Raw genomic sequence first — 47,908 nt, forward strand, 5'->3', positions numbered from 1 at the left:
AACGTTAAGTTAAAGTTAAGTTAAAGTAAAATAAAGAAAATAAGTAAACTTATAATAGTAATACTAATAATACTACGTACGTTAGTAATAAATAAAAGTTAAAGTTGTTCATATATGAACACCTTTTTTATTTATAATTTTAAATTCTTCTTCAATGTCCAATATTTTTCTTGAGCATTTTCAAGTGAGAATTCTACCCAGCCATTTGGATCTTCACGATAGACATTTACTTTTGTACCATTTTCTAATTTTCCAACTTCATTTTGTGTAACGTTTGGTACACTCTTTATTGGATTGTTAAACGGGAATGGAACTTGATAGTAAGATCCTACTGATTGAACAGTAGCTTTCGCATCTTTTGCGTAATCTTTATATGGAATTGTTTCGCCTAATGCATCTACATTTAATGTATTAGGGTTTTTCGGTAATCGTTTTACATTTTGATAATCTTTGTTATTGAAAGGCTTAATACGTTCCATAATATTAGCGATTTTGCCAGCCCATTCTTTATCAGTTGAATACATTACATTCATCGCAGATAATGTGTAACCTTTGAAATACTTAGCACCTTGTTCTAAGTAATTCTTCCTCACATAATCAGCATTGTATGAAATACTTAATCCATAAGATGGTAAATATTTTGCATGTGCGAATGGGTCCCAATCATACGCTCGTAGTCCAAATAAATTATGTTTACGATATGCAATTTCTGATTTCCCGTATCCAGACTCTAAGATTGCATGTGCTGCTAAATATAAAGAGCTCACGCCATACTCGTTTTGCGCTTTAATAAAGTCTTGTCCAACTCCAACAAGCGGACTATCGGGATGATATCTTTTAATATAATTATCGATCTCTTGAGCTGTTACATTAGAAGGTAATGTTACATCTAAATCGATATATGAGGCCATAGCATTAAATAAAAATTGCGCATATTCTTCACGTGTTAAAACACTAGTTGGATTAAATGCACCTGCGCCATTACCTGCAGCAACGCCGTTAGACTCTAATGCACTAATCGCATCATTTGCCCAATGATTTTTCGGAACATCATTAAATGTATGATTAGCTATTACTTTTAGTTTAAAGGCTCTCTGTAAAATTACAGCCATTTCAGCACGAGTTAAAGATTCTTTCGGTCTAAATGTTCCTTTACCATCACCTACGAAAATCCCCATATCTGTTAAAGCTAAAATTTCTTTTTGAAACATTGTTGTCCCTTCGCTAATATCAGAGTATGGATTTTTATATTCGCTTTTCGCTTCTGGTTTTAATGTACGATATATTAATGCGGCTACTTGCTCACGATTTACAACATCCCCGAATCCAAACTTACCATTATCATATCCTGCAATAATTTCTTTTGACGTTAAATTAGTAATTGCTTTATATGACCAATGATCTTTCGGAACGTCTGGAAATTCCTTTTCAGCTGCAAATGAAGTTACTGGAGCCATCATTACTTGAAGTGCGACTGTCACTGCTAACACATTAGAAATACTTTTTTTCATATTTTTTAACACGTTATGTATATGCTTGTCCCGTGTTAACTTGCCTCCCTTTTTAATAAAATTTTCACTATTAAACTAACAAAATTTTAATTCAATTAATTAATCAACAGTAAAAGTATACGTGATAAAAATAAACTAATCTACCATTATTTTATTTATAATCAGCATAATACGATATATCTTTTTATTTCGATACCAAATTATATAAGTCCATATAAAAAGCCCATCTCTATATAGACGATGGGCTTAGCAAACGATGTTTTTTTATTTAGCTAAACGATATTTTGCAACATCGAAACTTTCATAGAATATATTCCCCTCTCAAATACAATGTTTTATGTAACAGACTAATTATAATTCTGAAAATTAGTAATAGCCAATTGTATTTTGTCTAATTTTGTATTATTATTGTATTTTTTGGAACAAATAACTATAGTTAGAAACTATATGATTCTTATTTTTTAAGAGGAGAGATTCGTATGAACAAGAATTGGAAAGATATAGAACACCGTATTTATACAATGTGTATGATTCAGCGGAATAACGAAGTATTGCTAATACAGCGCCCCGATCATCTAGGCTTCCCTGGTTTCATAGCTCCTGGCGGAAAAGTAGATTTTCCAGAAAGTATCGTTCAGGCTGCTAAGCGAGAAGTAGAAGAAGAAACTGGATTACTTGTTTCAAATTTAACTTTTAAGGGATTAGATGAATACGTAAATCCGAAAGAAAATGTTCGATATATGGTATTTAACTATTGCACAGATTCATTTGAAGGTGAACTCCTTTTGAATCCTCCTGAAGGCGAATTATTATGGGTACCAATCGGCACAGCACTAAATCTTCCTATGCAAGATTGGTTTAAAGAGAGATTCCCATTATTTTTTGAAAAAGGTACGTTTGAAATTCAACGTGTTTGGGACCGAGACTTAAATAAACAAGTTGCTATGACAATTACCCATACATAAAAAGCTTGGAATCTCCCCAAGCTTTTCTTACTTCTCCTCTAATCTCTTAATCTCATAATCAATTTCTAAAAACTTGATTCCGCATATCCACATTTTATGGTTAGCTTCTAACCTTTGATTTGCACCCTCTTTAATAATAAATGTCTCTGCTAACGGTAAACGTATTGTAAAGAAACGAGTATGTAAATAAATCCCCTCATCCCCCTTACCATTTCTTCTCAGCTTACTAGTAATAATTAAATCATTACTCCTATTACATAATTTCAAAACCCCCGTCATATTCGAATATGGTAAAGGTAATCCAATATTCATGTATGTCTCATTCTTATATGTATGTTTTGAGTAAAGAGCTACAAAAATAGATTCTCCTGCTTCATTTTTTCTTAGCCAAGCCCTTACATTCTCTCTTCCATCCTTCTCATCTATTACCCCTATGATAGAGCCCTGCATCGTTTCCCACTTGTCGCCCATTCCTAAATGTATTTGTCCTACACGCTTACTCATTTTCTCATAGCAAAATGCAAACGGGCGGAACCAACGAATCCATTTAATATGCGATTGTAACTCATACTCTTTTGTATTTTCATAAAAACGAATAATACTTAAAGGAATCTTCGTCGCGTCAAATGCCTCACTATGAAAATCCTTCATTTTATCAACTAAACCGTTGTATTCCTTGCTATCTATTAAATTTCTGTTATGTAAAAACGCTTCACCAACTGTTGCATTTCCTCTTAACCTGCTCATTGGTTTCCCGTAGTATTTATAATTCGGAGCACTCTTTTCAATGATCCAGCCGACAAATGCCGGTAACGCTACTCCAATTCCATTAACAACACCGTGAATCCAAACCATTTGAGCAATTGTAATCGTCATTACATATTTCAAATTCCCATATGAGTATATAAGTGAAAACATAATTGTTACCATTAGTATGCTAGACGATATGATCAGGAGAACCTTTGCACTGATAGCATTAAATTTCGTGCGCAAAACATAAATCCCATAACCATAAATAGCACATAAATATAGGAACACTGCAAAAAATTCAAATACCCTTGAGTACGTAATTCCTACTGCAACTGTCATAGGTGAAATGACGATGATAAACATAATAGCATCATATACTTTACTTCTCTTTTCTCTTTTTCTCCCAATTAAACCAGCTGATAACGGCAATAGAAATGCCGAATAATGAAAGTGTGCAGCTGTAAGTAAAACAATGTCAGAACTAAAATGCATAATGGAAAGTTTTACTACTGAAGCAAAAAACCAGAAACCACCTAAAAACAAATATATAAACGCACTATCAATAGCTGTCTCTTCTAACGGTTTCCATCCTCTTTCTAGTAATCTACTTACACCAAATAATGCAATAATCCCAGTATACATAAGCCAAAGAAGAGCAAAAATGAAATGATTTGTTACGAAAGCTAGCATCGCACTAACTGCTCCTATTGGATATAAAAATACTCCAAATTTATAAAATAATAAATTTGATCCATTTCTTGTTTTCTTATCAATAATGCAAAATGCCATCGGTATAAATAACAAAATAGATAACAATATAATTGCTTCAACAGGGTTTACATTCGACCACTCGTATATTAGAAATATAATATAACAAGCAAGCCCAACTATTATATTTTTCATATTTTTTATTTCCTCTCCACAAATGTTCCCTTATATGAAAATAATGAACCAATTAACGGATTGCGTACTTGTACATGAATTCGAAAACATTGTAGTGTTTCATCATAACTTTCTACAATTTTTGCATCTCCGTATAAAAATCTAGGTAACGGTATTTTTCTTCCGAACATGTAAAACCATTGTTTCTTTGAAGAAATATGTATTGCCCCCATCTCATCAATATGAAAATTCAATGTAGAAACAAGTATGTGCGGTTCACCAAAATAATCTACAATTTCATAATTCTCTTCATCCAACCGCATAACGGCGTTAAAATACCTTTTCTTATTATGAAAATAAAAAGTACGATTCCACCGCACAAATTCCTTTCCATGTTCATCTCGTTCAGCGGTATTATGTATTGTAAATGGCACTTCCTTTCCCCGCTCAGAGAAAAATATTCGAAACTTCGATGCAATTTTTAATATCAATTTTACGAAAAAAGAACCTCCGTAAATTTCATCCATCTTCCCTTCTCCAGTAAAGCTATTTTTTTCTGTAATCTCATAGCGTTTCTGTAATTTTGGATGAAGATTTTTATAGGTATCTCCTAATAATCTCTCATAAATATTAGCCATACATTTATCCCTTTCTCTTCCTCTTACAATTTTTTGCGCTCGGCAAATTAGTGCTATTTATATAACCGACAATCGATAACCCTATTAGAAGAAAATTTAATGTAAGCGGATTAAACGGTTGCGTAAAACTTGTGATATTCGTAACTCCTGCCACTATAGTTAAGCCTATTAACATAACAATATGTAATATAAACAACTTTCGTTTTTGAAATGGCAATAGCCACATAACACCCCATATTATTTCTAAAAATCCAACTATTTTAAGTATAAAAATACTACTTTCATTCGATTCGATTAACTCAGAAAGCATCTTCACTTCCTCTGGATGACTAAAAATCACTTTCGGTACGCCCCCTTGATATAACCATACGAAAGCAAATAAAAAGCAAACGAGCCAATACGTCATCGTTCTTCTAATTAACATACTAGGATGGAGGCCTTTTTCTAACCATAATTTGAGAGCATCAAAACTCCATGCAGTTGCCCAACCTAATAAAGGTCGAAAAACATATGAATCTATCACATTTCCTATACGACCAAGCCTTGTATCATAATCATATTGCGTCTCAAAATAAATATGTTCTTCATTCGGTGTATATTTCCAATAACCACGCCCGATTTGTATAAGTGATAATTGATTGTCTGTCCAAAATTTTAAAGAAGAAATGCGCTCTCCAGTTTCTTTTCTTACTTCACCTATCGATTCTCCTTCTCCAGCTATTTCAAGTCCGAAACCAATATTCGTTTTATATAAAAACTTCTGCGGCTCCCCCTCCTTTTTCTCCAAATACGAGATTTCTGTAAAACGTGCATCCCACTCTGTATGTAGGTCCGGTTCTTGCGTATATTCCCATAATTTCTCCATTGTTGTTTTCATTTCTGTCGCTACATAAATAGGCTTTTTCTTGCCCATCCTTCCACCTCCCATACTCTATATTTTTAATGTACATGCAACGAATTTATTTTGCTACATTTTTCACAAACTAACCCTCAAAAAAAGATAGAATTTTTAAAATATATATAAAACACTTGATTCCCTGAAAAATTTAAATTATTATAAAACAAATGTTACCAACAACTTCATAAATCAAACACTCTCGCCTAAAACGTGAGATAGAGGTTGCAACGCTTATAAGTATTCTAAAGGAGACACAGAGATGTCTATGAATTTAGAAGAAAGGAAGTGTTGCCGAAATTGATAAATTTCTCTGCATTTATCGATTGGGGCTGTTTTCGAATAGAAACAGAACTGTCATATGTACAGACATGTACGTGTGAAGAGCTATCTACAAAAAAGAGATATCATTTTTTATGATATTCCTTTTTTGGCGGTTTTTTTATTAGCTCCGTTTTCTGTTTCCCTTTTCCTGTAACAGCACCATCCTCACTTATTTGAGATGGTGTTTTTTGTTTTTCTCTCTGGTAACTACAGGAATATTGGGATTTGTATATGTCCTAACCTATTCTTAAAAATGGACGAAAGAAGGAATTCGTAATGGAAACGATTGTACAAAAGTTTGGCGGTACTTCTGTTGGAAGCGTCGAACGCATTCAACATGTAGCAAATTTAATTATTGAAGAATATGAACGAGGACATAGCATTGTCTCTGTCGTTTCAGCAATGGGGAAAAGTACAGATGAACTTGTCGCACTTGCTAACGCTATTACAGAGAATCCGAGTAAACGCGAAATGGATATGCTTCTATCAACAGGAGAACAAGTAACCATTTCATTGTTAACGATGGCACTACAAGCAAAAGGCTATAACGCCATTTCATTAACCGGATGGCAAGCTGGTATTACGACAGAATCTGTACATAGTAGTGCACGGATTACTGACATTCATACAGATCGTATACAGTCCTATCTTGCTGAAGGCACGATTGTGATCATAGCTGGCTTCCAAGGAGCCAGTGAAGACCATGAAATTACAACACTTGGACGCGGTGGTTCTGATACGACTGCTGTTGCATTAGCTGCTGCACTGAAAGCAAAAAAATGTGATATTTACACGGATGTGACCGGCGTATATACGACGGACCCACGAGTTGTAAAAGATGCTTATAAATTAGATGAAATTTCTTATGACGAGATGTTAGAACTTGCCAACCTCGGTGCTGGCGTGTTGCACCCACGCGCTGTTGAATTTGCTAAAAATCATAATGTAGTTTTAGAAGTACGATCAAGTATGGAACAAGAAAACGGAACAATTGTAAGGGGAGAATGTAACATGGAACAACAATCAATCGTTAAAGGTATTGCATTTGAGGATAATATTACACGCGTCACAATTAAAGGGTTAGAACAAGGTGCACTTTCAACAGTTTTCTCTACATTAGCAGTGGCACATATTAATGTAGATATTATTATTCAAAGTATTACAAATGCAGGAACTGTCCACCTCTCTTTCTCAATCCATTCTAATGATTTAAGAGAAACATTAGAAGTATTGGAACAAAATCAAGAAGCACTTCACTATGAATCTGTAGAATATGAAAATCATTTAGCGAAAGTATCAATTGTAGGATCTGGTATGGTATCTAACCCAGGTGTCGCTGCAAATATGTTCACTACTTTAAAAGAAGAAGATATTCATATTAAAATGGTAAGTACATCAGAAATTAAAGTGTCTGTCGTTATCGACCGCCTTCATTTAGTTACAGGTGTGGAAGCATTGCATCAATCATTTATGGCAAAAATTGAGCCTTTAGTGCAAATGAGCTAATTTCCAGCGATAAAACTTAAAACCAATGATATGAATCTAGTTCCTTCCTATATAAATAGAAAGCAGTTTGTATAGTACAAGCTGAGAAAAAAGTTGGTTAGTTTAAAATAAAGCCATTTGAAAAATAATAAAATTGTTAAAAAAATGCAAGTCATTCTATTCAACAATCGGGCAGTTATCTCCCATCTCGCATTCGACGAATTTTGAGATGGGAGTCTTACTGCTCATTAATGTGGGATGAATTTTTTACATATAAGGAGATAAGACTATGGCAAAAAACAAATTACTAAGAATGGACAATGTCAGCATCGTTGTAGAATCCCTTGATGACGCAATCTCTTTCTTCGAGGAGATTGGATTAAAACTTGAAGGGCGAGCTACTGTCGAAGGGGAATGGGCTGGTCGCGTAACAGGACTCGGTTCTCAGTGCGTAGAGATTGCAATGATGGTTACCCCAGATGGCCATAGCCGAATTGAACTTTCGCGATTTCTCACCCCACCTACTATAGCAGATCACCGAACAGCTCCTGTAAACGCCCTCGGTTATCTACGCGTCATGTTCACCGTTGAAGACATTGACGAAATGGTATACAGACTGACTAAGCACGGTGCTCAGCTCGTTGGCGAAGTAGTTCAGTATGAGAACTCGTATCGACTCTGCTACATTCGTGGAACCGAAGGAATTTTAATCGGTTTAGCGGAAGAACTCGGTAACAAGCAAATAAATGATGTATTATAAATGAAACCACTATATCTTTAACCACGTCCTAACTTTAGAACGTGGTTATGCTTGTTTGAGCTTTTAAAAATGTATTATCATTTTACACATAGATTTCAAGACTCTATCCAAATCGTTCTTTAACATATTACAAATATCTATAAATCATTATAAAATAATTTAATTATTCATTTTATCCTTTCCTAGGAAATATAACTAACTCCTCTCATTTTATATCTTATCGCTCTTTTCCATGAAAAAACGATCTATATTCATTCAAAATAACTTTCTTCACATCCGAGTAAAATACCATCATGAATAGTGCAACTCCTAATAAAATCTCTTGAACTCCTTCATAATCAATGACAGCACTTAAAATTAGCAAACCGCATCCAATATAAAAACCAAATTCATTTCCTTTCTCAAAATCCTCATCTTCTGCGTCACTATGTATTTTCCTTTTGAAATCTTGATTCCCTTTTATCAACTCATCTAGCGTAACGTTATACATTTCGCTCAGTAAAATTAAATTATCAATATCAGGATAACTTTTATCATTTTCCCATTTACCCCGCTTTAACAGGCACTAAATCCCATCGTAGCTTTTAAATACATCAAGGAAGCCAGATGGGATTAACTGCCTATAAAAGCCCGATTGGTTCAACTAATAATCAGTGGGATAAATCGCTCCACTGATTAAAGTTTCACTTTATAAACCGCTTGCCTCGTTACACCAATCTTTTTAGCAACATCCTCTTGCGAAAATCCCTTTGACTCTCGTAGTTTTTTTAGCTGTTCTCCTAAGTTCATAACGTCCCCTCCTTTAACAAATTACTACATAAAAAGAGATACAAATGAAAGAAACTATTAGTAAAACTCACTGTAAACCATTCGTTTACACAACAAAAAAGAGAGAATAACTCTTTGAGCTATTCTCTCTCATCTCACTTCTATTAAAACAGATGAATGTTTTCTTTCTTGCAAGCTTCACGTAAATCATCAGGCCATACAGAAGATTGAACTTCACCGATATGTGCTTTACGTAAGAAGTACATACACATTCTTGATTGGCCGATACCACCACCAATTGTTAATGGTAGTACGTCTTCTAAAATACCTTTATGGAAATCATACTCACGTTTGAAGTCTTCACCAGTTTTCGTTAATTGCTCATCAAGTGCTTTACTATCAACACGAATTCCCATTGATGATAATTCGAATGAAGCTTGTAGTACTGGGTGCCAGAATAAAATGTCACCGTTTAATTTCCAATCATCATAATCGGATGCGCGTCCATCGTGCTTTTCACCTGAACGGAGTGCATCACCAATTCCAATAATAAAGACTGCACCGTGTTCTTTCGCAATTGCATGTTCACGATCTTTCGGTGTTAATTCTGGATATTTATCTTCCAGTTCTTGAGAAGTAATGAAAACAATTTCTTCTGGTAAATACTTTCCAAGGAACGGATACTTTTCAAATAAGTGATCTTCCAATTCTTTGAATATTCCATAAATTGTTTGTACTGTTTTTTGTAAGTAATCGACAGTACGCCATTCTTTTTGAACGATTTTTTCCCAATCCCATTGGTCAACGTAAATGGAATGTGTTGCATCAAGTTCTTCATCACGACGAATCGCGTTCATGTTTGTATATAAACCTTCACCAGCTTCATATCCGTATTCATGTAATGCGAATCTTTTCCACTTCGCTAGTGAATGTACAATTTCTAATTCTTCTCCTGAATGTAACATATCAAATTCAATCGGACGTTCTACACCGTTTAAATGATCGTTTAATCCTGATTTTTTCGTTACGAATAATGGTGCAGATACGCGGAATAGTTCAAGGCGTTTTGCTAATTGATCCTCGAAAAATGTTTTAACTTCCTTAATTGCGATTTGAGTCTCTCTTACTGTCATTAATGATTGATACATGGTGGTTTCCTCCTAAAATGTTTGGATGTTGTGAAAAGAAGCCAACAAAAAAAGCCCTTCTTTCCCAAAAAACTGGGACGAAAGGCTTTGGTTCCGCGGTACCACCCAAATTAGCAACAGAGGTTGCTCACTTATACAGTACGGAGATAAAAAAATCTCGATACTGTTCTTCTTGTAACGGCGAAGTTCCCGGCTAAGTCTACTTTCCTATAAAGGATTTCGGTTAGCGACTCCAGGAGGTTCTTCATAATAGGCTTCGTATCAGGCTCACACCGTCCCTGACTCGCTTAAACTACATCCTACTACTACTCGTCCTTTCATAGTCGTTTTGTTGTCACATCTCTGAAACATTTTATTAATGATTATTCTATACAAAAAATAGAGAAAGTCAACAAAAAGTTTCAAAATATTTTTCAATTCTTTATTTTACGGCTTTACCGATTGTTCTTAATATAACATTTTTATTTCCTTTGTCTCTTCAATCCAAAAAACATTTCACTAACTGAAACTAACATATACACAACCAGTAATGTGATCGTTCGAAAAATAGAATCCGCAGTATTTCTTATTATTTTCATTTTATTTGTAATTCCTTTCAGTTTACTCGCAATTTCATGATATACTATAGCATTCAAGCAGTTTGTTTTTACTTAAAGCAAGCATAGTCATTTATCTATAGTATTTTTCTAAAACATTGGCTATTATCAAATCAGATTTTTTATATAACGGAGTGATCATATGAGTAAAACGAAAGCAAAACCGAAAAAAGGTGTAGGACAAGGTACAGGAAGTAAAGGATGGAATCGTTGGCAATCAAGTGCAAAGAAAAAGGCAGCTGCAAAGCCATACAAAAGTAAAGGTACAAAGAAGTAAAATAAATAGTGTCTTATTTCTTTACTTTGTACAAAACAAAATATAATTATTACAACAAAAAAGCTATGCTTTCATCTCTGTGAAAGCATAGCTTTTTCCATATTAAATCATAAGAATATCACGGATTTCTTCCTCCGTAATAGAAGATAACTTCTCTTCACCCGGCTCGATAATTTCAGCGATTAAATTTTTCTTACTCTCTTGTAACTCGTGCATTTTTTCTTCAATTGTTCCATGGGCTACTAACTTAATAACTTGCACCGTATTTTTTTGCCCCATTCGATATGCCCTATCTGCCGCTTGTTGTTCAACAGCTGGATTCCACCATAAATCGTATAATATAACCGTATCGGCACCTGTTAAGTTAAGACCCGTACCACCAGCTTTTAAAGAAATAAGAAATAGATCCCCTTCCCCTTCGTTAAATCGATTACATAGCTCTACACGTTCTTGCGAAGGTGTATTTCCGTCTAAATAAAAATATGGAATCGCTTGACGATTTAACTCACGACCAATAATAGACAACATCTTCGTAAATTGAGAAAAGATTAAAATTCTCTTACCAGTACTTCTACATTCCTCTAGTATCTCTAGCAATTGCTCAAATTTAGCTGAACTCCCCTTGTAATCATCAACGAATAAAGCGGGATGATTACAAATTTGTCGCAATCTCGTTAAGCCAGCTAATATTCTAATTTTATTTTTACGTAACGTATCTTTATCTAAATGCTTTAACGTTTCTTCCCTTAACTTCGCTAAATAAGCAGCATATAGTCTCTTTTGATCTGGTAATAACTCCGATGACTGTAAGTGCTCTATTTTATCTGGAAGCTCCTGTAATACGTCCCCTTTTAGTCGTCTTAATACGAAAGGTTTTACGCGCTTCGCAATATCTTCACGCCTTAAATCACCGAATTCTTTTCTTCCTGGTAATAATTCTGGAAATACGACATGAAAGATAGACCATAGCTCTTCTAATGAATTTTCTACAGGCGTTCCCGTTAGTCCGAAACGATATTCAGCTTGAATTGTTTTCACTGCTCTTGCAGTCTGCGTTGTAGGATTTTTAAACGCCTGTGCTTCATCAAGAAATAGTGTATGAAATGGAATCGCATACGATCTTATATCTCTTCTCAATAATGGATATGACGTAATTACGACATCAAATTCCGCTACGTCTTTTAAGATTTTTCGTCGTTCTGTTTGATTTCCATCTGCAATAACCGCTCTAATATGCGGGGCGAATTTTTTCAATTCACTAAACCAATTGTAAACGAGAGAGGACGGTGAAACGACTAATATAGGTAGCTTCTTCTCCCGAATTTCAGGCAAAACAGAATCTATAAAAGCAATGCTTTGCAGCGTTTTTCCAAGTCCCATATCGTCCGCTAAAATACCGCCAAAACGGTAATAGGCGAGTGTTTTCATCCACTCAAATCCGTATACTTGATAATCCCTCATTACAGCATTTAAAGTTTGCGGCACTGTAAACTTTAATTTTTCGGGTTTTGAATACTTTCAACTAAATCTTGAACAGATTCATCTAAACTTAAAAGATTACCTTCGTGAAGTCCGTTCATCCATTTCACACTCCGAATAAGCGGAACATTCACTTCTTCCCCATGTAAAAATTCTTTTCGAATACCTGATTCTTTTACAAACTGATTAATTTCATTAAACTCTTTGCTCTCTAGTGATAATAAAGAACCATTCGCTAATCGGTAATATTTACGTTTCTCTTCAAGAGCCACTAATACACCTTTAATTTCCGCTTCCGGTATTCCTTTTATATCAAAACGAAACGATAACCAATCAATTCTTTCTTTTCTTCTTACTCTAATAAGAGGAGCTGTATCCCCTTTATGAATTCGTAATTTGATTGCTGTTGTCGCGTAAATATCAACTAAGCCTTTTAACGTTGGAACGACATGATATAAAAAGTTATACTCAGCTTCTTCATTATGCATAAAGTAACCACCTTCTGTTTTCGCGAAGGCACTTTCACTCATAATGTCTAAAATCTCTTTTTCTTTTTTCTCATCACGATTAAAAACAGACGGCTGTCCGTCTTCTTCTAGCGGATTAATTACAACGTTTCCATAGTGGAATTCGAGACCTGCTAACAAACGATTTTTCACTCGATCTAAATACAATTTCGCTTTTAGCGAAGGCGTTTCAACACGATCTGATATTACTTCATCAATGCGTACTGTTCCAAGTTTCATTAATCCAGGGACAACTTTCGCTACGAAATGTTCCATTTTACTTTCAGGAATATAAAACTGATTGCTATTTGAGCGACTCATCATCTTTTGTAATTCAATAAGTCGCATACAATCTTCCATAGGTAAATGATATAATTTTCCATCGTAAAGAGCTTTGTTATACATCTCCATAACTCGAACACGATTTAGGCCGTTTATATGAAGTGTAAACCCGCCATTATTCCCTTTCGTAAACTCAAAATGTAATGGCAATAAACCTTTTGAAATTTGTAAGCCTTGAAATAGTTGCTCATTTTGTTTCAGCTGTACATGCTCAACTTTAGAAAGTGAAGAGAGCATATCATTCCACGAAGCTGGCGGTATAAATATCATACTTTCATCTTGTTTCGCATGTACTTCTAGTGCATCTTCATACATTTTTTCGTTATGATATATTTTAATGAGTTGCTGTATAATCGCGTCCATTTCTTGTTTAAAACTGTGTACATCTGGCGTGTATGTAAATTCATTGGAGCAATGAAAGGTCTCTCTTTTCTCCACTTTAGAAAGAAATTCTCTAATATGATTTATAAAATATGTGTTCGCAAGTTTTAACTGAATTCCAAGAAGAGCCCCACCGCTTTTCGTCGCTACTGGTGAACATATAAACGCAACATCTAATATTTCACGTGTATCAAAACGGTGTTGTTTACTTTTGGGCCTCAGTGGTTTGTCTGCAAATAACTGAAACATCCCGTTTGTTAATTGATCATTTCTGCTACTAACAGAGCCCATTCCACCCGTTTGCTGGTTATAATTTATTTGTATTAGTACGGCTGCAACATGTTGACAGTACGTTTGAAAAGACGCTAACGAAGGACAACTACAGCTCGCAACAACATCACCTTTTTTAGCTTTTTCTACTGTAACATGAAAATCTTCGTTCCCTTTTACCGTCGCCTCACAAATTTCTTTATTTTCATCATAATGATTTATTATCACTTTATTTGATTTATAATAAGCTTCACCTCTTTTATACGAGGTTTCTCCGCAAACTTCTTTAATTATTGATTTATTTAATGTAAAACTCATTGTTTTGACACTTCCTTAATGTAAAACCATTTTCTCTTACTTACATTTTACATGCTCCACGAGAAAATATAAAATGTTGATTTAACAAAAAAAGATGCTTATTTATAAGCACCTTTTCACTCTATCTCCATCAACCGTTTCGCCTCAAAATATAACACTTGAATAAACTTCTTCGTATTAATACGTATATGCCCAGAAGCTGCCATTTCATCCTTCGTCATTTCTGTCATACGTTTTCTAACTACAGTGAAATCAAAAAATTTCGGAGCATAGCTTTCAAATTTCGGATTTGAAAAGTCCGTTAATCCTAAGGAAGCTAAATGATTTAACGATTGATAAATTGCTCTACGTACCCTTTGTTCAGATGCTTTTTTCTCTTTATCAATATCCGTATCTAAAGCTATAGCTCCTAATTTCTTTATCGTAATATGATGGAAAATATCTTTTAGCGCAGGAAATCCAAATTCAAACGTTTGCTCTTTTTCTTGCCCATATAAATATTCCAGCATACTAAGTAAATCTTTACTTCCATTCTCTCCCGCAACACCAAGTTCTGATAATAAATAGCGTCCTGAATCCGCTATTTTTTTCCCTTCTTGCATTGGCTCATTTCGAACTTGCGGCTGTTCCCACTTGAAAACGTTATTCAATGATTTTTGAATATCATGTATAGAGCGCTCTAAACGAATACGTTCCATTACTTTTCTTACAACAGATACAACCTCAATTTTATTTAATGGTTTTGTAATATAATATTCCACTCCAAGTGTATACGCCTCACCAATAAGCTGTTTCGATTCAACTTGAGAAATCATAATAATTTTCCCTGTAAAAGAGGACGCAATATGGCGAACTGTTTCAATCCCGTCTCGCATCGGCATTAATAAATCAATAAATAAAATATCTACTTTTTTAAAATTTAATTGATCTGCTTCAATAAAAGCTCCGTCTTCCGATTCTCCAATTACTTCCCCAAGATCACCATCTTCAATAATTTGCGAAAGCATAGAGCGGAAAACTTCATCATCATCTACGATATAATAAAACAACTTTATTCCCCTTCCCGCTTTAAACTGCACTCCGGTAAACAAACTACAAACTTACACCCTCTGCCAGCTTTTCGGTCTTCTAATCTTACTTCTCCTCCGAGTTCTGTTACCATTTCGTTTATGTAAGAAAGTCCAATTCCTGTTGATGGTGTTCCCGTTTGATCATACTTCGAAGTAAATCCAGGTTTAAATACTAATTTCTTATATTTTTGTACAATACCAGGGCCATCATCAATTACTTCAAAGAATATATGTTTATCAAGTTTATATAGCTTAATAATAATAGCCCCACTATTTTCAATTGCTTCGACTGCATTGGCAACTAAATTATTAAAAATGGATAAGACCGTATAAACATGATATTCTGCATGCTCACCTTCTATACGTTCAGAAAAACGTATATCTTTTTCTAACATTTCAGCATACTTCTCATTTATTCTCACAATCATTTCCGCAAGCTCATGACCTTCTACATACTCAGCCACATTTTTATCTAATAACAATTTAGATAATCCTGCAAAAATCCTTTGATTATCCTTTTTTATTTCGTGTACTTCCCCCGCTATTTTCAATGCTGTTTTACTGCTCGAATCATCGTTCGCTTGTAAATTACGATATAATTGATACGCTTCTTGTGTAATTAACTCCGCATTTTGTAACGTTTTTTTCAAATGAACAGATTCTACATATAAATTAGAAAGGTGCATCAACATTTTTTCATTTTCTTTCCGCACTTGTGATTCTTTTAATTTCGTTTCATACAAATTCATCATATTTAAAAAACCAAGCGCAAAGAAACTACGAAAAATAGCAATAATGATGAGTTTATTAACTTCAGAAACGGTTATTGTTGTACCGAGCACTAACATATGATAAAACGCAAGTTCTGACATACTTGCGATAATTTCAATTGTAATCCCAAGGCAACCAATAACGATTGGCTTCTGATGAAACTTATTCACCCTACAAAGCGAAAAAAGACTTCCATAAATAAAATAATAAAAGAACACAGGGTAGCGCAAATAAAATGATTCTGTCATATGAAATGAACCTTGCATGATCCAATCAAGACATACGCGGAATAAAACTACAGATATACCGACAAGAATACCTGCAGCAGCTGCTGGTATTTTTCTTAAAAATAATAATAAAAAGAAGAAAAGCGGTGTCCCGAAGCTAACACGAAACGTATCATTAAAAGGATGAAAATTCAGCTCTCCAGCAATCGGAACAACAACCATTAAAATAATTAAAAGAGACATATCTTTCTTCCATAATTGATTCCAATTCAAAGCTGCCACTTCCTATGTATTTTTTCAAAAATGAACAAGGAAAGCCCGCTTATTATTATAAACGGGCTTTTTTTCTATATTCTAACCTTTTCTACCGCTTTTATTTGGCGATACTCCGGTTCCCATATTGCTTCTTTTACTGCAATCTTAATATCGTTATCACTTAAGTTCTCTCTAGCAACACCTTCTGCAACTGCAACTTTCGCTACTTCAATTGCAACCATTTCAGAAATATTACGTAACTCTTCAACTTCTGGCAAAATAGGTGCTCCTGACTGACTTGTATCTACCATACTTGCAACAGCTTCAGCTGCTGCCGCAAACATACCGTCTGTCATTACGCTTGCACGAACAACAATTGTACCAAGGCCTAGTCCTGGGAAGATAAGTGCGTTATTTGACTGTCCAATCACATAAGTTACACCGTTATATGTAACCGGTTCAAACGGACTTCCTGTTGCAACTAACGCTCTTCCTTCTGTCCACTCGATTAAATCTGCTGGTTTCGCTTCAGCAAGTGGCGTTGGATTCGACATCGGTAATATGATTGGTCTTTCTACGTGAGAAGCCATTTCTTTAATAATTTCCTCTTTAAATGCACCCGCAACAGTAGATGTACCAATTAAAATTGTCGGTTTTACATGTTTCACAACTTCAGCAAGTCCGATCACATCATTTTGTTTCCACTCACTTACTTCAGCTTCTTTTCTTGCATATGGAATTTGGAAATCAAGAAGATCTTCCATATTATCTGTAACTAATCCGTTTCGGTCAATACACCAGAAACGATTATGTGATTCTTCTTCTGATAAGCCAACGCGGACCATTGCATCTCTTACTTGATCTGCGATACCGATTCCAGCCGTACCAGCACCAAACACAACGACACGGTGTTCACTTAACGGCACACCAGAAACTTTTACTGCCGATAATACTGCAGCAAGCGAAACTGCACCTGTACCTTGAATATCATCATTAAATGTACAAACGTCATGACGGTATTTATCTAAAATTTTTCGTGCATTTCGAGAACTGAAGTCTTCCCAATGTAAAAGTGCTTTCGGGAATTGTTTATTTACCGCTTGGACAAATGTATCAATAAATTCATCGTAAGCTTCACCTGTTATACGAGGGTGACGATTTCCAATATAAAATGGATTGTTTAATAGTTCCTCACGATTTGTACCTACATCTAAAATTACCGGTAATACACGACTAGGATCGATTCCAACTGCGGCCGTATATACAGCTAATTTCCCGATCGCGATGTTAATTCCACCAACACCCCAGTCACCAATTCCTAATATACCTTCTCCATCTGTTACAACGACTAAATCAATGTTTTCAGCTGTTGCACCGATATTTGCAAATGCTTCTTCAATACCTGAAGGATCATTAACTGATAAATAAACACCGCGTGGTTTACGATATTCATGACTATATCTTTGAATTGCTACACCAACAGTAGGTGTATATACGATTGGTAACATTTCACGTAAATGATTTGTTAAAATACGATAAAATAACACTTCATTTCGATCATGTAACGCTGTTAAGTATACATTCTTTAATAAATCATCCGGTTGAGAACAAAATTGCTCATACGCTCTGCGCGCTTGTTCATCTAGTGTTAAAACTGCAGGCGGTAATAACCCTTTTAAACCTAATTCTTCTCTTTCTTCTTGTGTGAAAGCTACCCCTTTATTTAAAAGTGGTGTTGATAATACTTCTACTCCTCTTAATGTCGTTTCTAATGAACCATTAGAAGCCACTGTAAACTTACTCATAACATCCCTACCTCTATTCATATATAACATTTCTATATTGTAAACAAAAAAGAGGGGATTGTCCCCCTCTTCTTTTAATTTTTCTTTAAAAGAGTTGCTCCTGCAATCCCTGGGTGTGTCATTTCGAATGGATCTAGAATTAACTCTAATTCTTCTTGTGACAATACACCATTTTTCACACAAAGTTCTCGAACGGATTGACCTGTTGCAATTGCTTCTTTCGCAACGCGAGCTGCTGCTTCATAACCGATATGAGGGTTCACGGCTGTAATAATTCCTACACTCTTCTCAACATACTCTTTTAAGCGATCTTCATTCGCTTCAATTCCTTTTAAGCAATTATCTGTGAAGGCACGGAAACCGTTATTCATAATGCTAATAGATTGAAGTAAGTTGAAAACAAGTACTGGTTCCATAACGTTTAATTCTAATTGTCCTGCTTCTGAAGCAAGGCAAATTGTATGGTCGTTACCAATTACTTGGAACGCAATTTGATTAATTACTTCTGGCATAACAGGGTTTACTTTACCTGGCATAATAGATGAACCTGGTTGACGAGCTGGTAGCATAATTTCTGCTAATCCAACACGTGGACCTGATGCCATTAATCGAAGGTCGTTCGCAATTTTAGACATGTTCATCATACATACTTTTAACGCTGCAGATACTTCAGTGTACGCATCAGTATTTTGCGTTGCATCTACTAAATCTTCAGCACCAACAAGTGGTAATTCACTAATTGTAGCTAAATGTTTTACAACTGCTTCAATATACTCCGGATCTGCATTTAAGCCTGTACCAACTGCAGTTGCTCCCATGTTTACTTCATATAAATGTTGACGAGACTGCTGAATTCGTTTCATATCACGCTCAAGTACGCGAGAGTATGCTTTAAATTCTTGTCCAAGACGAATTGGCACAGCATCTTGTAAATGCGTACGACCCATTTTAATAACATGATCGAACTGTTCTGCTTTTAATTCAAATACATCATGCATGTAACCCATCGTTTGTAATAAGCCTTCTAATGCATTTAATGTTGCAATATGAATAGCTGTTGGGAATGCATCGTTTGTTGATTGCGCCATATTTACATGACTGTTTGGACTAATATAATGATAGTCTCCCTTTCCCATTCCTAATAATTCAAGGGCACGATTGGCAATGACTTCATTTGCATTCATATTCATTGAAGTTCCTGCACCGCCTTGGATTGGATCAACGATGAAATGATCATGCCATTTCCCATCAAGGATTTCTTGTGATGCTTCTGCGATAGCACCACCCTTTTTCAATTCCAATCTTCCTACATCTGTATTAGCAAGTGCTGCTGCTTTTTTTACAATTGCTAACGCTTTAATTAAACCTTCATGGACTTTATATCCTGTAATTGGGAAATTCTCTACTGCACGCATTGTTTGTACACCGTAGTACGCATAATTTGGCACTTCTTTTTCACCTAAAAAATCTTTTTCAATTCGTACTCCATTTTTAACTTCAGTTAATGTTGACATGACTTTTCACTCCTTAACGATTTCTTATGCTGCTTTTGTTTGTTTGACTGTTTCTACATATTGTTTTGCTTTCTCATCATCGAATTCGCCTTCCCACTTCGACATAACAATGGCCGCTAATGCATTTCCTAATACATTGACAGCTGAGCGAATCATATCTAAAATACGGTCAATTCCCGCAATTAATGCGATGCCTTCTAGCGGTAAGCCCATTGATCCTAACGTCGCTAATACAACAACGAATGATGCACCCGGAACTCCCGCCATACCTTTGGATGTTAACATGAGAACGAATAATAACGTTATTTGCTCCGTCAGTGACATGTGTACACCGTACATTTGTGCAACAAACAATGCCGCTAACGCTTGATAAATAGCCGATCCAGTCAAGTTAAATGTATAACCTGTCGGAATTACGAAAGAGGCAACTGCCTTTGGACAACCGAACTCTTCCATTTTTCTCATTATATTAGGTAAAACAGCTTCTGAACTTGCTGTCGTAAATGAAAGAATAAGTTCCTCTTTTAAAATTTTCATTAATGTAAAAATGTTTACCCCAACCATTCGTGCATTAATACCTAATACAATCACAACGAATAGTATAACAGTTACGTATACAGCTAGCACTAGTTTTCCTAAAGGAAGTAGTGTTGCTACACCAAATTTTGCAACCGTAACAGCAATTAATGCGAATACACCAAATGGTGCGAATTTCATCACTTGATTTGTAACCCAAAACATCGCTTCGAGTACACCTTCAAAAAAGTTAAAAACAGGCTTTCCCTTTTCACCGATTGCTGCAACTCCTAAACCGAATAGTACTGAGAAGAATATAATCGGTAATAAGTCACCTTGTGTAATAGACTCAAATATATTTTTCGGTACAATATGAACAATCGTTTCGGCAAAGCCTTTCTTCTCTGTTGCGTCTGCTGTTTGTTTATAAGAAGAAATATCACTTTGCTGTAAATTACTCATATCAACGCCAGTACCTGGTTGGAATATATTCGCTGCAAGTAATCCCATTAAAATAGCAATCGTCGTAATAATTTCGAAATAAAGAATTGTTTTCCCGCCTAGTTTCCCAAGCTTTTTCATATCTCCTACACCAGCTACCGCAACAATTAATGCTGAAATAACAATTGGTACTACAATCATCTTAATTAAATGAATAAATATATCCCCAACTGGTGTGATATAAGAAATCGCCGTTTTATTGCCATAAAAGATTGCCCCTACTACAATCCCTAAAACAAGTGCGACAAAAATTTGTGTTGCCAATCCGAATTTTTTCATTTATGTTCATCCCCTTTATGCGAACGCTTTCATTTCGTATTTATAAAAGCTTACTCACACATCATATAGGCGAACCTACAAAATCATACAAAAACCTACAAGTTCGTCACAAAAAATTCAAATATTTTTCTTCAATTTTTCATTGACACCATTCCTTTAAAAAGCGATAAAATATACTTGATAAGTAATTAGATTATTTTGTATAATCAAAAAGATATACACTTACAATAAATCGAAATGAAAAGGAGTGGATGTTATGAAAAATTATGTACAGAAATTCAGCCTATCTTCTTCTTTTCTTTTTTCATTTTCTCACAGCAAGGAACAAGGGCATTCGCCTTTGTTCCTTTTTTATTGCCATTTATATAGGGGGAATTGTTATGAAACCATATAAACGCGTCTTAATTAAACTAAGCGGTGGTGCACTTGCCGATCAAACTGGAAATAGCTTTAACTCCAAACGATTAGAACATATCGCAAACGAAATAATATCCATTATTGACCTAGGTATCGAAGTATCCATTGTCATCGGCGGCGGTAACATTTTCAGAGGTCATCTAGCTGAAGAATGGGGAATTGATCGTGTAGAAGCTGATAATATCGGTACATTAGGTACGATTATTAACAGCTTAATGCTTCGCGGCGTTTTAACAAGTAAAACAGATAGAGAAGTACGCGTTATGACTTCCATCCCTTTTAATGCAGTAGCTGAACCATATATTCGCCTACGTGCAGTACATCATTTAGATAACGGTTATGTTGTCATATTCGGTGGTGGTAACGGGCAACCATTCGTTACCACAGATTACCCAAGTGTACAAAGAGCCATTGAAATGAATAGCGACGCCATTTTAGTCGCAAAACAAGGAGTAGACGGTGTCTTTACAAGTGATCCAAAACATAATAAATCAGCGAAAATGTATCGAAAACTGAACTATAACGATGTTGTTAGGCAAAACATACAAGTAATGGATCAAGCAGCTTTATTGCTTGCTCGAGATTATAATTTACCGGCACACGTCTTTAACTTTGATGAGCCTGGCGTTATGAAAAGAATTTGTTTAGGTGAACATGTTGGGACGTTGATTAATGATGATGTTTCGATGCTTGTGCATGAAAAATAGTATTTTCCATTAACAAAGGGTGCCTTTTATAGACACCCTTTGTTAATCATCACAAATAAAAATCAACCCATCCAACTACTTTCTCCTTACAACGCTCCCAGAAAGATAAGTTGTCAAAAAATGTTTCTGTCATCTCTTTCGAATCACCAATGTCTTGCGTTAACGCCTCATTCACTTGTGCTATGATAGGTCCACCGTGAATATATAAATTCATCTCATCATTTATATAGAAGCTACGTGCAGTTATGTTCGTTGTACCGATAACAGTTAATTCATTATCAATAAGCATTAACTTTCCATGAAACATCCCTTTTTTATAACCATACACAGTAATCCCGTTTTTAACAGCTTGACGGATGTAAGGATATGCCGCCTCTTTAATAAGAGGTATATCCGGTTTATATGACCAAAGTATTTTCACTATAACACCACGCTTTTGCGCTCCAATTAAAGCATTCATTAATTCTTTATTTTTCGCTATAAAATATGGTGTTGTAATGACAATTGAATGCTTCGCTTCTTTTATTAATTCGATATATTTTTCAGCGACGTGATGTCCATTGTAGCTAGCCATCGTATGTAATGTATTCCCTTTACTAGCTTTGTTCGTACTTCTTTTTATATTTTTTTTCGTATCTCGTTTCCAATCTAAAGCGAATTGCTCTTCTAAATCTTTTGCTCCTTCTCCTCTTATCCGTACATGATAATCACGCCAATATCCAAAACGCTTATCTTTCCCTAAATATTCATCTCCCATATTAAATCCACCCGTATAACCAATTTCTCCATCAATCGTCGTAATACGGCGATGATTCCGATGATGTATAGAATAAAATCCGAATGGCAACTCAGGTTTTCTACTATATGTAAAGTGAACACCGTTCTCTTTTAATTCATTTTTCACCTTTCTGTCAAAAGATAGATCATTAATTAAGTCGACCGACAAATATACGGTCACCCCTTCTCTCGCCTTCTGCATTAATAAATTTAAAAAAGTGTAACTACTTTTATCATCTGACAAAATGTAAAAATAAGTGTAAATGGAGCTTTTCGCTTTTTTAATATCTTCAAATAACTGCTCATATAATGATTTCCCTTCTACATATAATTGAAAGTCACTATAATGAGGAGCATACTCTGTCGGCATATTTTTCCCAGCTTCCATTTTCCGTCCGAGCGTAACGTCAATATGCATCCCAATTAAAACAAAAACGAATATACCAATAATAATAGAAGCAACTCGCAATATCTTTTTTATCATTTTAATTTCCTTCCGCTCAAATTACTTTCTAACCCGTAGTGTTTCATTAAAATAAATTTTCATTCAAAATGTATTTCCCACTTTTTTTGGATGTTACAAAGTTAAAGGAGAGCAGAATATGAAAATAAGAAAAACTCCTATTATTTTTATTCCAGGTCTTTTCGGTTCAATGAGTAATATTATTACCCCTGGTACTGGTAATTGGAGCTTTGGACTTTCTGCGTTTGTTTATGAACCATTCATCATGATGTTAGAAAGTATCGGCTTTGAACGAAATAAAAACTTGTTTATCTGTTTTTATGACTGGCGTCAGCGTATTGCTGTTTCTACTCAAAAATATTTATTAAAAACGATTGCTTACGTTAAAGAATTTACAGGGTGCGATAAACTAAATTTAGTTTGTCATAGTATGGGTGGACTTCTTGCACGTTCTTACGTTCAAAGTGAAGAATATGAAAATGATGTGGAGCAACTTATTATACTCTGTACACCAAACGCTGGATCTCCTTCCAATTATAGTTATTGGACTGGGGGTAGTCTCCCTGTTCATGCCTCTTCTAAAATAAATATTGTTCATTTTTATATGGAACAATATATTCATTACTTAAGCACCTTTCATAATATGGATAAAGTTAAAGCGATACACCTTTACTTTCCAGGTTTACAAGATGTTATTCCTTGTAAAGATTACGGAAAGTATTTATTTATAAAATCCGGCTCTTCTATTACATTTCTTCCTTATAGTAATATGCAAACGAAAAACCCTTTCCTCGATACATTAAATGAAAATAGATTTATTATACAGAAAAGAAATATTGAAACTACACTCATTGCAGGAGATGGAGTGGAAACAATTCAATATTTACAAGTCGTTCCCTCACATTCCAAGCTGAAATGGGCAGACGGAAAAGTTGTCGGTGATATACTTACAAAACACGGTGACGGTAACGCTGTATTGCATAGCGTTTTTCTTTTAGATGGCAATACATATATTGTGCATGCTTCACATAATGAAGTTCTCTACAAAAGCATTCCTATATTACAAAAGATACTCTAAATTACGAAAAAAAGGCGTGGCATTACGCCACACCTTTTCATTAAACAAAGTTCCTTGCATCATTATTTCTTCCAAACTTATAAATCGCAATTAAGAAGAACGCTATCGCAAAGGCGAATAAGATTAAAATATTTAAATACAAATCTGAAAACGGAATGCCTTGCTGTAATTTCGAAATCGTGTCCATTAGCCAGCGTTGCGGTAAAAAATTAGCTATTTTTTGTACCGTTTTCGGCATAATATCATATGGGAAATAGCATCCCGCTAATAAACATGTCGGTACAATAACGACATTTTGCATCGCATTTGAAGCAGTTGAACTTTTTGAAAAAGACACAATGACTAATGATAAACCAATTGCGATTAAAGCAAATATCATGAGTACACCAATCATCACTGTGAAAGGCATATTTATATTTGTATGGAAAACATACTTCATAAATAATACGGCAATTACAATCTGCACTGTTAGTATAATCATATTCACCGCGACATTAGATAATATAAATTTCTTTCCATCTATCGGTGTCGATAATAATCTAAAATACGTTCTGTTCTCTTTTTCTTTTAAAATAATTCCAGATAAATTCGCTGCCGAAAATAGCATAAACATGATAAGATAACCAATCGTTTGATTTGTCATATCCTTATTTTTCGAAGTATCTTCAAGTGTCTCTGCTTTTACTTTAAATGAACTTTTTTGATAACCAGCGTACATACTATCAAACGTACTTTGATCCGCCCCTGCCACTTTACTAATCGCAGCTATATTATTAACATAGTTATATAAATATGATTTTATAAATACTGTTACTTGATCACCTTTAATCGATGAAACTTCAATATGACTCGGTTTCCCTGCTCGAACACTTTCGGAAAAACCAGACTGTAATGTAATAACACCATCAAGTTTTTTTGAAATGAGTTTATCTTCCACTTCGGATTCCTTAATTTTACTAACATTTACATGATTGAGTCCTTCTAAAAATTTCACTGTATCATTTGCGATAGGCTGATTTTCTTTATTTATAACCCCAATATTTAACGTTCCTTGCCCTACATTACCATATATTGAAAAAGAAATTAGTGTTCCTATTATCGGCAAACTTACAATAAGTAATAATCCTTTTTTATTTTTAAAAAGCGCAGCTAATGTTTTTCGTATGAGCCATAAAATATCTTTCATATTACAGCCCCTCCCGTCTACGTAATGCGATAATCGCAATTAATAAAAAGATTGCTGAAATTCCAAGATTTAAAGAAATAACCGGCAGTGCTGCTCCTATGTCATTTGCATAAATAATTTTCATAATAGCTGTGTTGGCCCACGTTAATGGTGATAAATTCGTAACGACATTTTCTTCCACTACGAAATACGCACCACCAAAAATAGAAGCTAATTGCACAACAACCATAATAATTGCTCTAGATGCCTCACCTGTTTTTGTAATAAATCCGATTCCTAAACCGAAACTAATTGCTAGAAAGACTTCTGTTAGTAAAATAATAAATATGATTCCAAGATGGTCGCCCCAATTCGCTTGAAAAACAAATTTACTAAATATAACGACGAGTAATAGACAAAGTGCATTTGCTACAAGACTACCGAGCACTTTCCCAATGAAAATTTCAGCCTTACTTATAGGTGCTGCAATTAAACGATCTCCTGTTTTACGTACTCGTTCTCCTCGAATTAAAAAACTCGCCCCCATTGCCGCATACAATGCAATCATTGTCGTCATTACAACCGCATAGTAATCCATAGAACCTGGTTTTTTAGCAGCTTGTAAAGATGTTTCTTTAATATAATCATTATGATTTCCATTTGAAATAACTGTGCTAACCTTACTTGGATCTACTTTTGCAACTTCTGCCGCTACATTGTACTTATCAACAAATGTCGTAAGCATTCCTTCAACAATACTTCCCTCAATACTACTCCTGTCGCTTCCGTAAAATTCCGCACCATCTTTACTCAATTCTACATATGCAGCATATTTATTTTGCTTCACTTCTTCTTTCCCATCTATACCTTCGGAAGCTTTTTTAAAATGGATACCCGATTTATCGACCTCTTTCGTAAATGCTTCAAATGATTGAGAAAAAGTGCTTCCCGCTTCATCTTTGTATAGCACTTGTATGTCTTTAATCGAATGACTATCGCTATTAAATGCGTTACTTAACGCTGTTCCTAATACAAGCATAAGCACAATCGGAAATGCTAACATAAAAACTAAAGTTCTTACGTCCCTGAAATCTCTTTTAATGTGCATAACTGCAATATTGAAGATGTTCAATCGATGAACCTCCCTTTTCCTATTCTTACAATCACTTTATTTATCCCGTAAGTTTCTTCCGGTCAATGTAAGGAATACTGTTTCTAAATTCGGAGCCTGCTCTTCTAATGAACGAATTTCAATATCATGATTAATAAAGTGTTGAATAATTTTATTTAAATTATTTAATCCTGCATCAGAATTTACTTTGATTACGTTCTCTTCAATTTGAACAGCTTTCACACCGTTTATCTCTTTTAATTTTTCAACGTCTAGATTTTCTACTGACTTCACTTCAATCCAAATGTCTTTCGTATCGGTAATAATCGCTTTTAACTGTTCTTTCGTTCCTTCCGCAATTACTTTACCGTGATCTACAATTGCTATTTTCGTACAAATCTCTTCTACTTCTTCCATGTAGTGACTTGTATAAATAATCGTACTTCCCATTTCATTTAATTTTCGGACAGACTGAAGAATGTAGTTTCTTGACTGCGGATCAATTCCAACTGTCGGTTCATCCATAATAATTAACTTCGGTCTATGAGCGATTGCACAAGCGATATTCAGCCTTCTTTTCATCCCGCCAGAAAAGTTTTTCGGATAGCTTTTATGTTTATCACTAAGCCCCACAAATTGAAGCGCTTCCTCTACTCTCGCTTTTAGTTCAGCTCCTCTTAGTCCGTACAATCCGGCAAAGAATTTCACATTTTCATAGGCGGTTAGCTCTTCATATATTGCTATATCTTGTGGAACGATACCGATGTTCATTTTCGCAAATCGATTATTTTTCTTTATATTTTTTCCTAGTATGCTAATTTCACCTTCATTACTTCTTAACAAGCCAGCAATCATATTTATCGTTGTACTCTTACCAGCACCATTCGACCCTAAAAATCCAAATATTTCTCCTTCTTTAATAGATAAAGACATATTATCTACCGCGATGAAATCACCAAATTTTTTCGTTAAATTTTTAATTTCCAATGTGTTCATCATTTCACCCCTATTTCGGTTTCTCTGCTTTTAGTATAAACAAAAAGAATGAACCTGCTCAGTGCAGAAGTTCATTCTTTTCACATGAGATTATTCACTTTTTTCATATGAGATGATTCATCCTCGTCCTATTCCCTTATATCGGCAACAACATTGTTACTGAAAAACCACTTGTCCCATCCACAATAATTTTCCCGTTTACAGACGCTGTTCGCTCCTCCATCCCCATAATACCAAGGCCTTTTTTAACAAGAGTTGCCCCCTTACCATTATCCTTCACTTGTACTTTAACCACCTTGTTAAGTACATGAATATCTATTGAAATGACTGTCGCGTCGGCATATTTCATCGTATTTGTTAATGCCTCCGTAACATTTTCACCGATAATCTTCCATTGAATTGGAGAAATCATATCTAAGTTTCCTTTATATACGAAAGGAATGTTTACATCATGCTTACCGGCAAATTCCTCTATGAATAATTTCATACGATGAATTCCAATTTGTTCAGTTGGCGGCTTCATATTTTTCAATGTAATCCGAATGCTTTCAATGCCGTCTTTCGAAATATGAATTGCATTTTGTAATAACTCAGCAGATTTCACTTTATCTATTTCCATTAATCTCTTCGCTGCTTCCATTTGAATGAGTGCACCCGTCATCGAGTGACCAATTTTATCATGAATTTCTTGAGATAATCGATTTCTCTCCTCTAACTTAAATGTGTATTCTGATTGCCTTATGTAATCTTTATTTTCATTTAAGTTTTTCGTAAGTCTTTGTATGTCTTTTCTCATTTTATCATTTTGCATTTCGAGTTTTAATAATCGTGCTATATAGCGGTGGGCTATCGTTAAGGAAAAAAAACAAAATACACTAATAAGTCCATACGTCATTTGAATACCTTCACCTATAAAAATAATAGGAAGGATCATAATGAAAAAGATTAACCATTTCTTTTCTATACAATAATTTGCAATTTCATATAAGTTCAAAGGTAAAAACAAAATAAAAAACGGATGAACCCTCCACGTAAATAACATAACTACGCCAACTGATACGCAAATTAAAATCTTATTGTACGTATCTTTTTTCAATATGGAAATCATCACATTTATAGAAAGATATATAAGCAAAGTAAGTATAATCCACGGTAGGTTCGTAACATTTAAATGAATGTAGCTAAACACTATATATATAAAGACAATAAGTTTACTTACAGTTAACCAAAATTCCATATCATTAATCTACTTTCCCTGTTAAGTAATAAATCGCAATTTGTGTGCGATGTTCAAGTCCAGTTTTCCCTAAAACTGATGTAATATAATTTGCAATTGTTCCCTCAGATATAAAAAGTTGCTTCGAAATCTCTTTATTAGAGAAGCCTTTTGCAATTAATGCGATAATACTAAGCTCCCTTTCTGTAAAAAGGCTCTTATCTATTTTAGATTCCGCTTCTTTATTTTCTAGTAAATTACTCTTAATTTTATCAAGAACAACATCTTGCATAACAGTTTGTCCGTTATATACTCCTTTTATCGCATCACGAATACGCTCCGGATCGTTATTTTTTAATAAATAACCTTTCGCTCCGTTTTTCACTGCATCCAAAATATATTCATCATCATCAAACGTCGTTAAAATAAGCGGTTTCGTTTTTGTCTCTTCACAGATTAACTTCGTCGCCTCTACCCCGTTCATATTTGGCATACGAACATCTAAAAGTGCAATATCCACTTCATGTTTTTTACAATACGCTACAGCTTCTTTTCCATCATTTACAGTTTCTAATACTTCGAATTCTTCGTATGTATTTAAAATAATTTTCATGCCTTCTCTAATAAAAGAATTATCATCTGCTATTAATATTTTAATTTTCATGTTTGTTAGTATGGACCTTCCCCTACTAACATTCACATCCTTTCTCCGTGTAACATTTCCCACTTGCTCATTATATACTTCGCCTTACCATTTTTTCACACCTTTTTCATATAGCCCTCCTGCTAAAAATATATTATTCTTTTTTTACAACATGTGTAGGGTGACTTATCGTTTCTGACGTCTATATAATAGAATGCGTCAAAAAGGAGGGAGAGACCGATTGAGGAAAAACAATTAATTGAAAAAGCACAGCAAGGAAGCGAACATGCTTTTCGTATCCTTGTACAAACATATCGTCGTTATATTTTTCAAGTTATCTTTTCTATTTTAAGACATGAAGAAGATGCTAAAGATGTTACACAAGAAGTATTCGTAAAAATTCACACCTCTCTCCCTAATTATCAATTTCGCGGATTAAAAACGTGGATGGCACGTATTGCTACCAATCACGCTATTGATTATAAGAGGAAGAAAGCTAGAGAAAACGAAGAACTCTCCTTATGTAAAGAAACTGAGGAAAGTATAAAATCCTCTCATAACATTGAAGCTTTACTATTGACGAAAGAGCAAAAATTACTCATTGCTCAAAAACTAAGAGAACTGCCGGAAAATTACCGTGATGTTGTTCTCGCACATTATTTAGAAGAAAAGAGCTATCAAGAAATTGCTTTCCAGGAAAACATCGAAGTGAAAACGGTCGAAATGAAACTGTATCGGGCAAGAAAATGGATTAAAAAACATTGGAAGGAGGAAGAGTTTCTATGATGCATTATTCAAAAGAAGATTGGCACAAGTATACATTAGATGTTATAGCAAGCAATGAACGTGAATCTATGGAAGAACACCTTTATGAATGTGATCATTGTTTAGCACTTTATATGGAAAGTATTGATGAACAACATGAAAACCTTCCAATGATAAATGATGATTCATTTACGGACGAAGTTATATCGCAAATTAATTTTGAAACGTTACAGCCTAATGAAAATATGAAATCAAACCAGCTAAAGCGTACGATTATTCACTACATAATTGCGACGGCGGCTACAATTATTTTTATGGTAAGTGGTTTATTCCATTATATTTTTACAGCGACATCAAATTTCGAGAAATCTTCGAAACACAATGAGACTTCTATCTCACAACAAATTGTAAACAAAGCAGTGGACACATCAAAAAAGGACGGAGGTTTAAAGCATGAATAAAAACCCCTTTTTAGCACTTGTATTAGGGCTAATCCCCGGGCTTGGACATTTATATTTAAAGAAATTTGGACGTTTTATTCTATATAGCGGAGGAGCTTTATTTCTATTTATCGCTACAGCAGGTATTACAGTTCTCTACGGAGATCATAGAATTATTTTTCTCCTTCTATTTTTATTTACAGCTTTATGGACAATCAATTTAATTGACTTAGTCATTACTCTTATAAATCAATCACGAAAGCAAGATGCAGAACAAAATCCAGAAACCACTAAAGAAAGCGAACGATTTTACATCATTCTTTTATCAATTATTCCTGGACTTGGACATTTTCAATTAGGACTTATGCAGCGTGGTCTTACATTTTTAGTTGCATGCACAGGCTTAGGTAGCATGATTGTATTTGTTACATTACTAACTCATCAAGGAAGTTTCCTTATCTTTCTTATTACGCTACCTGTTTTATGGATTTATAATTTCTTCGATGTCGTTCAGCAACTACAGAAAAAAGAACGTGGCGAGCAACTAGATGATCGCACTATTTTCGAAGATTTTGAAGAACATCGAGAACAAGGAAAGAAAAGTAAAACATTTGCTTCTATTTTAGCGATGTTCCCTGGAGCAGGACATATGTATTTAGGTTTACAGCGCCGTGGTCTTCAGCTTATGGCAGCCTTTTTACTATCTATTTATTTACTCGATTTATTACGACTCTCTGCCTTCTTATTTTTAGTACCAATCATTTGGTTTTATAGCTTTTTTGATGCGTTACAACAAACTGCAAAATACGGAAAAGAACGCGTACATGACGAACCTATCATTGATTATTTTATAAATCATCAAAGATGGATCGGTATCGGATTAATTACATTCGGTGGTTATTATTTATTAGATCAAACAGTCCTTCCTATTTTGAATGATTACTTTGCAACTATATTTAATATTCATCTTAGCGAACTATATTATCGCTATTTCCAAACATCTATCGTGGCACTACTCTTAATTGGTGGCGGCTTTAAATTATTACTTGGAAATAAAGAAAACAAAGGTGGTACAAAAGAATGAGAACATGGCGCGTTGGAACATTCTCAATGGGAATTTCTATTATTTTATTAGGTTGTTTCTTACTATTTTCAGTCGTAAAAGGCGTTCAAGCATTAGATACATTAACAGCATGGTGGCCTGTTTTACTTATCATACTTGGCGCTGAAATTTTACTATACCTTCTATTTTCTAAGAAGGAACATTCATTTATTAAATATGATATTTTTAGTATTTTCTTTATCGGCGTTTTAGGAAGTGTTGGAATTGCTTTTTACTGCTTACTATCAACTGGACTACTAGAAGAAGTTCGTCATTCTATTAACACAACTAGGCAAACGAGTAATATTCCAGACGGACAACTTGATATACCTGAATCTATCAAAAAAATCGTAGTGGATGCGGGGCATCACCCTCTAACAATAGAAGGAAACAACACAAATCAGGTTCATCTTCTTGGGACATATGAAATGACGACGAAAGCAAATGAAAAACTCAATTTGAAACGAGAGGATTTCCTTTCAGTTCAAACAGCTGGAGAAACGATGTATATAACTTTAAAATCATTACCGGTTCAGCATACGTTATTTAACTCAGCACCACAGGTGAAACAAACACTCGTTCTTCCGCAAAATAAAAATGTAGAGATCCGTGCTTCAAATAACGAACTATCTCTTTATCCAGGTCAATTACAAAACAATTGGTTTGTACAAGAAAATTCAAATGTATCTGTTCATTTAGCAAAAGAAAGTGATGTATCATTAATCGCCATAACAAACAAAAAAGAAGCTCACGGAAACACACCTTGGGAACAAGTAGAAGATTTAACGAAAAAGAAAATAATTCTTCAGAAGAAAATCCACAATTAAACGAACAAGAACATTGGTATAAAAACTCGATAAAAACAGGAAATGGGACGTACAAATTAAATATTGAGAAAGCTTATAATATAAATATGAGTGTTATCGAAAAATAAGAAACCTTCCACAATTGTGGAAGGTTTTTCTCATATAATCGCTTTTATTCCTTCTAAAACTAATCCAATCATAAAACCACAAACAGCCCCATTCACACGAATCCACTGCAAATCTTTACCGACATTATTTTCAATCATTTCGATTAATGTTTTATCATCTAACTTATCAAGGTTTTCTTGCACAAGCTTTCCAATTTTCGAATGATTTTTTTCAACAATATTAACCACTTGTTTTTGTAACCAATCTTCTATTTTTTGAACGGTCAGTTCGTCTTCTTTTATTTTATTCATTTGTGTTTGTAAGAATGGAACAACATATTTATCGGCAAATTCTTCATTTTTCACAAAGGTAACTGCCCTACTCTGTACTTGCTCTAGCATCTCTTTTATTTTGTCAGTAGCATCCCAATTTGCAATCCATTTTTCTTTCCAATTCTCTAATTCCTGCAGTAAAGATTCATTTTCTTTTACATTTATAATTTCTTGACGAATTTTCGCTAATATAAGTTGTCTTGTGCTATTATCCGCATCTTGTAAGCTGTTAATATTGCTAATAATAAACTTCTGCAAAATACCGCCAATTTTATCTTCATCTACAATATTCATAAACGATTTCAAAGTAAACTGTAAGAATCCATCTACTTTTATGTTTTCCATCGCCTTCATGCCTAAGCTTCCGAGCTGGTAACGCGCTTCATCTTGCGCTGTCCAATCTTTCACTTTTACTAATATGTAATCAAGTGTCTTTTCATCATATTCTTGCACAACTAATTGATCCACGAGAACTTGTAATATGTTACTTGTGTTAATTGTATGCAAATATGTTTTTAATTCTTTTTCAATAATAACTGCTAATTTTTCCGTATCTATTTGAAGAATCGCTTTCTCAGCAATTGTTACAATCCCTTTTTTCACAGCATCAGACTGCATTTCTTTCTCAGCAATTTGCAGTACCATTTGTGCTAGCTGCATTTCTTTTACTTTACTTGTAATACTTTCTTTCGTCAGCCATTCATTTTCTAACGTAGAAACGAGTCCCTTTGTTACCCGCTTCCGATTTTTAGGTAATAATGCTGTATGTGGAATTGGAATTCCCAACGGATGACGGAATAAAGCTGTAACCGCGAACCAATCCGCAAGTCCACCAACTAACCCTGCTTCAAATCCACCTTGAATAATCTCCCCTGCTACCGTTCCTTGAAAAGGGATAGAAGCCGCAAAACCTACGCCCATAACCCCAAGCGAAATACCCGCTATATATTTTGTCTGTAATGACATCGTATACACACATCCTCTTATTATGTAAAATAAAGCTCTTTTGTTATATTTATTCGATATTAGTTATCCTTTATATCTATACTATAAAGAACTAATGTGAAAATAACAAAGATTTTTATGTACATGAAAAAATGAGGCTTTAGATTGCCTCATTTTTCGTTACTCTGCTATTGTTAATTCCAAACCTTTCTTATAATACCCATTCATCACATCTTGCGGAACCATACTCCCAACGTCATATATCTTACCATTAGATTTGGATTTTTAACGGACCTTCGAATGAGTTGGATGTTTGTTTCTAAACCTTCAATAAAGCCATCATGTGAACCCCTTAATACTTTTTCACTTAAAGGCTCTTGAATCGCCCTCTTTTCAACAGATGAAGTATGGAAAACAGCTGCGTAGTTCTTATCTTCAGAAACGAAAATAGAATATCCATCTAAAAGTAAGCTAGTGACATCATATAAGTTATCGATTTTCTTGTCACATATGATTTCATCATTACTGCTATTAATACGAGTTAAAAATTTATCGGAGATTTTTTCTAAATCGACCAGGGATTCAATAAAAAGCAGACAACCACGTTCAGGTAAATCATGAATAATGAGATCTTCTGTATGAACAAGTGAACTTTTGATAAAAAGTATGTTGTCATCTACTTTAGCAGAGAAAGATTTTATTTCTTCGTTTTGGAAGTTTTCACATTCATTCACACTTTTCACTTTTTTCATCCATTTTCTAAACATGAAAAAACATCCTTTATCCATTTTTTAACAATTTATAGTAGTATTTTCAGTACAAATAAGGATTATTCCATTTAATAACATGGATGCGTTTACCTTATTTTTACTTTCCGAAAAATGTAAAAAGAAGTTAGTATTTAAACCAACTTCTTCTTTTACAATAACCGATAGTCCATCAATTAATTTACATAAATCTGTTGTCCCTTGTGCAAGATATGCTTTTTCAATTGTGATTTCTGATATCGTTGTCAATTCTCCAAAATAATTTCATTTTTATTTACTCCAAGTTGCGTTAAAACGATACCCTAATCCGCGTAATGTTTCAATTGCATTTTCAATACCAAGTTCATGGAATTTCTTACGAAGGCGTGTAATGTTTACATTAAGGGTATTTTCATCAACGAATCTTTCATCATCCCAAAGTGCAGCTAATAAATCATCACGGTTTGCTGTACGTGGGTGTTTTGATAATAGCATTTCCGCTAAGATTGCTTCTTTCTTTGTAAGAAGGACTTGTTCATTTCCGAAGTGAATCTCTGGTCGTTCTGGGTATAGTTTTAAACCTTCTACTTCTACAATACGCTCCGATATGTTTGGTGCATAATCTCCATACATTCGGCGTAATTGACCTTTAAGCTTTGCCATAACAACATCGTAGTAGAATGGCTTTGTAATATAATCATCCGCACCGCTTTCAATTGCCATAATTTGTTCCATCTCACCAGCACGTGCAGAAATGAAAATAATCGGGCAATTAGATTCATGACGAATTTGACGACACCAGTAGAAACCATCGAACTTCGGCAAGTTTACATCTAGAAGCACTAGGTGAGGTTTCAAGCTATTAAAAGCAGCCATAATATCATCAAAGTTATCAGCAACAACAGCTTTATAACCGTATTTTTGAATGTGAGACTGCAGTAAAGATGAGATATTTGGATCGTCTTCAACGATTAAAATTTTATACATAATTATTCCTCCTAAAAACAATTGTAGCTATAATGTACTATTAACCTGTTTATACTTTTTTCAAACTTTGCAACAGAACCGAATAATCTAAGTTTCTATCATTATCTTCTTTATTTGTTTGAAACGCTTCCAAACATCGATTTAAACAATAAAGTGGAAACGGATAAAGTCTTGCCGTGGTCAACGGATGTACCTTTTAGATGCAGAGTTCCGAAAAAAAGTGAAATAAACAAAAAATAACTCCAAAATCAACTTTTATTGTATGTTTTGGAGTTACTTTACGTTTAATTTTCTAATTCTTAGTCCTCTTTCGAAAGAACAATTCCTTTATACAATTGAACTGTAATGAAGTAGTAAATTGCGTAAATGACTACGAAAATTACAATTGGAATCCAAACACGGAAGTACGGATTAAGTACAAAACCTTTAAACATGTTCATACCTACTAATACGTGAACGATACCCACAATTGCTGGGAATAAGAACACTAAAAATAATTCTTTATAAATTGATTTTGTTAATAATTCACGGCGCACACCAATTTTACGAAGCATTTGATAACGCGTAATATCGCTTGATGCACCAGATAGAATTTTAAACATTAAACAGCTTGCCATCATTGCTAAGAAAGCAATCCCTAAGAAGAAGCCCATAAATACTGTCCCACTCGAAAAACCGTAAATGTCATTATACATCGCGTATTTACTTATTTGAGAACTGTGTACATGTTCATCTTTATATTTAATTAACTGCAACTCGTCAATTTGTTTCCATTCTTTTTTGTATGTTAAGAAATCATCTGTTTTTCCAATGAATACTGTACCATCTGTACCTTTCAAGCCATCATACATTTTTTGATCGACAATTTTAATTGTTCGATTAGGATGAACATAAGGTGGTTCCAGCGTTTTGAAAGCATACTTCCATTCTGGCGAATTTCCGGAAAAATCTCCTAGTGGTAGTTCTTCAGAAGCTCTTTTTTTCACCTTAGCAGGATCTTTCGTTCCTGCTTTAATTTTTTCCATATCTTGTACGAAAGGACGATTTTTCTCTAAATCTTCTTTTACATAATAAACGTATTTATCATCTGTCTTATAGCGGTATTCGCTTTTCTCTTTAAATGTAATACCATCTAAGATTTTCTTTTCTTCTGCTGTTGGGTTATGAACCACTGAATCATATATTGCAAAACCATCAACAGTTTGCATAACATTATTTTTAAAAGCCATACCAACTGAAATTGATCCCGCTCCAAGCGCAACTAACATTGCTACTGTCGCTAGTACTTTTGTTAAGCTATTAATGCGGAAATTTAACTGCGCAAATGTAAAAACATTCAGTCCTTTTTCAGTACGTTTTTTATTACTTTTCAGCTTTTTAATAATAAGGGGTAGGAACGTTCCAAATAACATATAAGTTCCAAACGTTACAGTAAATAACGCAATAAAAATCCCTTTTTCCTCTAACTTACCTATATTAATCATAGAAGCATAGCCAATTGCTAATAAAATAATCCCCAATACTGCAAAGATAACAGTCTTCGCACCTTTTACAGAAACACGATCTGTTTGTGCATTTGCATGTACAAGTTGCAGAACTGTAATACGTGATAATTTGATACTATTCATAATTGCAGATAACACAAATAGTGCAAAGAAGAAGATGCAAGTAGTATTCATTGACGGAACATAAAACGCTTCATAACCGCCTCCAGTAAACTCAAGCTGCTTCATAAGTAATTGACCAATTCCTTGCGAAAGTCCTACACCAACTACGATTCCAATTACAAGAGATGCTACTCCAATAATGATTGTTTCCATGAACATAAGCAACGTAATCTTCTGTTTTTTTGCTCCTAACATCATATACATACCAAATTCTTTTTGACGAAGTGATAGCAAGAAAGAATTCGCATACAAAACGTAGAAAAATGTGATGATCGCTAGTAGTACTGTACCAGCATGGAAGACGAATACAATATGACCAATAGTAGAATTGGATTTAAGAAACGCTTCATTAAGTCCCAGCGTTTGAAACATGTAAAAAATTGAAATTGATATGACAAGACCAACAAGTAAGACGATATAGTCCTTCAGCTTACTTTTTAGTCCTGACATAGAAAGCTTAACTAACATGCTTGAACCTCCTTTCTTATGCTTTTTGTGTACCTAAGTCTGCAAGTACATCTAAAATCTCTTTATAGAACGCTTCACGCGTACCAGTGCGGTGAATTTCTTTATATAACTCTCCGTCTTGAATGAATAAAATGCGCTGACAGTAACTTGCACTATATGGATCGTGAGTAACCATCATGATTGATACACCTTGTTCTTCATTTAAGTTTGTCATCGCATCAAGTAAACTCGTTGCATTTTTAGAATCAAGTGATCCTGTCGGCTCGTCTCCTAAAATAATTGCTGGTTCATGCACAAGTGCACGCGCTGCTGCTGAACGCTGTTTTTGTCCACCAGATACTTCAGACGGATACTTTTGAAGTATTTCTGTAATTCCTAGCATACCCGCTACTCTCTCGACTTTTGGTCCAATATTACGTGATGGAACACCTTGAAGAGATAGTGGAAGTGCGATATTTTCATAAATAGATAGATTTTCTAGTAAGTTAAAGTCTTGGAAGATAAATCCTAATTTTTGTGAACGAAAATCAGAAAGCTCACCTTGTTTCATCTTTGTAATATCCGTACCGGCAATTTCAACAACACCGCCCGTTGCTTTATCTAATGTTGAAATGACATTTAGTAACGTTGTTTTCCCTGAACCAGATGGTCCCATAATTCCAACGAATTCTCCCTCTTCAATCGAGAATGACACTCCTTTTAACGCATGTGATTGGTTCTCACCTTTTTTGCCGTACACTTTTTGAACGTTTTTTACATCTACAACTGGTTTACTCATCGTTGTCCTCCTAAGCTTGTTTTTACTTTTCTTATTCTGCGCCTTTTCGGCATAATCTGCCACGGATTAACATAACATTAACCTTACATTTTTGTTATGTTAACGCATCTCGAAAGACGATAGGAAAGACGTGTAACTTTTCCAACATTCACTTGGATCTGCATCTAATAATGGTGTAGATGCACCTCTTACCGTTACACTGACTGGTATTTTCAGAAGAAGATTTTAAAAATAGAAAAGGACTTGACCTTTAAGGCCAAATCCTTTTTATCTCTATTATTTCGCAGCTAGTTTTTCTTTCACTTTCGCAGGTAGTTCTGTTTCCTTTACTTCTTCGTAATTCTTAACGAAGTGATTTCCTTCAGAATCTGTTGATTTTAATACATTTACACGAAGAAATATGGGAGTTTCAGACTTCTTATCAAATAAAGAAAAAGTAACCTTTTCTTTTTCGCCATCTTTATTATATGCATTTAATTTATACTCATTTGTTGTTGGCTGCTGTTGTTTATCTTCATTACCTTGAACCTGCACATAATATTCTTTTGCTGTCGCCTTTTCATATAAACCGACTAGTTCCTCTTTTTGCCATACTGCAAAAAAAATTAAAAATAATACAAAAATCCCTAAATATTTTTTCATAGTAACATTCCTTCGCTTTCACTTGATTACATAATCGATTTAGCATGTATCCTTCAATTGAGGGATTCATTTTTCTTACATTAACATTACAATTTTGTAATATCTAAACGTACAATGGTATTGTGAGACTTCTAATATAGAAGTCTCACAATACCATTATTTTACTGCTAATTTTTCTTTCACTTTCGCAGGAAGCTCGTCCTTCTTCACTTCTTCCCAAGATGATACACCTTCTTTACCTTCTTTATCAGAGTAGTAGACGCGTAGGAATGCTTCTTTACGAAGGTTTTTTTGAGCATTGAATTCTAATTCTTTTTCTTTACCTTCTTTATCAAATCCAGTTAACTTATACTTAAAGTCTTTTGATGTGTTGCCTTCATAAGTTGTTTCAATTCCATCCGTTTTAATTTGAACATAATATTCATCTTTACCCATACGATTAAGATTACAACCTGCTAACAGGCTTGCAAATACGACTAAAATACTAAAAAGTGCGATATATCTTTTCAATTCCTTCACCTCATATGTTTTTGTTGTTTTCTAATTCTTAGTCCTCTTTCGGAAGAACAATGCCTTTATACAATTGAACTGTAATGAGGTAGTACATTGTGTAAATGACTACGAAAATTACAATTGGAAGCCAAATACGGAAGTACGGATCGACTAGGAAGGTCGAGAAGATGTTCATACCCACTAGTACGTGTACAATCCCGACAATCGCTGGGAATAAGAATACTAAGAATAATTCTTTATAAATTGATTTTGTTAATAATTCACGGCGCACACCAATTTTACGAAGCATTTGATAACGCGTAATATCGCTTGATGCACCAGATAGAATTTTAAACATTAAACAGCTTGCCATCATCGCTAAGAAAGCAATCCCTAAGAAGAAGCCCATAAATACTGTCCCACTCGAAAAACCGTAAATGTCATTATACATCCCGTATTTACTTATTTGAGAACTGTGTACATGTACATCTTTATATTTAATTAACTGCAACTCGTCAATTTGTTTCCATTCTTTTTTGTATGTTAAGAAATCATCTGTTTTTCCAATGAATACTGTACCATCTGTACCTTTCAAGCCATCATACATTTTTTGATCGACAATTTTAATTGTTCGATTAGGATGAACATAAGGTGGTTCCAGCGTTTTGAAAGCATACTTCCATTCCGGTGAATTTCTAGAAAAATCTCCTAGTGGTAATTCTTCAGAAACTCTTTTTTTCAACTTAGCAAGATCCCTTACTCCTGCTTTCATCTTTTCCCTATCTTGTACGAAAGGACGATTTTTCTCTAAATCTTCTTTTACATAATAAACGTATTTATCATCTGTCTTATAGCGGTATTCGCTTTTCTCCTTAAATGTAATACCGTCTAATATTTTCTTTTCCTCAGCTTTCGGATTATGAATCGCAACATCATAAATCTCAGCAACATCTACAGAAAGCGCTACGTTATTTTGAAACGCCATACCACCTGAAATTGCTCCCGCTCCAAGCGCAACTAACATCGCTACTGTCGCTAGTACTTTTGTTAAGCTGTTAATACGAAAGTTTAACTGTGCAAATGTAAAAGCATTCAGTCCTTTTTCAGTACGCTTTTTATTACTTTTCAGCTTTTTAATAATAAGGGGTAGGAACGTTCCAAATAACAGGTAAGTTCCGGGCGTTACAGTAAATAACGCATAAAAAATCCCAGATTTTCTTAACTTATCCATGTAAATCATAGAAGCATAGCCAATTGCTAATAAAATAATTCCCAATATCGCAAAGATAACAGTCTTCGCACCTTTTACAGAAACACGATCTGTGTTTGAATCTGCATGTACAAGTTGCAGAACTGTAATACGTGATAATTTGATACTATTCATAATTGCAGATAACACAAATAGTACAAAGAAGAAGATGCAAGTAACAGTCATTGACGGAACATAAAATGCTTGATAACCGCCTCCAGTAAACTCAAGCTGCTTCATAAGTAATTGACCAATTCCTTCTGCAAGTCCTACACCAACTACGATTCCAATTACAAGAGATGCTACTCCAATAATGATTGTTTCCATGAACATAAGCAACGTAATCTTCTGTTTTTTTGCTCCTAACATCATATACATACCAAATTCTTTTTGACGAAGTGATAGCAAGAAAGAATTCGCATACAAAACGTAGAAAAATGTGATGATCGCTAGTAGTACTGTACCAGCATGGAAGACGAATACAATATGACCAATAGTAGAATTCGATTTAAGAAACGCTTCATTAAGTCCCAGCGTTTGAAACATGTAAAAAATTGAAATTGATATGACAAGACCAACAAGTAAGACGATATAGTCTTTCAGCTTACTTGTTAGTCCTGACATAGAAAGCTTAAATAACATACCTGAACCTCCTTTCTTATGCTTTTTGTGTACCTAAGTCTGCAAGTACATCTAAAATTTCTTTGTAGAACGCTTCACGCGTACCCATGCGGTGAATTTCTTTATATAACTCTCCATCTTGAATGAATAAAATGCGCTGACAGTAACTCGCACTATATGGATCGTGCGTTACCATCATGATTGATACGCCTTGTTCCTCATTTAAGTTTGTCATCGCATCAAGTAAACTCGTTGCATTTTTAGAATCAAGTGATCCTGTTGGCTCGTCTCCTAAAATAATCGCTGGCTCATGCACAAGTGCACGTGCCGCTGCTGAACGCTGTTTTTGTCCACCAGATACTTCAGATGGATACTTTTGAAGAATTTCTGTAATTCCTAACATACCCGCTACTTTCTCAACTTTTGGTCCAATATTACGTGACGGAACACCTTGAAGCGAAAGTGGCAGTGCAATATTTTCATAAATAGATAGGTTTTCTAACAAGTTAAAATCTTGGAAAATGAATCCTAATTTTTGTGAACGGAAATCAGAAAGCTCACCTTGCTTCATCTTTGTAATATCCGTACCCGCAATTTCAACAACGCCGCCCGTTGCTTTATCTAATGTTGAAATTACATTTAACAATGTTGTTTTACCAGAACCAGATGGTCCCATAATTCCAACAAACTCACCCTCTTGAATTGAGAATGAAACACCTTTTAACGCATGTGATTGGTTCTCACCTTTTTTACCGTACACTTTTTGGACGTTTTTTACGTCTACAACTGGTTTGCTCATATATATCCTCCTACACTTTTTCCTTTCCCTATTCTGCGCTTTTTCGAAGGAATCTGCCACGGATTAACATAACATTAACCTTACATTTTTGTTATGTTAACGCATCTCGAAAGACGATATAAAACAGCAAAATAAATATCCTGTCCCTTAGCGTACAAGGAACAGGATATTTCATGTCTAAATTGTGTCCAAACGAACCATTTTCTTTTTTTGATATGGTGACCCTTAATATGTTAGGGACTCTTATTTTGGATGATAAATCTTGAAATTGGATTTGAGCAGTTTCTTTTTTATTTGATTAGAAATGAAGAAAGCCCAGTGAATAATTGCCTTTGAATATAAAAAATTTATATTAACCCAACAAAAAGATAAATAGCAGTTCCCCAGATAAATATGGCGGAGCATTTATTAAATATGTTCATTACATTTCCTGTACTATCTAGCTTTTTCATAATTGTACCAGCAATCGTTAATCCAAAGAACCAAATCCAAGATACTGTAATACATGCGATTGTAAACAAGACTTGTTCCGTTCCAACATATTTTAATGCACTTGTCCCAATAACACCGATTGTATCTAAGAGGGCATGAGGATTTAACAAAGAAACTGATAAAGCAAAGATAACTTGTTGACGGATTTGTAATGCTTTATTTGTCTCGCTATTGTTGGGTTTAGACTTCCAAATAGCATAGCCCATGTAAAGTAAAAATAAAATTCCAGCAGTCATTAGACTAAGTCGTAGCCATTCAAATTGTAAAACAATAACAGATAGTCCAAAGACAGCTATAAGAATTAAAAATGTGTCACATAGTGCAGCTGTAATAGTTGCTGGAAGTGCTCGAATGAGTCTTGGCTGTGTAGCTCCTTGTGAAAATACAAATACATTCTGTACTCCTAAAGGTAAAATAAGTCCAAATGCTAAAATGATTCCATGAATAATGGCTTCCATATAATCAACTCCCTTTCAATTACTATCGTACTATGATACAACTAAAAGAAAACAACCAATTGGATGGTTTTTTATCCACCCAATTCAAGAGAGGATTATATGGACTGGAAACCAAATCGTCATTCTCATTTGACTGTTCAAGAACAAATTGTAGATTGGATAAAATCTCATATTGAACGAGGAGATTGGACTGTTGGAACAAAGATTCCAACACAACGTCAGCTAGCAACGCAATTTCATGTGAACCGAAGTACAGTGCAGCTTGCACTTGATGAATTAAAAGCAGATGGTTTGCTTGAATCAAAAATGGGGTCAGGAATATTTGTAGCTAATAATTCGTGGAGTGTACTTTTGAATAAAGCTCAACCGAATTGGCAGCAACACATTGAATCAAGTATTCATAAACCAAACTATCATACGATTCAACTCATTAATGAATACGAACAAATGGATCATATTATCCGTCTTGGAACAGGTGAATTATCCCCTGATTTACTCCCAACGAAACAAATTGAACAGTCGCTAAAACAAATTTCACTTGAATCAAAGGCAATTGGCTACTCATCACCACAAGGAAGTGAAAAACTTCGAGAAATTTTATGTAGTTATTTAAAAAAACGTGGCATTCAAACAAGACCAGAAAACATTTTAATTGTTTCAGGGGCACTTCAAGCGCTTCAATTAATTGCATTTGGGTTATTAGAAGAAGGATCCATTGTTTTCCAAGAACAATCTTCTTATTTGAATTCTGTGCACCCTTTTCAATCAGCCGGAATGCGTATGATTACAGTTTCAAAAAATGGACATTTAACAGCCAATCTTCGCGCACTTAAAAGAAAAAAACAATCTTTATTTTATTGTGTACCAACATTAAACAATCCGACAGGATATAATTGGTCGATGGAAGAGAAGAAAAAACTATACAATGCGTGCAATGATCTACAAATCCCGATTATTGAGGATGATGTGTATCATGAACTATTATTTGAATCATCTTTCCCTGCCATGAAATCATTTGATACATCAGGGCAAGTGCTCTATATCGGTAGTGTATCCAAAACGTTAAGTCCAGGGTTGCGGATTGGTTGGATTGTTGCACCTTCACCTGTAATTAAGCAATTAGCTGACATTAAAATGCAAACGGATTATGGTTCCAGCGCCTTTTCTCAAGAAATCGTCTCGCACTGGATATCATCGGGATTATATGAAAAGAACCTGATTAAACTTCGTGAACAACTGAAAAGAAGAGCTACATTTGTAGAAGGAATATTAGAACAGCAATTTCAAAAAGTCGCTACATGGAAAAAGTCTGAGGGTGGTTTCTATATATGGCTCAGGTTTCATGAGCCCATTGTAAATAAGGCGTTATTTCTAAAGTTACTTAAACAAAATGTTCTGATCAATCCAGGTTATATATATGAACCCGGCGATTTACATCATATTCGTCTTTCCTATGCGTATGCATCATTTGAAGAATTAGAAAAAGGATTAAAAATTTTACTAGAACTAATCTAAATTAACATCCATCCGATTCACAATTAAATATACCGATATACAAAATAGCTAAGTAATAAAAACGGTATGAAAAGAATTTCTATTCTTTTCATACCGTTTTAAATTTGTTATAAGTTTCATACGAAATACGAGGAAAGATGGCAGCATCTCTTTTATAAATAAGGCTCAAAAGTTACCATATCTGATAAAGGAAATATTAATGTAACTCTAGTTCCTTTATTCACTTCAGATTCAATACCAATTTTCAATCCTAATTTTGAGCACAGTTTTTCGCATAGATACAAGCCCATTCCTGTACTTTTGCTAAATCTCCTTCCATTCTCTCCAGTAAATCCTTTTTCGAAAACTCTATTTATATCTTTAGGTAGTATCCCTACTCCATTATCCTCTATGGTTAGTATTACGGAGTTAGCTTTCTTAATTGAATATATACGTATCATTGATTCTTTGTTATTTGAGTACTTTATAGAATTTCCTATTATTTGATTGATAATAAATTCAACCCATTTCCCATCACTATATACGATTTCATCAATATCCTGTATATCTAATTTTATTCTCTTATGAATAAAATCCCTATAGTTTCTTTTAATTACATTCCTTACTACATTATCAAGGTTGATTGGCTTTATAATATAGTCTTTATTAACGTTATTGCTTCGAGAATAATACAGAACCTGTTCTACAAATCCCTCGATTCGATCCATTTGAGAGTCAATTTTATTAGTTACTTCATTTTGATTATTTTCAATTATTAGCTTTGTAGAAGCTATTGGTGTCTTAATTTCATGCACCCATGTCTCTATATATTCTCTGTAATCCATTTGCATATCTCTATATTTTTTTACATTTTCATGCATATCCCTACTAATTTCTCTAAGTATAGAATTAATTTTTTCCCCATGTATAAAATTTGTTTCCTCTACTACCTCTGGAAGTAGGTACTTTTTATCTAAATTTTCTAATATACCATTAATCTCATTATAATAATTTTTACATTTTATAAATTCTATAGCCATATATGAAATCAATGGAAAAAACCAAATACAAAAAGCAAAAAATATTATAATGAACTGAACATCCGCCATCAGCAATATACTAGCCAGTATAATAAATATCAGTACATTAGATACTATTACTAACATTTTATCTTTAATAAATTCACCTATATTCATGGCATTATATACCCTAACCTTCTTCTTGTTTCAATTGGATTTTCTATACCTATCTCTTCAAGCTTCTTTCTTAGTCTATTTATATTAACAGTTAAGGTGCTATCATCCACAAAATAATCAGATTTCCATAAGGATTCCATAAGTGAATCTCTTTTTACAATATTACCGCGATTATTCATTAAACAGGAGAGTATCTTCACTTCATTTTTCGTTAACTCTACAGACTTGTCTTGATAAGTAACCGTTGCATTCGAAAGGTTCAAATTAAAATCTTTATAATGCAAGAGGCTATTCGTCTTTACGCCTCCATGTGCTCTTCTTAAAATACTTGTTACTCTTGCTAATAATATTTCTGTATTATAAGGCTTTGTTATAAAATCGTCTGCTCCTAAATTCATACTCATTAGCTCATCAACATCACTATCTCTGCTTGTAACCATTATAATTGGAACATCTGAAGTTTTACGTATTTCTCTGCATATGTAATAGCCATCGAACACAGGAAGATTTATGTCTAGCAATATAAGGCTCGCATTTTCATTTTCTACATATTCAATAATATGATTGAAATCTACGGGAGCCTTTACTTCATATCCATACTTATTTAAAAAAATTTGTAACTCTTCTCTTATAATTTCATCATCTTCAATGAGAATGATTTTTTTCATGACTGTTCCCTCCCTATATAGAATATAAGGCTATTACATCTTGAGAAACAAGATGTAATAGCCTTAATGAGCATTATAAAATCAAGTATTGCTTTTTACAATATTTTTATACCCAATATATGTGGTATAGAAGTATCCTGCATAAATTACAATAAAGATTAACACAGTCATGAACGCTGAAAAACTTATATCTGCATTTTCATACAAATTTATATAATTATTGACTACATAAATTCCAGTTACTGAATGAATTAAGGCAAGCATAACTGGAAGACTAAAATAAACTAAAGTCTGAATGAAAATTGTTTTATCAATCATTTTTCTAGTTGACCCAATTCTCTTTAAAGATTTATATCTCTCTATACTATCACTGGCTTCTGATAATTGTTGAAGAGCTAACACAGCCATACTCGTTATTAAAAATACAATACCTAAATATAAGCCAATAAACAGTATGATGGTTGATATCCCCTTATTTTTTTCAAAAACACTATCCTTTGATACACCATATACAAATCTAATATTCATATGTCGATCTTTATTATAATAATTAAATCCCGCTTCAATTTGATCATATTTTTTATTATAACTTTCTCTATTTCCATCTAAATAATTTACATTAAGTACGGATGTGGAAATTTTCCCTCCTGATAAAACCTCATCATTGGTAACAATTGTGAATATAGTAGTTAACCTATTCATAGTTTGAAGGTTTTCTTGTATAGCTTTAGAATTTTTTACTACATACTCTTTTCCTTTTATTAGTTATTTTATTTACTATTTTCTAACTTTCTATTATTCGGATTATTTCAACCTGTTAGATAAAAGTAAAACTTACATTATTCCC

Annotated in this window: 40 protein-coding genes, 4 pseudogenes, 1 riboswitch and 1 other annotated feature; of the genes and pseudogenes, 11 read left to right on the plus strand and 33 right to left on the minus strand. The window is 34.2% G+C overall.

What is annotated here, in order from left to right; all coding sequences use genetic code 11:
• Window positions 1–131: 131 nt before the first annotated feature.
• Window positions 132–1,511 carry an S-layer homology domain-containing protein gene (locus tag CDB3_RS15325; RefSeq protein WP_128855098.1) on the minus strand — a complete coding sequence of 460 codons (1,380 nt, stop codon included), beginning with the start codon at window positions 1,509–1,511 and terminating at the stop codon, window positions 132–134.
• 479 nt (window positions 1,512–1,990) lie between these two features.
• Here CDB3_RS15325 and CDB3_RS15330 point away from each other — a divergent pair, with 479 nt between their 5' ends.
• The gene (locus CDB3_RS15330; protein ID WP_128855099.1) at window positions 1,991–2,476 is read left to right on the plus strand and encodes an 8-oxo-dGTP diphosphatase; all 486 of its coding nucleotides are present in this window, start codon (window positions 1,991–1,993) and stop codon (window positions 2,474–2,476) included.
• 27 nt (window positions 2,477–2,503) lie between these two features.
• Here the strand turns inward: CDB3_RS15330 and CDB3_RS15335 are convergent, their stop codons facing one another.
• The 3 genes from CDB3_RS15335 to CDB3_RS15345 are packed head-to-tail and all read right to left on the minus strand — an operon-like array spanning window position 2,504 to window position 5,659.
• Window positions 2,504–4,129, minus strand: coding sequence for a YndJ family protein (locus CDB3_RS15335; protein ID WP_128855100.1), 1,626 nt, complete (start codon window positions 4,127–4,129; stop codon window positions 2,504–2,506).
• Between the two features lie 5 nt (window positions 4,130–4,134).
• The gene (locus CDB3_RS15340; RefSeq protein WP_128855101.1) at window positions 4,135–4,746 is read right to left on the minus strand and encodes a DUF4166 domain-containing protein; all 612 of its coding nucleotides are present in this window, start codon (window positions 4,744–4,746) and stop codon (window positions 4,135–4,137) included.
• Between the two features lie 4 nt (window positions 4,747–4,750).
• On the minus strand, window positions 4,751–5,659 hold the full coding sequence (locus tag CDB3_RS15345) for a DoxX-like family protein (RefSeq protein WP_128855102.1): 909 nt from the start codon (window positions 5,657–5,659) through the stop codon (window positions 4,751–4,753).
• 193 nt (window positions 5,660–5,852) lie between these two features.
• Window positions 5,853–6,039, plus strand: a riboswitch (Lysine riboswitch).
• Between the two features lie 202 nt (window positions 6,040–6,241).
• On the opposite strand from CDB3_RS15345, the gene CDB3_RS15355 reads away from it, so the two are divergent.
• Window positions 6,242–7,471: an aspartate kinase gene (locus CDB3_RS15355; protein WP_128855103.1), complete on the plus strand. Its 1,230-nt coding sequence runs from the start codon at window positions 6,242–6,244 to the stop codon at window positions 7,469–7,471.
• Between the two features lie 268 nt (window positions 7,472–7,739).
• Window positions 7,740–8,210 carry a VOC family protein gene (locus CDB3_RS15360; protein ID WP_128855104.1) on the plus strand — a complete coding sequence of 157 codons (471 nt, stop codon included), beginning with the start codon at window positions 7,740–7,742 and terminating at the stop codon, window positions 8,208–8,210.
• 217 nt (window positions 8,211–8,427) lie between these two features.
• On the opposite strand, the pseudogene CDB3_RS15365 reads toward CDB3_RS15360, so the two are convergent.
• The 3 genes and pseudogenes from CDB3_RS15365 to asnA form a co-directional block, all read right to left on the minus strand.
• Window positions 8,428–8,757: pseudogene (locus tag CDB3_RS15365) on the minus strand (helix-turn-helix domain-containing protein); the annotation flags it as partial.
• Window positions 8,758–8,885: 128 nt separating this feature from the next.
• Window positions 8,886–8,999, minus strand: coding sequence for a helix-turn-helix transcriptional regulator (locus tag CDB3_RS15370; RefSeq protein WP_002031128.1), 114 nt, complete (start codon window positions 8,997–8,999; stop codon window positions 8,886–8,888).
• Between the two features lie 143 nt (window positions 9,000–9,142).
• Window positions 9,143–10,126, minus strand: a complete 984-nt coding sequence (gene asnA, locus CDB3_RS15375; protein ID WP_016104478.1) for an aspartate--ammonia ligase — start codon at window positions 10,124–10,126, stop codon at window positions 9,143–9,145.
• A 70-nt stretch (window positions 10,127–10,196) separates the two neighbouring features.
• Window positions 10,197–10,456, minus strand: a binding site (T-box leader).
• Between the two features lie 408 nt (window positions 10,457–10,864).
• Between asnA and CDB3_RS15385 the strand changes: the two genes are divergently transcribed.
• Entirely contained in the window at window positions 10,865–10,999 is a 135-nt protein-coding gene (locus CDB3_RS15385; RefSeq protein ID WP_000047588.1) for a DUF3934 domain-containing protein, read from the plus strand.
• Window positions 11,000–11,101: 102 nt separating this feature from the next.
• On the opposite strand, the pseudogene CDB3_RS15390 reads toward CDB3_RS15385, so the two are convergent.
• The 6 genes and pseudogenes from CDB3_RS15390 to CDB3_RS15415 all read right to left on the minus strand — a co-directional run bounded on the left by CDB3_RS15390 (window position 11,102) and on the right by CDB3_RS15415 (window position 21,233).
• A pseudogene (locus CDB3_RS15390) lies at window positions 11,102–14,295 on the minus strand (SNF2 helicase associated domain-containing protein).
• 116 nt (window positions 14,296–14,411) lie between these two features.
• Window positions 14,412–15,344, minus strand: coding sequence for a response regulator (locus tag CDB3_RS15395; RefSeq protein WP_128855105.1), 933 nt, complete (start codon window positions 15,342–15,344; stop codon window positions 14,412–14,414).
• A 2-nt stretch (window positions 15,345–15,346) separates the two neighbouring features.
• Window positions 15,347–16,645, minus strand: a complete 1,299-nt coding sequence (locus tag CDB3_RS15400; protein ID WP_179139708.1) for an ATP-binding protein — start codon at window positions 16,643–16,645, stop codon at window positions 15,347–15,349.
• A 65-nt stretch (window positions 16,646–16,710) separates the two neighbouring features.
• Entirely contained in the window at window positions 16,711–18,423 is a 1,713-nt protein-coding gene (gene malS / locus CDB3_RS15405) for an oxaloacetate-decarboxylating malate dehydrogenase (RefSeq protein WP_128855107.1), read from the minus strand.
• A gap of 74 nt (window positions 18,424–18,497) precedes the next feature.
• Window positions 18,498–19,937 (minus strand): aspartate ammonia-lyase, encoded by a 1,440-nt coding sequence (gene aspA, locus CDB3_RS15410; RefSeq protein WP_128855108.1) that lies wholly within the window; start codon window positions 19,935–19,937, stop codon window positions 18,498–18,500.
• Window positions 19,938–19,961: 24 nt separating this feature from the next.
• Window positions 19,962–21,233 carry a cation:dicarboxylate symporter family transporter gene (locus tag CDB3_RS15415; RefSeq protein ID WP_002012230.1) on the minus strand — a complete coding sequence of 424 codons (1,272 nt, stop codon included), beginning with the start codon at window positions 21,231–21,233 and terminating at the stop codon, window positions 19,962–19,964.
• Window positions 21,234–21,613: 380 nt separating this feature from the next.
• On the opposite strand from CDB3_RS15415, the gene pyrH reads away from it, so the two are divergent.
• Entirely contained in the window at window positions 21,614–22,357 is a 744-nt protein-coding gene (gene pyrH / locus CDB3_RS15420) for a UMP kinase (RefSeq protein ID WP_128855109.1), read from the plus strand.
• Window positions 22,358–22,406: 49 nt separating this feature from the next.
• Here the strand turns inward: pyrH and cls are convergent, their stop codons facing one another.
• Window positions 22,407–23,618: a cardiolipin synthase gene (gene cls, locus CDB3_RS15425; protein WP_128855110.1), complete on the minus strand. Its 1,212-nt coding sequence runs from the start codon at window positions 23,616–23,618 to the stop codon at window positions 22,407–22,409.
• Window positions 23,619–23,736: 118 nt separating this feature from the next.
• Here cls and CDB3_RS15430 point away from each other — a divergent pair, with 118 nt between their 5' ends.
• On the plus strand, window positions 23,737–24,675 hold the full coding sequence (locus CDB3_RS15430; protein ID WP_128855111.1) for an esterase/lipase family protein: 939 nt from the start codon (window positions 23,737–23,739) through the stop codon (window positions 24,673–24,675).
• A gap of 40 nt (window positions 24,676–24,715) precedes the next feature.
• Here CDB3_RS15430 and CDB3_RS15435 read toward each other — a convergent pair whose 3' ends face one another.
• The 5 genes from CDB3_RS15435 to CDB3_RS15455 form a co-directional block, all read right to left on the minus strand.
• On the minus strand, window positions 24,716–25,861 hold the full coding sequence (locus CDB3_RS15435) for an ABC transporter permease (protein ID WP_128855112.1): 1,146 nt from the start codon (window positions 25,859–25,861) through the stop codon (window positions 24,716–24,718).
• Window position 25,862: 1 nt separating this feature from the next.
• Complete coding sequence (locus CDB3_RS15440; RefSeq protein WP_128855113.1) at window positions 25,863–26,972, minus strand: ABC transporter permease; 1,110 nt, start codon at window positions 26,970–26,972, stop codon at window positions 25,863–25,865.
• A gap of 36 nt (window positions 26,973–27,008) precedes the next feature.
• Window positions 27,009–27,947, minus strand: coding sequence for an ABC transporter ATP-binding protein (locus CDB3_RS15445; protein WP_097831562.1), 939 nt, complete (start codon window positions 27,945–27,947; stop codon window positions 27,009–27,011).
• Window positions 27,948–28,083: 136 nt separating this feature from the next.
• Window positions 28,084–29,184 (minus strand): sensor histidine kinase, encoded by a 1,101-nt coding sequence (locus tag CDB3_RS15450; protein ID WP_128855114.1) that lies wholly within the window; start codon window positions 29,182–29,184, stop codon window positions 28,084–28,086.
• Window positions 29,185–29,188: 4 nt separating this feature from the next.
• Window positions 29,189–29,827 (minus strand): response regulator transcription factor, encoded by a 639-nt coding sequence (locus CDB3_RS15455; RefSeq protein WP_097831564.1) that lies wholly within the window; start codon window positions 29,825–29,827, stop codon window positions 29,189–29,191.
• Window positions 29,828–30,103: 276 nt separating this feature from the next.
• Here CDB3_RS15455 and CDB3_RS15465 point away from each other — a divergent pair, with 276 nt between their 5' ends.
• The 4 genes and pseudogenes from CDB3_RS15465 (at window position 30,104) to exsE (ending at window position 33,047) form a co-directional block, all read left to right on the plus strand.
• Window positions 30,104–30,592: an RNA polymerase sigma factor gene (locus CDB3_RS15465; protein ID WP_128855116.1), complete on the plus strand. Its 489-nt coding sequence runs from the start codon at window positions 30,104–30,106 to the stop codon at window positions 30,590–30,592.
• The gene (locus CDB3_RS15470; protein WP_128855117.1) at window positions 30,589–31,032 is read left to right on the plus strand and encodes a hypothetical protein; all 444 of its coding nucleotides are present in this window, start codon (window positions 30,589–30,591) and stop codon (window positions 31,030–31,032) included. Before CDB3_RS15465 ends, CDB3_RS15470 begins: the two co-directional genes overlap by 4 nt.
• A complete protein-coding gene (locus CDB3_RS15475) occupies window positions 31,025–32,095 on the plus strand; it encodes a hypothetical protein (protein ID WP_128855118.1) in 1,071 nt (356 codons plus the stop codon). Before CDB3_RS15470 ends, CDB3_RS15475 begins: the two co-directional genes overlap by 8 nt.
• Window positions 32,092–33,047, plus strand: a pseudogene (gene exsE / locus CDB3_RS15480) (exosporium protein ExsE). The gene CDB3_RS15475 and the pseudogene exsE overlap by 4 nt, the downstream one beginning before the upstream one ends.
• A 30-nt stretch (window positions 33,048–33,077) precedes the next feature.
• Here the strand turns inward: exsE and CDB3_RS15485 are convergent.
• The 11 genes from CDB3_RS15485 to CDB3_RS15540 form a co-directional block, all read right to left on the minus strand.
• Window positions 33,078–34,325, minus strand: a complete 1,248-nt coding sequence (locus CDB3_RS15485) for a DUF445 domain-containing protein (protein WP_128855119.1) — start codon at window positions 34,323–34,325, stop codon at window positions 33,078–33,080.
• A 206-nt stretch (window positions 34,326–34,531) separates the two neighbouring features.
• Window positions 34,532–35,092 carry a spore germination protein gene (locus CDB3_RS15490; RefSeq protein ID WP_128855120.1) on the minus strand — a complete coding sequence of 187 codons (561 nt, stop codon included), beginning with the start codon at window positions 35,090–35,092 and terminating at the stop codon, window positions 34,532–34,534.
• A gap of 3 nt (window positions 35,093–35,095) precedes the next feature.
• Window positions 35,096–35,320 (minus strand): hypothetical protein, encoded by a 225-nt coding sequence (locus CDB3_RS15495; protein WP_128855121.1) that lies wholly within the window; start codon window positions 35,318–35,320, stop codon window positions 35,096–35,098.
• Between the two features lie 21 nt (window positions 35,321–35,341).
• Window positions 35,342–36,037, minus strand: coding sequence for a response regulator transcription factor (locus CDB3_RS15500; RefSeq protein ID WP_128855122.1), 696 nt, complete (start codon window positions 36,035–36,037; stop codon window positions 35,342–35,344).
• A gap of 299 nt (window positions 36,038–36,336) precedes the next feature.
• Window positions 36,337–38,172, minus strand: a complete 1,836-nt coding sequence (locus CDB3_RS15510) for an FtsX-like permease family protein (protein ID WP_128855123.1) — start codon at window positions 38,170–38,172, stop codon at window positions 36,337–36,339.
• A 16-nt stretch (window positions 38,173–38,188) separates the two neighbouring features.
• Complete coding sequence (locus tag CDB3_RS15515; protein ID WP_128855124.1) at window positions 38,189–38,950, minus strand: ABC transporter ATP-binding protein; 762 nt, start codon at window positions 38,948–38,950, stop codon at window positions 38,189–38,191.
• A gap of 276 nt (window positions 38,951–39,226) precedes the next feature.
• A complete protein-coding gene (locus CDB3_RS15520) occupies window positions 39,227–39,592 on the minus strand; it encodes a YxeA family protein (protein WP_128855125.1) in 366 nt (121 codons plus the stop codon).
• A 156-nt stretch (window positions 39,593–39,748) separates the two neighbouring features.
• Window positions 39,749–40,111, minus strand: coding sequence for a YxeA family protein (locus tag CDB3_RS15525; protein ID WP_179139710.1), 363 nt, complete (start codon window positions 40,109–40,111; stop codon window positions 39,749–39,751).
• Window positions 40,112–40,139: 28 nt separating this feature from the next.
• A complete protein-coding gene (locus CDB3_RS15530) occupies window positions 40,140–41,975 on the minus strand; it encodes an FtsX-like permease family protein (protein WP_128855127.1) in 1,836 nt (611 codons plus the stop codon).
• Window positions 41,976–41,991: 16 nt separating this feature from the next.
• Complete coding sequence (locus tag CDB3_RS15535) at window positions 41,992–42,753, minus strand: ABC transporter ATP-binding protein (RefSeq protein ID WP_128855128.1); 762 nt, start codon at window positions 42,751–42,753, stop codon at window positions 41,992–41,994.
• Window positions 42,754–43,100: 347 nt separating this feature from the next.
• Window positions 43,101–43,703 (minus strand): LysE/ArgO family amino acid transporter, encoded by a 603-nt coding sequence (locus CDB3_RS15540; RefSeq protein ID WP_128855129.1) that lies wholly within the window; start codon window positions 43,701–43,703, stop codon window positions 43,101–43,103.
• A 99-nt stretch (window positions 43,704–43,802) separates the two neighbouring features.
• On the opposite strand from CDB3_RS15540, the gene CDB3_RS15545 reads away from it, so the two are divergent.
• Entirely contained in the window at window positions 43,803–45,218 is a 1,416-nt protein-coding gene (locus tag CDB3_RS15545) for an aminotransferase-like domain-containing protein (RefSeq protein ID WP_128855130.1), read from the plus strand.
• A 152-nt stretch (window positions 45,219–45,370) separates the two neighbouring features.
• Here the strand turns inward: CDB3_RS15545 and CDB3_RS15550 are convergent, their stop codons facing one another.
• From CDB3_RS15550 to CDB3_RS15560, 3 genes and pseudogenes are all read right to left on the minus strand, one after another.
• The gene (locus CDB3_RS15550) at window positions 45,371–46,393 is read right to left on the minus strand and encodes a sensor histidine kinase (RefSeq protein WP_128855131.1); all 1,023 of its coding nucleotides are present in this window, start codon (window positions 46,391–46,393) and stop codon (window positions 45,371–45,373) included.
• Window positions 46,390–47,061, minus strand: a complete 672-nt coding sequence (locus CDB3_RS15555; RefSeq protein ID WP_128855132.1) for a response regulator transcription factor — start codon at window positions 47,059–47,061, stop codon at window positions 46,390–46,392. Before CDB3_RS15555 ends, CDB3_RS15550 begins: the two co-directional genes overlap by 4 nt.
• 81 nt (window positions 47,062–47,142) lie before the next feature.
• Window positions 47,143–47,823 (minus strand): annotated as a pseudogene (locus CDB3_RS15560) (FtsX-like permease family protein); the annotation flags it as partial.
• Window positions 47,824–47,908: the final 85 nt, after the last annotated feature.

Source organism: Bacillus sp. CDB3 (genome assembly GCF_002081505.1).
GTDB classification, from domain to species: domain Bacteria; phylum Bacillota; class Bacilli; order Bacillales; family Bacillaceae_G; genus Bacillus_A; species Bacillus_A cereus_AT.

Excerpts from the sequence above, each read along its gene's own strand:
- CDB3_RS15340 (WP_128855101.1), bottom strand. The coding sequence starts at position 4,746 with ATGGCTAATATTTATGAGAGATTATTAGGAGATACCTATAAAAATCTT.
- CDB3_RS15330 (WP_128855099.1), top strand. The coding sequence starts at position 1,991 with ATGAACAAGAATTGGAAAGATATAGAACACCGTATTTATACAATGTGT.
- CDB3_RS15515 (WP_128855124.1), bottom strand. The coding sequence starts at position 38,950 with ATGAGTAAACCAGTTGTAGATGTAAAAAACGTTCAAAAAGTGTACGGC.
- CDB3_RS15550 (WP_128855131.1), bottom strand. The coding sequence starts at position 46,393 with ATGAATATAGGTGAATTTATTAAAGATAAAATGTTAGTAATAGTATCT.
- pyrH (WP_128855109.1), top strand. The coding sequence starts at position 21,614 with ATGAAACCATATAAACGCGTCTTAATTAAACTAAGCGGTGGTGCACTT.
- CDB3_RS15335 (WP_128855100.1), bottom strand. The coding sequence starts at position 4,129 with ATGAAAAATATAATAGTTGGGCTTGCTTGTTATATTATATTTCTAATA.
- CDB3_RS15450 (WP_128855114.1), bottom strand. The coding sequence starts at position 29,184 with ATGGAATTTTGGTTAACTGTAAGTAAACTTATTGTCTTTATATATATA.
- CDB3_RS15545 (WP_128855130.1), top strand. The coding sequence starts at position 43,803 with ATGGACTGGAAACCAAATCGTCATTCTCATTTGACTGTTCAAGAACAA.
- aspA (WP_128855108.1), bottom strand. The coding sequence starts at position 19,937 with ATGTCAACATTAACTGAAGTTAAAAATGGAGTACGAATTGAAAAAGAT.
- CDB3_RS15530 (WP_128855127.1), bottom strand. The coding sequence starts at position 41,975 with ATGTTATTTAAGCTTTCTATGTCAGGACTAACAAGTAAGCTGAAAGAC.
- CDB3_RS15370 (WP_002031128.1), bottom strand. The coding sequence starts at position 8,999 with ATGAACTTAGGAGAACAGCTAAAAAAACTACGAGAGTCAAAGGGATTT.
- CDB3_RS15470 (WP_128855117.1), top strand. The coding sequence starts at position 30,589 with ATGATGCATTATTCAAAAGAAGATTGGCACAAGTATACATTAGATGTT.
- CDB3_RS15415 (WP_002012230.1), bottom strand. The coding sequence starts at position 21,233 with ATGAAAAAATTCGGATTGGCAACACAAATTTTTGTCGCACTTGTTTTA.
- asnA (WP_016104478.1), bottom strand. The coding sequence starts at position 10,126 with ATGTATCAATCATTAATGACAGTAAGAGAGACTCAAATCGCAATTAAG.
- CDB3_RS15355 (WP_128855103.1), top strand. The coding sequence starts at position 6,242 with ATGGAAACGATTGTACAAAAGTTTGGCGGTACTTCTGTTGGAAGCGTC.
- CDB3_RS15430 (WP_128855111.1), top strand. The coding sequence starts at position 23,737 with ATGAAAATAAGAAAAACTCCTATTATTTTTATTCCAGGTCTTTTCGGT.
- CDB3_RS15485 (WP_128855119.1), bottom strand. The coding sequence starts at position 34,325 with ATGTCATTACAGACAAAATATATAGCGGGTATTTCGCTTGGGGTTATG.
- CDB3_RS15555 (WP_128855132.1), bottom strand. The coding sequence starts at position 47,061 with ATGAAAAAAATCATTCTCATTGAAGATGATGAAATTATAAGAGAAGAG.
- CDB3_RS15360 (WP_128855104.1), top strand. The coding sequence starts at position 7,740 with ATGGCAAAAAACAAATTACTAAGAATGGACAATGTCAGCATCGTTGTA.
- CDB3_RS15475 (WP_128855118.1), top strand. The coding sequence starts at position 31,025 with ATGAATAAAAACCCCTTTTTAGCACTTGTATTAGGGCTAATCCCCGGG.
- CDB3_RS15510 (WP_128855123.1), bottom strand. The coding sequence starts at position 38,172 with ATGTTAGTTAAGCTTTCTATGTCAGGACTAAAAAGTAAGCTGAAGGAC.
- CDB3_RS15535 (WP_128855128.1), bottom strand. The coding sequence starts at position 42,753 with ATGAGCAAACCAGTTGTAGACGTAAAAAACGTCCAAAAAGTGTACGGT.
- CDB3_RS15540 (WP_128855129.1), bottom strand. The coding sequence starts at position 43,703 with ATGGAAGCCATTATTCATGGAATCATTTTAGCATTTGGACTTATTTTA.
- CDB3_RS15455 (WP_097831564.1), bottom strand. The coding sequence starts at position 29,827 with ATGAAAATTAAAATATTAATAGCAGATGATAATTCTTTTATTAGAGAA.
- CDB3_RS15445 (WP_097831562.1), bottom strand. The coding sequence starts at position 27,947 with ATGAACACATTGGAAATTAAAAATTTAACGAAAAAATTTGGTGATTTC.
- CDB3_RS15325 (WP_128855098.1), bottom strand. The coding sequence starts at position 1,511 with ATGAAAAAAAGTATTTCTAATGTGTTAGCAGTGACAGTCGCACTTCAA.
- CDB3_RS15345 (WP_128855102.1), bottom strand. The coding sequence starts at position 5,659 with ATGGGCAAGAAAAAGCCTATTTATGTAGCGACAGAAATGAAAACAACA.
- CDB3_RS15490 (WP_128855120.1), bottom strand. The coding sequence starts at position 35,092 with ATGGATAAAGGATGTTTTTTCATGTTTAGAAAATGGATGAAAAAAGTG.
- CDB3_RS15500 (WP_128855122.1), bottom strand. The coding sequence starts at position 36,037 with ATGTATAAAATTTTAATCGTTGAAGACGATCCAAATATCTCATCTTTA.
- malS (WP_128855107.1), bottom strand. The coding sequence starts at position 18,423 with ATGAGTAAGTTTACAGTGGCTTCTAATGGTTCATTAGAAACGACATTA.
- CDB3_RS15435 (WP_128855112.1), bottom strand. The coding sequence starts at position 25,861 with ATGAAAGATATTTTATGGCTCATACGAAAAACATTAGCTGCGCTTTTT.
- CDB3_RS15520 (WP_128855125.1), bottom strand. The coding sequence starts at position 39,592 with ATGAAAAAATATTTAGGGATTTTTGTATTATTTTTAATTTTTTTTGCA.
- CDB3_RS15385 (WP_000047588.1), top strand. The coding sequence starts at position 10,865 with ATGAGTAAAACGAAAGCAAAACCGAAAAAAGGTGTAGGACAAGGTACA.
- cls (WP_128855110.1), bottom strand. The coding sequence starts at position 23,618 with ATGATAAAAAAGATATTGCGAGTTGCTTCTATTATTATTGGTATATTC.